The sequence below is a fragment of the Shewanella sp. SR43-8 genome (genome assembly GCF_014163775.1).
GTDB classification, from domain to species: Bacteria; Pseudomonadota; Gammaproteobacteria; order Enterobacterales; family Shewanellaceae; genus Shewanella; species Shewanella vesiculosa.
On the sequence record NZ_JACJDX010000009.1, the window covers coordinates 1 to 57671 of the forward strand.

Below are 57671 nucleotides of genomic sequence, written 5' to 3' on the forward strand. Positions count from 1 at the left end.
TATCGCCGATGGTAGTGTGGGGTCTCCCCATGCGAGAGTAGGTCATTTCCAGGCGCCTAATTTCTCTTTTACGAAAGAGAAGTCTCCTGATAGTGACATATCAGTGACTTAAAAAGATTTAGCATCGTGCGCAAGCAATTTGCTAAAGGAGCGGTAGTTCAGTTGGTTAGAATACCGGCCTGTCACGCCGGGGGTCGCGGGTTCGAGTCCCGTCCGCTCCGCCAACTTAAGATGAAAGCCCTAGCAGAAATGCTAGGGCTTTTTTCGTTGCGCGATAAAAAGATAGGGCGATAAAAAGTTAACAACATAAAATCCCGCGGCGGTTCGTTGAAGTGACAAGGTTGCGAGATTATAGTGCTTGACCCATCCATGGCTTGTTAGCCTCTTTATGAACAGAAAGCGGCCAGTCTTTGTCGCAAAGACTCACGGATTAAGCTCCCGTCCATTTGAGTAACGTAAGCCGAAGGCTTTTGCTGTAATGCAAAGGCCTTTTTTGTGTCTGTAATTGGGTCAAATAGGTAAAAATATTAGCGAAGTTATCACTGATACACAGATTTTTAGTTGATGTTAACTGTATCGGTGAGCCGGTATTGTGCTGTGTTAATTGAGGCTCTTTGATGCTTATATCAATATTCACCCGCGCATTTATCGATAATAGGCCTCATTTGCAATGTGAGGCCTTGGTCATTTATTTAAAAATTTATTGCATCACTTCATCTAATAAACGGTTTTAAGTCAGCTCTGTTCTATAAGGAATGCTGCTTTGTGCTCCGCTGTGTGTAACGGCTATTGATGAGGCTAAGTTAGCAAAGATTACTGCATCTGTTAATGATTTTCCTTCGTCTAATGCCACCATTAGTGCACCGTTAAATGTGTCTCCGGCTGCAACCGTATCAATTGCATTAACTATGGGCGCAGGAATGATTTGTCCTTGGCCTTTTTCACTGACATAAGCGCCTTTACTTCCAAGTGTGATAATAACGGTATTAACGCCCTTATGATGAAGATCTTGTGCTGCTTTCTCTGCGCTTTGTTGATCGATAACCTCAATGCCAGTTAATGCAAAGGCTTCAGTCTCATTTGGGGTGATGATATCGATTAAGCGCAACAAGTCATTACTCAGTTTAGCTGCTGGAGCTGGATTGAGTATGGTCGTGCAGTGATACTGCTTGGCGAGGATTAATGCCTGATGAACAGTGTCTAACGAGGTTTCTAGTTGGACTAGTACGTAATCTGCTTGAGCAAACAATGCTTGTTGCTGCTGAATGTGCTCCGCAGACAAATAGGCGTTAGCACCAGGTACAACTCCGATGCTATTCTCACCGTGTTGATTAACAAATATTACGGCAGTGCCGGTACTCTGATTAGCTATATCATAACAGCCACTTAAATTGATTCCATCAGCAGCCCAAGTTTTGCGCATTATTACAGCGTTACTATCATCACCCAGAGCACAGATGAAATATACTTTCTGTTGAGGGTTACTCAATCTCCCAGCAGCCACAACTTGGTTTGCCCCTTTGCCACCAAGTTCTAGCCGATATTGCTGACTAATTAACGTCTGCCCAGCTTGGGGTAACTCATTAAATGTTAGAACATGATCGGCATTAGCACTGCCGACAACTAATAAAGTACTCATGTTTATCCTTAGTTGCCACGCCGATCTAGTTAAATCGGCATGGCATGAGTTCGTTAGTAATCGTTTAAACGCTCAATAATAAAGTCTACAAAACCCGTTCGGTTTATATTAAACAAGACTTTGGCATTATGTGGATTGTTGGTTAATTGATACCGATCAACCACTGTCATACCTTGGGTATATTGCCCTTTAGTTTCAATGCCAACCCAGCAATCAACAGCGGTAAACAATGATGGATTGAGTAACCATGCTATGGTGCAAGGATCATGTAATGGTGCACCTGTGAAACCCCATTTAGGGTCACGATGGTAAATCATAAAGAAGTCGAGCAGTTCGGCGACGCATTTGGCTATTGGGTTGTTGATTGCTCTAATACGTTCAATATCTTCATCCATGATTTGTGCTTCGTGGGTTACATCGAGTCCGCACATCACAATCGGTAAGCCAGATTTGAATACCATGTCAGCAGCTTCTGGGTCGACAAAAATATTAAACTCTGCCGCAGGAGTCCAATTGCCCACACCTGCTGCACCGCCCATCAGTACGATACTATCTATGTTGGAATGTAATTCAGGGTGTGCAGCGAGAAACAGGGCAATATTAGTTAACGGTCCTGTAGGAACAAGGGTGACGGGGTGCTTGCTGCCACGCACCTTATCGGCCATCAGTTCAATAGCGGTTTGTTGTACTGGTGCAAATGCCGGATCGGGAAGTTTTGGCCCATCAAGACCACTTTCACCGTGAACGTTGTCAGCAATAATAAGATCGCGAGTTAATGGTTTCGGAGCGCCACTTGCAACCGGAATATCATGTCGGCCTAATAGGGTAAGTACGCGCAATGCATTGTTTAAGGTCTTTTCTGGTGTTTGGTTACCGGCACTCGTTGTAATGGCCAACACATCAAGTTTTGCTGAACTTAGTGCTAAAATAAGTGAGATGGCATCGTCATGACCGGGATCGCAGTCGAGAATAACAGGACGTTTCATGGATAATTTCCTTATTCAATAAGAAAGTATAATGTACCACTATCATTGTTGTTGGCTTAATGCTTAAAAAGTAAAATGTGATCTAAAATACCATGGCATAGTGGTTGAGATAATCGATCTGCAGTAACTTGCCTTAGCTCAAGAGTTGTTGCAAATCTCTCAATGTAATTTGTTATTAACCATGCCGTGATGGATGGGTTGTTTTACGCTACAGTGTGGTTTTATTAAGTAGGTAGGATTATGAATTGTCGTTTAGGTTGCGGTGCTTGCTGTATTGCGCCTTCTATTACTAGTGCAATACCGGGAATGCCAAATGGTAAACCTGCAGGGGTGCGTTGTATCCAATTAAATGATGCTAACTTATGTATGATATTTGGTCAGCCAGAGCGTCCAGAGGTATGCGCTGAGTTTAGTGCAAGTATCGATGTATGTGGTACTAGCAATGATCAAGCTTTATGGTTGATCACTGATTTAGAGTCATCAACATGTTAATCTGCACTTATTATTTATCTTGGATATTTTAGACCATGCAACTAACCCGATATACAGATTTTGGTATCCGCATTTTAATGTATCTTGCTGTGCAATCTGAACGTGAAACTTTGTTTCGAATTGCCGAAGTCACCAGTGTATTTGATCTTTCTTCAAATCATGTGGCAAAGATAATTCATCAATTAGGTAAGATGGGATATTTGCAAACGGTCAGAGGCAAGAGTGGTGGTTTTAGATTAGCAAAGCCAGCAGATGAGGTGGTAATAGGGCAATTGGTTCGTGATTTAGAGCACTCATTAGCGCCTATCGATTGTGAGTCACCATATTGCCGCTTTACACCAATATGCCGATTAAAAGGCGTGTTAGCGCAGGCTGTTTCAGCTTATTTAGTGGTGCTTGACCAATACACATTAGCAGATATTGTCGCGAATAAATCAGAAATTCTAGCAACGTTACCAGACTTATCTATCTCAGTGTTGCAGGTGGAGTAGGTTGAGTTGATAAAGCAACATTGAGATCATCAAATAATTGAGATGTTGGCAGTAATGTAATGCCGTTGTCATTTAAACGAGCCAAATTAGCGTTCAAAAATCGGATGGTTTCAGGATAAGGATGGGCAATAGCAATCAGCTTACCTTGTTGTTTTGATTGTGTAATTATTAGTTGGAACTGTTTTTCAAGCGCTCGCTCACTAGTATCGTTATCTAAAAATATCTGCCTTCTCATTGATGGCACACCAAGCTGCATCGCCTTGTTGCTAGCTTTAGTATATTTAGTCGTAAAGCTGTCGATAAAAAACAGTTGTCGCTCTTTTAAACTCTGCATTACCCATAACATCGGCTTATCCATTTGAGTCAGTAAGCTGCCCATATGATTATTAGCCCCTTTCGCAAACGGAATATTAGCGAACGCACTTTGTAACTGTTGTTTAATTTGCACTTCAGTCATGTCGTTGGTTAATCCTCCCGGCCCTAATGCCTTGCCATTTAAGGCTTGCATTGGCAGGTGCAACATAATTTCATGGCCTTTGTTGAAACCATCAGTGGCCAGCTTTTTTCCAAGCGGAGTATGCGGTAATACCGATAAAGTGATGGCATTGGGTAATAACAATGCGGCTTCGTCAGTTGAACGATAACCTATATCGTCAATGATAATGGCTAGTTTGGCTGCCGTGGCAGGCACGATGCTACAGAGGCAGAGTAAGATAAATAGTAGATTGCGCACGAATTTGACTTATCTAGTTGGGTGAGTTTAATTGTTCAATGACATGCATAACAAGACGATTATAAACACAGTTACATAGCTTGATATAGCATTTGTTAAGGCAGTGCTACTGAATAGCGTCGTGCAGTGTTATTTTATATCCGCTATTACTCATCCGTGAGCCGATTTTATATCGCGTTTTGTTAAGCTTAACGGCAATAATAAGCCGGATCGACGGCCTTACCTTTGTTGCGAATTTCGAAGTACAGTCCTGGCTCACTTTGTCCGCCTGAACGACCGACAAGTGCAATAGACTCACCCGTTTTGACCATGTCGCCAGGTTGCCTCAATAATGTTTGGGCGTGACCATAGAGGCTCATATAGCCCTTACCATGATCAATCACTAACACCATACCAAAACCTCGTAGCCAGTCGGCATAAATGACTTTACCTGATGCAACCGCATTGATATTTTGTCCTTCTGGCGCCGAAAGTACTATGCCTTTCCAAACAATCTGTCCTGAGCGACTGCTGCCAAAGCGTTTACTCACTCTACCTTTGGTTGGCCATGTTAATTTGGCTTTTTGATTCAATAACCCATCCATTGTTGGGTTAGATTTGGCGGCTACCATGGCTTGTTGCACGATGCGCTTTAAACTTGCCTCTTCTATTTGCAGTTGTTCTAATTCTGCGCCTTTACTCGATAAGGTGCGCTGTAATTGAGTCAGAGTTTGCTGGCGTTGACCTTGCTCTTTGGTTAATTGCAGTGCTTGTTGTTTTTGATCTATCACTAAAGCATTGAGTTTTTGCTGCGCCGTGACTTGTAGTTGTTTTACTTTATTAAGGTCGATACTGGTTTGCTTCAGCTGCTGGATAGCGTCTATACGGGCATTATTCAGAAATTGATAATACGCCAGCATACGTTCAACCGTGGCTGGATTTTGCTGGTTAAGCATCATCTTGGTGTAATCATGATTACCGGCTAAATAAGCACTCGATAATTGTTTTGATAAGGTGTCTTGCTGACTTAGTTTCAGTTTAGCTAAGTCAATTTGTTGTTTATCCAGCTCTTTAAGTTTGATGTTAACCTCAGACAATGCCTTTTGTGATTGATTAACTTGTTGAGCGGCTTTTGCAATCGCTTTTTCATCACTTTTAAGCAGTGAAATGAGCTTCTCGCGTTGCTTCGAGGTATCTTTAAGGGAGTTTTGTTGTTGGTTTATTTGCGCTTGGATAGACTTCAAAGCCGATTGGCGTGAAGACAAATCGGCACTAGTTGCCGTAAATGAGAAGATTAGAAAGCCAGCAATAATGCTGGCTTTAACAAATAAACGAGTTATCACGAGTTAATGTTTACTCTTTAAGGTCAATGATACAGCGTCCACTCATTTCTTTCGGGATGCTTTGGCCCATTAAGGTTAACATAGTTGGCGCAATATCGCTCAAACGTCCACCATCTTTTATTACCGCATCACGGCCGACATAAACGAAGGGCACTAAGTTACTGGTGTGAGCTGTAAATGCTTGTCCATTAGACAGATCTGTCATCTTCTCCGCATTACCATGATCGGCAGTAATCAAGCATTCGCCATCAACTTTAGCTAAGGCTTCAACAACACGACCGATACAAGCATCAACGGCTTCACAAGCTTTAACTGCAGCATCAAACTTACCGCTATGGCCTACCATGTCACCATTTGGATAGTTACAAATAACCACATCATATTTATTTGATTCAATTGCGGCGACCAATTTGTCGGTTAATTCAGTTGAACTCATTTCAGGTTGTAAATCGTAAGTTGCGACCTTAGGTGACTCAATTAAAATGCGATCCTCGCCTTCAAATGGCTCTTCTTTACCGCCATTAAAAAAGAAGGTCACATGGGCATATTTTTCAGTTTCTGAAATGCGTAACTGAGTTTTATGCAGATTTTGCAGGGTTTCACCTAAAGTATTCACTAAATCACTCGATGGATAGGCTACTGGAGCCTTAATATCAGCCGCGTAATCAGTTAGCATTACAAAGTTAATTTTTGGTGTTTTATTACGTACAAAACCGTCAAAATCTGGGTTGACAAAGGTGCGAGTAATTTGACGAGCACGATCTGCGCGGAAGTTCATAAAAATGAGCGCATCGTTATCGTTAAGTTCAGCAGCCTCGCCTTGAGCATCAACAATCACAGATGCAGCAACAAACTCATCATTTTCGTCACGAGCATAGGCCGCTTCAAGTGCTTCAGGCGCAGAAGCATAGGTAAACTTGCCTTTACCTTCAGTGATTAACTCGTAGGCTTGCGATACTCGATCCCAACGGTTGTCGCGATCCATCGCAAAGTAGCGACCAATAAGCGATGCGGTACGGCCATGACCTAATTCAGCAAATAGTTCATCAAAATGAACCAAGCTATTTTTAGCACTACGAGGTGGTGTATCTCGGCCATCTAAAAAGGCATGCAAGTACACTTTAGTCGCGCCGCGTTCAATAGCCATGCGACACATTGCTTCAATGTGTTCTTCATGACTGTGTACACCACCGGCAGACAACAGCCCCATAATGTGCACCGCACCATTTGCGGCAATGGCTTTGTCTACTGCATTGCTAAGCGCAGGATTTTGTTCAAACTCATGATCGGCAATCGCTTTGCTGATGCGAGTGAGTTCTTGATACACGATGCGGCCTGAGCCGATATTGATATGGCCAACTTCAGAGTTACCCATTTGACCATCAGGCAAGCCGACGTCGATACCAGAACCCGAAATAAGACTGTGAGCATATTGTGCATTGAGCTTATCTAAAACAGGAGTCTTAGCATGAAAAACCGCGTTATCTTGCGTGTTTTCACTATAACCCCAGCCATCAAGGATAAGTAATGCGAGTGGACGTTTCTTTGTCATTATGCAAATACCTTTAAGTTGGAAATAGAAGAGTTAGAAAATTTCAATTGTATGAATATTACTACTTATCGATAGTGTGCAAAAGGCATATAGGTTTGAAGATATAACCAAAGCTGCTGATAACGAGGGGCGAGTCACGAATAACTCAGCGTAAAGCGTTTATTTTCGGTGTTTCTTTAATGAAAACTGCCGAGCAAAACGATATACTCGGGCCATCTCATCTTAGTCATCGTCAGAGAAATCAGTAATTATGCAAGAATATATGGAATTTTTTAAAGCGAACCCAATGTTAAGTTTAGCGTGGGTCGGCTTGTTTGTAGCGCTTGTTGTTAGTGTCATTAAATCTGGTACATCAAAAGTGAAGCACGTTAGCCATCAAGAGCTAACACTCATGGTAAATAAGCAAGATGCTAAAGTTGTTGATGTGCGTGGAAAAGAAGAATTTAAAAAAGGTCATATTGTTGATGCGCTTAATGTGACCTTGTCTGAAATAAAAAATAATCAAGTCACTAGCCTTGAAAAGTTCAAAACCAGCCCCATTATATTAGTATGTAACTCAGGTATGACATCGTCACAAGCCGCTCAACTTCTTACTAAACAAGGATTTGAGAATGTGTTTAACCTTAAGGGTGGCATGGGTGAATGGCAGGGTGCTAATTTACCCGTAGTTAAAAGCAAGCGTTAATATGGTTGCTTAATTGTATTCAGTGTTAATGCATTTGGGTATGAATTAACACTGTTTATTATCAAGATCTTGCTCGTTATGATTTATCGAGCTGGATCAACTTTACGGGATAGCACTAATGTTAGATTAATTCTTTATACATTAAGTGTGACAGCCCAACACAATTAGCTTCACAGAAAAGCTAAATAACATTGATAGGTAGGAAATTATGGCTGAAGTAGCAAACAACGAAGCACAAGCACCACAGTTCAACATTCAGCGTATTTATACAAAGGATTTGTCTTTTGAAACGCCAAATAGCCCTGCTGTTTTCCAGAAAGAATGGAACCCAGAAGTAAAATTGGATTTAGATACTCGTAGCAACAAGCTGTCAGATGACACATTTGAAGTTATCTTATCGTTAACTGTTACTGCTAAAAATGGCGAAGATACTGCCTTTTTATGTGAAGTTCAGCAAGCGGGTATTTTCTCAATCGTTGGCTTAACTGAACAACAACTTGCCCATTCTTTAGGCGCATATTGCCCTAACGTATTATTCCCGTACGCACGTGAATTAGTCGGTAACTTAGTTGGTCGTGGTACTTTCCCACAACTGAATCTTGCTCCAGTTAACTTTGATGCACTATTTGCTCAATACGTTCAACAGCGTCAAGCTGCTGCAACTGAAGCAGCAACTGCATAATTTATGAATAATGCTGCCGAAATTACGGTATTAGGGGCGGGGTCTTATGGCACCGCCCTTGCTATTTCTTTAGCCAGTAACGGTCATAAGACATTGCTTTGGGGTCACGATCCTAAGAGCATGCAAGTGTTAGCTGACAGTCGCTGTAACGAGCGTTTTCTTCCTGGTATTCAGTTCCCCGATTCTTTAGCAATCGAACCGGATTTAGGCAAAGCACTCGCGGCAAGCAAAAATATCTTAGTGGTTGTGCCCAGCCATGTGTTTGGTGATGTACTCAAACAAGCAAAGCCATTACTGCGAAAAGATGCACGTATTGTTTGGGCGACCAAAGGCTTAGAGCCTGAAACCGGTCGTTTGCTACAAGATGTGGCCCGTGAGCAATTAGGTGAGCAATATCCATTAGCGGTATTGTCAGGGCCTACGTTTGCTAAAGAGTTAGCCGCAGGCTTACCGACAGCCATTTCTGTAGCGGGTACTTGTCCCGAGTTTACTCATGATTTGGTCGAACTACTTCATAGCCCTAAACGTCTGCGTGTATACGCAAATGACGATTTTACTGGCATACAATTAGGTGGTGCAGTTAAAAACGTCATTGCTATTGGTGCTGGCATGTCAGATGGTATTGGCTTTGGTGCTAATGCACGTACAGCATTAATTACCCGCGGTTTAGTCGAACTTAGCCGTTTAGGTGTTGCGCTCGGCGCAGATGCCTCAACCTTTATCGGCATGGCGGGTTTAGGTGATTTGGTATTAACTTGTACCGATAATCAATCGCGTAACCGTCGTTTTGGCTTAGCTTTAGGTCAGGGCAAAGACGTGATCACCGCGCAAGAAGAAATCGGACAAGTGGTTGAAGGCTATCGCAATACCAAAGAAGTGTTTACTTTGGCTAAACGCCTTGGGGTAGAAATGCCGATTACCGAGCAAATCTATCAGGTGCTTTATCAAGGTAAAGCGCCAATTGAAGCTGCTAAAGAGTTACTTAGCCGTGAAAAAACGTCTGAAACACTCAAAAAATAGTGTCACACAGAAGCTAAGTTAATCGTGAGTAGTAACAAAAAAGGATGCTAAAATAGCATCCTTTTTTGCATTTGATGTTTATCAGTTAACTATTAAACAACCAATTGAAACAGTGTGGAGTAAAACGTGAAACATCATGACGTAATCATTATCGGTGCCGGCGCGGCAGGACTAATGTGTGCTGCGACAGCGGGCTATAGAGGTCGTGATGTGTTGGTGTTAGATAACGCCAAACAAGCTGGTAAAAAAATTCTTATCAGTGGTGGCGGGCGTTGCAATTTCACTAACCAAAAAGTGGAGCCGCACCAGTTCATCTGTGGCAATCCGCACTTTGTTAAATCGGCATTAGCGCGCTATCGATCAAGTGACTTTATTGATTTGGTTGAACGTCATGGCATTGAATACCATGAACGTGATCATGGTCAATTATTTTGTAATGACTCCGCTAAAGACATAGTCACCATGTTAATGACAGAGTGCGAATGGGCCGGGGTCAAGGTTCAGCTGCGTACTGAGATTTTATCGGTCAACAAAAGCGATACCGGCTTTACCTTAAGCACCTCTAATGGCGACTTTAGCTGCGGATCACTGGTTATTGCCACTGGTGGCTTATCCATGCCCAAATTAGGTGCTACGCCTTATGGTTACAAGCTTGCTGAGCAATTTGGTTTAAAGGTTCTGCCAACCAGTGCTGGTTTGGTTCCTTTTACTTGGCATGCCGAACAAAAAGTCCGCTTTGAGCCGTTATCGGGTATTGCTGTACCAACCACAATTACCGCGCAAGATGGCACCCAGTTTAGCGAAGCCTTATTATTTACTCATCGCGGCTTATCAGGCCCCGCGGTACTGCAAATTTCAAACTACTGGCAACCAGGTGAAGCCATTTCTATCAATTTATTACCGGGTGAAAACGCGTTAGATAAAATTGAATTTGCACTGAAACATCATCCGAAACAAAGCCTGCGTAATACCCTGAGCCAATGGTTACCTAAACGCTTGGTCGATGCACTGTTTGAAGAGTCGCTATTAGATAAAGCGCTAAATCAACTGGGGCACGGCGAGCGTGAAAAGTTAGCAAATGAATTAAATAACTGGTCAATTATTATGAATGGCACAGAAGGTTACCGCACCGCCGAAGTGACTTTAGGTGGTGTTGATTCTAATGAGCTGTCATCTAAAACCATGCAAGCTAACAAAGTACCAGGATTGTATTTTATTGGTGAAGTAATGGATGTAAGTGGTTGGTTAGGCGGGTTTAATTTTCAATGGGCCTGGTCATCCGGTGTCGCGGCAGGGTTGGCGGTTTAGATGTTTTGGCACATGTGTAGAGACAATAAAGTTTGCCCGTAGTGGCTTTTGACACAATGTTTTTTCTGGGTGGAATATATCTGCATATGTTTTAAATGATTGTTAACGATAACAATAGCCGCATTTTTTGCTAAACCGATTCATTGAACTGGATCGGTTTTTTTGTAACTCAAGCTTGTATATGTAAATAATCATATATACACTCAGGTGTATATTTTGTATTGCGTGTTAGTGAGTCAACAATGAAAAAGAAAACGGTGTTGTTTCTCTGTACTGGCAATTCGGCGCGCTCGCAAATGGCTGAAGCCTTACTAAGAAGTAGAGCTGCGGATCTATTTGATGTATTTAGTGCTGGCACACAGCCTGAAGATATTGACCAAAGGGCCATTGACGCCATAGCTCGCTTTGGCGCTGACACTCGGGGTTTAGTGTCTAAAAAGCTACAAACCTTTGCGGGTAAAACATTTGATTACGTGATTACCCTTTGTGACAAAGCCAATAACGAATGTCGTAGTTATCCTGGCGCGGGTAAGCAGCTGGCGTGGGACTTTCCTGATCCTAAAAATCGCGCAGGTGAGCAAGCATTTTTGACCACCTTAAATGACATCAACAACCGCCTGACGATGTTTTTGTCAGTGGAGCAACCAACTACAGAGCCAATGTCGCTAGAGACTCAGTCTGCATTGAATGCCGCTGAATTCTCCAGTATTGATCCCCTCGCGTTTTATAAATGCCTTACCGATGACATTCGCTTAAAAAGCTTAATGTTGACCCATTACCACGGTGAATTGTGTGTGTGTGAGCTAATGGCAGCGCTGAATGAAGATAGCCAACCTAAGGTGTCGCGTAATTTAGCCTTGTTAAAAAAGGCTGCGATTATTAGCGACAGAAAAAACGGTCAATGGGTGTTTTATCGCATCAATCCTAACTTACCCCTATGGGCCAAATCAGTAATAGCACAAACCACCGAAAACAACCTTGGGTTGATTATGTCGTCATTACAACGATTAGACATTATGCAAAATAGGCCTAATAAGGTGAGCTTTTGTCGCTAGTCTGATGTTGTCATTTTAAGAATACGTTGTGGTATACCTCGTTGTTTGGAGTCATTTGTATGGGAACGTTCGAACGGTTTTTATCGGTATGGGTTGGCTTAAGCATGTTGGCCGGAGTGTTGTTAGGTTTATGGCAGCCCGAGGTCTTTCAGGCTATCGCTAATCTTGAAATCGCCCACGTTAACTTGGTTGTTGCGGTGTTTATTTGGGTGATGATTTATCCAATGATGGTGCAAATTGATTTTTCGGCAATGAAAGATGTAGGTAAAAACCCTAAGGGATTATTACTCACCATTGTCATTAATTGGTTAATTAAACCCTTTACCATGGCAGCATTGGGCTGGTTGTTTTTTAAGGTGCTGTTTGCCGATTTAGTCGACCCTGCATCTGCGCAAGAGTATATCGCAGGGATGATTTTATTAGGCGTTGCCCCTTGTACCGCAATGGTGTTCGTGTGGTCGCAATTAACTAAAGGTGATGCGAACTACACATTAGTGCAAGTGTCAGTTAATGACGTAATTATGATTTTTGCCTTTGCGCCAATTACTGCATTATTACTGGGTGTAAGCGATATTCAGGTGCCATGGGAAACCTTGCTTATATCGGTATTACTGTATGTGTTGTTGCCACTATTGGCTGGTGTAACAACGCGTTACTTGCTTAATCGCCGGCATGGCTTAGCCGCTGTTAACTCATTTTTGGCCAATTTAAAACCATGGTCGATTATCGGTTTACTGGCCACAGTGGTGTTGTTGTTCGGTTTTCAAGCTGAAGTGATTGTGTCAGATCCGCAAACCATTGGCTTAATTGCCATACCACTAGTTATTCAAACGTACGGTATTTTTATTATTGGGTACATAGCAGCTAAATGGCTGAAATTAGCCCATAACATTGCCGCCCCAGCTTGTTTAATTGGTACATCTAACTTTTTCGAGCTAGCTGTCGCTGTGGCGATATCGTTATTTGGGCTGCACTCAGGAGCCGCGTTGGCTACGGTTGTAGGGGTATTAGTTGAAGTGCCGGTGATGTTATCGCTGGTGGCCATTATCAATCGGACTCAACATTGGTTTAAACATTAATTAAGTCAGTTTGTGAATTCGGCTTTGTGAATCAATTTATGAACATATTTTGAAGTTACTTTTTGGAGTTAACCATGCAAGCTCATCCTTATGATGTTTTAGCGTTAGATAATGGCGCCAAGCTGATTTTTACCCCGTGTCCTGGTACCAAAGATGAAGCATTAGCTGCGTCAGTTGCCACATTAAAGGCGGCGGGTGCAAAAATGCTAATCACTTTGATGTTTGATGACGAAATAGTGCGTAATAAAGCGGAGGATTTAGCCGCAGAATGTGCCTCACAGGCTATTACTTGGGTGCAATTGCCCATAGCTGATGATGCTGCACCAGGGCAAGCGTTTGAAACTCAGTGGTTAGCCCATAAACTCCAGATTATTGAATTGCTGAATAACCGAAGCGCTATCGCAGTGCATTGTAAAGGCGGCTCGGGCCGCACGGGATTAGTGATTGGTCTGATATTAGTAAGCTTAGGCTGGCCTAAAGATAAAGTGATTAATGCAGTGCAAACTCTGCGACCCAAGGCGCTGACTCATCCGGTTCAGCGTGAATATTTTGATGCATTTAATGGTTAGCATGTAGTGACTAACCTTTAACATTACCACTTAAAAATGAGCGCAAGCTTAGGACACCATCATGACAATAAAAATAGGCATTAACGGTTTTGGCCGTATGGGACGTTTATCAATGCGTGCGGCGTATGATTGGGACGATGTTGAAATTGTGCACATTAATGATCCCGCTGGCGATGCTGCTACGCTGGCGCACTTAATGACCTTTGATTCAGTTCATGGTCGTTGGCATCATGAAGCGACACATGATGGTGATGCCATAGTGATTAAGGGTAAAGCTATTCCTTGCAGTCGTAATGTGGCCACCCAAGACACTGATTGGTCAAAATGCGATGTAGTGATTGAAGCCTCCGGCAAGATAAAAACCAAAGCCTTGCTACAAGCTTACTTAGATCAAGGGGTCAAAAGAGTTGTAGTAACCGCGCCAGTAAAAGAAGACGGTGTGCTCAATATTGTGATGGGCGTAAATGAGCATTTATACGATAAAGCGATTCATCCAATCGTAACGGCAGCTTCTTGTACCACCAATTGTTTAGCGCCTGTGGTAAAAGTTATCCACGAAAAAATAGGCATTAAACATGGCTCGATGACCACTATTCATGACATTACTAACACCCAAACGATTTTAGATGCACCGCATCAAGATTTACGCCGCGCCCGTGCGTGTGGCATCAGTTTAATTCCAACCACCACCGGCTCTGCTACTGCTATTACCCATATTTTTCCTGAATTGAAAGGCAAGTTAAATGGCCATGCGATTCGGGTGCCGCTAGCCAATGCATCGCTTACCGATTGTGTGTTTGAAGTGGCCCGTGGCACAACGGCAGAAGAAGTAAACCAGCTTCTGAAGCAAGCTGCTGATAGCGAACTTAAGGGGATTATGGGTTATGAAGAGCGCCCATTAGTGTCGGTCGATTATAAAACCGATCCACGCTCCAGTATTATCGATGCCTTATCGACTATGGTGGTTAATGATACCCAAGTTAAGCTGTATGTGTGGTACGACAATGAGTGGGGTTACGCTAACCGCACCGCTGAGCTCGCGCGCAAAGTAGGTTTGGCAGACAAGGAATAAGCTAACATGGGGCTGTTAACTTTCAGTACATTGCCATCTCACATTAAGCAATATCTAATAATCACTGGTAATTATTGGGCATTTACCTTAACCGATGGTGCACTGCGTATGCTGGTGGTGCTGTATTTTCATCAGCTAGGTTACAGCCCGTTCAATATCGCGATGTTGTTTTTGTTTTATGAGATTTTTGGTGTCGTCACTAATCTTGTAGGTGGTTGGCTAGGGGCAAGGCTTGGCTTAAATAACACCATGAACATTGGCTTAGGGTTACAAATAGTTGCGCTAGCTATGTTGGCCGTACCAGCGGACATGTTGACCATAATGTATGTCATGGTTGCGCAAGCCTTGTCGGGTATTGCTAAAGACCTCAATAAAATGAGCGCCAAGAGTGCGATTAAAATGTTGGTGCCTAGTGATGCGCAGAGCAAGTTGTATCAATGGGTGGCCATTCTTACTGGCTCTAAAAATGCGTTAAAAGGACTGGGGTTCTTTTTAGGTGGCATTTTGCTCACGCTATTTGAATTTCGCGGTGCAGTGCTGTTGATGGCAGCCTTATTAGCTTGTGTGTGGGTGATGAGTCTATTGAGCTTAAAAGCGGATTTAGGCAAAGCGAAAAATAAACCTAAATTTATCGATATTTTTTCCAAAAGTCCGGCGATTAATTTGTTGTCGGCAGCGCGAATGTTTTTGTTTGGTGCTCGAGATGTATGGTTTGTGGTGGCGTTACCAGTGTTTCTAGCGGTGACATTTGAATGGGATCATTGGTGGGTGGGCGGTTTTATGGCGAGTTGGGTGATTGGCTACGGCATCGTCCAGTCATTTGCGCCTTATGTTACTGGTAAAAAACACGGCAAAGTACCAACAGGACGCGCAGCCTTTGTATGGGCTGGCTACTTATTACTTATTCCTGCTGCTATTGCTCTTGCGTTGCACTTTAACTTTTATATCCACGTGACATTAATTGCCGGATTAATGCTATTTGGCGCTGTGTTTGCCATTAACTCGTCACTGCACAGTTATCTGATTGTTAGTTATGCAGGGCATGATGGCGTGTCACTTGATGTGGGATTTTATTACATGGCCAACGCCATGGGACGTCTTATCGGCACCGTTCTTTCGGGGTTGGTGTATCAAATATACGGTTTAGAAGCTTGTTTGTGGATATCGAGTGGCTTTATAGCGCTAGCAACATTAATATCATTTAAGCTGCCGTATACGTTGTAATGCTTGGTGTTATTCTGGCGGCGCTTATGTTGACTCCTTTTCATTGCTCCTTTCGATACTGGTTCGCTAGTATCTGAAACTCTTACCGGAAACATCGGTAAAAAGTGCCTACAAGTCTGTGGCTCTTCCATCGCTCATTTTTCGATATTAAATTAAATCCTTTATAATCATGGTTTTAATTTTTTATTTACTGTTGGCACGATGTTGGCATTAGTAAAAACATAGTCGTTGTGTAAATGGTTAATTCTCAGATGGTTAGGTATGAGGTCGATATCAAAAGGATTAGCACATCACGCACCATACTGTAAATCGTACACCAAGGAGGTTTTTATGTTGGGCTGGACATTAATGTTTTTAGTTATAGCCGTTATAGCAGGACTATTGGGTTTTACTGGTATTGCTGGAGCCGCAGCAGGGATCGCCAAAATTATTTTCTTTATCTTTATTGTATTACTGGTGATTTCATTATTATCCAGTGCGATTAGAGGTAAAGGTCCCCGAGCATAGTAGGTAACCTGAGCTCTGAAGCCGAGTTAAGGTTAGCGACAAAACGTTATTCGATTACAACCATCATCTAGGAGATGAATATGAAATTATTAAAATTACTGACAATGGCAAGTTTAATGGTGTTTTTAACGGCTGGTTTATCAGCATGTTCAGACAATAAAGCTGAGAATGCTGGTGAGAAAGTGGATGAAATGATCCAAGATGCTGGTAATGCTGTTGAAGATGCATGTGAAGATGTAAAAGAAGGCATGAAGTCAGAAGATCCAGACTGTTAAATACAGTGCAATCTGATTAACTATTTAATCCGTTCAGAGCCGTTAGGTTATTAACGTAAAGTACATTGATGTCAAAGGTCACGACTTGTTTAGACTCATATAAGTCAATGTAAAATCTTAAGAGCGTGGCGCGAAGTGATTAGATAGTTATAGTGATAAGTATTGTCTTAAGCAGCACTCATGTGCTGCTTTTTTTAAAAAAGGAGGACCACAATGCTCACCCGTATCCATATTAAATATTATTATACCCTTGGTACGTTATTGGCTGCGTGCTTATGTGTGGCGCTTCCTTATGTGTTACTTAAGCTTGTTTTTGCGTGGCTTGCATTATCTTTAGGCTTGGTGAGTTCGGCGTATTGGTTTAATAGTGCAGGTATTTTCCGTAAACGCCAAGATGGCAGTATTCCTTGGTATATAGGTTGGAGCTTTATTCCGTTTTTATTGGGTTGCCAGCTATATAACGCCTGGGCGAGAAAAAATGACAAAGTTCCTGCAATACAAAAAATTGATAAGCAGCTGTATTTAGCCTGCCGGTTGTTTTCTGGCGATATTGACCGACTAAAGCATGAGAAAATTGATGCTATTTTAGATGTTACTGCAGAATTTGACGCATTAGAGTGGACTCTGGTTGATGAAAATATTGCCTATTTAAATATTCCGGTATTGGATCACAGCGTACCTAGCGTCGCACAGTTAAATCAAGCGATTAATTGGTTACATAACCAAGTCAGTAATGGCAAAAATGTCGTAGTACATTGTGCATTAGGTCGAGGGCGTTCGGTGTTAGTGCTAGCCGCCTACTTAGTGTGCCGTGAGCAAAATCGTAATGTTAATGATGTGCTGAAATCTATCAGTAGTATTCGTCAAACCGCGCGGTTAAATAAATGGCAGTTAGCGGCCGTCGAAAAAATGCATCGCCTGAATCAAATTCATATCCATAAACGCGCTTGGTTGATAGTGAACCCAGTGTCAGGTGGCGGTAAGTGGCATGATGAAGCCGATCATATAACTCAAACCTTGAGCGATTATTTTCAGCTTGAAGTCTTATATACCACTAAAGACAAGTCTGCGGTGCAACTAACCGAACATGCCAAAAAACAGGGGGCTGATATTATTGTTGCTTGTGGTGGAGATGGCACAGTTAACGAGGTTGCATCGGTGATTGTCGACAGTGATATTTATCTAGGTATTATTCCTATGGGCACCACTAATGCACTTAGTCACACCTTGTTTGGTATCACCAGTAAGTTAGTACCGGTATCGCAAGCGCTTGATATTTTGATTCAAGGTTATTCTCAGCGCATAGATACTGCCATGTGTAATGAGCAATTGATGTTGTTGCTAGCGGGCTTGGGCTTTGAGCGGAAAATGATACAGAAAGCCGATCGCGACCGCAAAAATGAGCTCGGACAGTTGGCTTACCTTAATGGTTTGTGGGAGGCGATAGATGAAAATCAGCCTTTGTCGATGAAATTACAGCTTGATAGTGGTGACATTCAAATGATTAACACCACGAGTTTAGTGATTGCCAATGCGGCGCCATTCACCAGTGTATTAGCCCAAGGAAATGGTGAACCCAATATTACCGATGGTTTGTTAGACATTACTTGGATTGAGTCCAGTGAGACATCACCACAACAATTATTGAGTATGACCGAGCTATTATTTGCCGGATTAACAGGCGAGCGTGAAGATGATCAGCAGAGTGGAATTCATCATGAGCAAGCTAAGACGATTCAGTTGAGCACGGACTCGTTGTGCAAATATGTTATTGATGGTGAGTTATTTGAGTCTGAAGATTTATGCATCAAGGTTAAACCTAAGTCATTAAATGTGTTGCTGCCTCAAGCGAGCAAACACATTTAATCACTTAGCACGCTGTTAAGGTTCGTCAGGACTCGTTTGGTCTTGGTATTTACTTAACTTGTTATAAAGGGTTTTAACGCTGATACCTAATTGTTTTGCAGTTTCATTTTTATTGCCCATCGATTCATCAAGGGCCTGATAAATTGCAGCTTTTTCTAGTTCGTCGAGGCGCATGCCCACAGGTATTTGTACGCCGTCAGTTAACGGCTCTGTTGAAGGTTCTAGCGATGACACCATGATATGGCTCGGTAAAATTTCGTTTTCTGCCAGAATATATGCACGTTCAATAGCGTGTTTCAATTCGCGGACATTACCAGGCCATTTTTGTTGTTGGATCAGGTTAAGAGCATCATCTGAAAACATTTTTGTGAGTTTTTCAGCTGTGTTTCGATATGCCAAAAAGTGCTGTGCGAGTCCACTTATGTCGTTGTTACGGTTGCGTAATGGTGGCACTTGGATGGGAAAATGCGCTAAACGAAAATATAAGTCTTCGCGAAAATGACCCGCATCAATAGCGTCGGCTAGATCGCGGTTAGTGGCGGCAATAATACGAACATTGGCTTTTTTAAGATGTTGTGAGCCCACCGAGCGATATTCATTATTTTCGAGTACGCGTAGTAATTTTACTTGGTGTTCTAATGGCATTTCGGTGACTTCATCAAGAAATAAGGTGCCGCCTTCTGCCTGCTCAAATACACCACGGTGATCTCGATGAGCACCAGTAAAAGCGCCTTTTACATGCCCAAACAGTTCGCTGTCGACCAGTTCAGGGCTTAATGCACCACAGTTAATTGCGATAAAGGGTTCGTCGACTCTATGACTAGCCAAATGAATAGTATTGGCAACGAGCTCTTTACCTGCACCGCTTTCACCAATGATGAGCACGTTGCTCTCGGTGACGGCGACTTTACGAATAGTGCGATATAACTTGTGCATCGCACGCGATGAACCAACCAATAAACCATATTGGTCTAGTTCACTCGAAAAAGGCTGTTTTTGCTTAGTCGATTGCGATTTGAAGTCTCGGGCAAAGTCTTCTAGCGTGTCGTTAATCACATCAGCATCGTAAGGCTGGCGAAAATGATAACCAGCTGTTTTTGACATTAAATGATCTAAGTTGGGGTTTGGCTTACCTTCGGTTAAGAAGATGAGCTCAATATCAGACATTATCGAACTGTCAGTTAGCTCAGCGTATTCTTGTTGGCTTAATTGTGACAGTTCAATGATAGCAACGTCTATTAAGTTACTCTTCAGTTGGTCTAACCAGGACTGGTCAACTGAGCTGGCAATCTTATTAAAGTGCTGGCTACTTGGTAAAGCAAGTAGACGAGCTTCACCTTCTTGACGGTGTAAATGGTAAAAAAGTGTTGGACGTGGCATGCCGATTCACTCCCTGTGGTATGTAGTCCAATGTTTGTCTCGGGTGTCGTGTGACAACTAAAGACAATCATTCAGTGTTGTTAGGCCATTAACGTGTAACAAAATATTATAATAACACTAATAATCAGATGGTTAATTAAATTTTGTCCATGTGCAGACGTGCTTATGTTTAGGCTTTGCTTACATAATATGTGCTGGATCTCTATAGGTTATACAACCTATAGAGCAAAGTACTAGTTAAATTATCGAATACAGGAGGATTTGCGTTGAAATCATATACTCGAGACGAACAAGTTGAGTCCGATGTGTGGCTTTTGCATGAAGCGATTGATTTATGCCAAGAGGGCGAGCAATTTTATGCCCAAGCAATACTAGGGGCCGACGATTACAACATTAAGCGGGTTTTTATCCATATGGCTGACATTAGAAAATGCATGCTAACGCGTTTAACACCATTATTTACGTTGATGCGATCCAGTCAAGCAAGACCTATGGACAGTAAAACCTTTCACCAACAATCTTCATATAAACACTATGCTAAGGCTGAACACCTGATACAGGATAAACCATTACCGCAGGTGATTGCAGTATTGGTTGAAACTGAGCAACAAGTATTAACTCAATTAAAGTACGCCGCTAAAAAAACTAAAAATAAGCGTGTCGCAGGGCAACTTGCCGAAGGCATTGCTTGGCTACAGATGAGTTTTGATACCATGAAACACCTTTCCGTTGCAGGTAATTAGTCTGTGGGTAATAAAAACGCCTGATAATGTTGATTCTCAGGCGTTTTTTGTTGATGTTCGCTTCGTCACCTTTTAAGTCTAGTCGAGGTTAAGCCACTCTTGATTGCCATGAGGAAAAATTTACCTAGTATCGGTAAAAAAGTCCGATAACATTACTATTAAAAGTCATCATAGCAATGAGAAAATTTAATTAGTTGTTATTTTACATGTGGTTATAATTGTTGGCATGATTCGCGCATTATAATCCTTGATATTAACAACGGAGGAAATCTTTATGAAAAAGACCACATTATCTGTAGTAATGAGCATCATGTTAGGTTCAATGGCATTCGGTGCAAGTGCAGCACAAGATTGGCAAGATGATGCAAAAGATGCGTGGATCGATGGTAAAGCTGAAACCACACTTTTGTTAAATACTAATTTGAATTCATTCGATATTAATACTGACGTACATGATGGCAATGTGACCCTAACAGGTAAAGTTAACAGTAGTGTTGATAAGGCACTTGCCGGAGAATTAGTGAAAAGCTTAGATGGCGTTAAAGACGTCAATAATGAATTGTCGGTAATGAAGCCTGATAGCGATAAAGACACTAATGATCTCGCTAAAACCCTCACCGATTCAAAAGTCGCTACCGTAGTCAAAACGCGACTATTATTCTCAGCCGACGTATCTGGTACCGATATTGACGTTGAGGTAAAAAATAGCGTGGTAACATTAAAAGGTTCGGTATCGAGTGATGCTGAACGTGATTTAGCTTTAATGATTGCCAAAAATACTGATGACGTAAAAGATGTTGTTAATAAGTTACGTGTCACTCAGTAATCTATTGATAATCTTTAAACCAGCCTTTGGGCTGGTTTTTTTATGCCTAAAATAGGCAATAAGTCACTATATTTTGATTATTAGCAACTAAAGTTAGCCGACTGGTCTATTCTTGTTTATCCTGTCATTGAAATGGAGGCTCAATGAACAAAAGTGCAGCAAGTAGACAATCAATATGCGCCGTAGGCGAAAAGCTTTTTGCGTTACACGGTTATAGTGGCGTGGGCATTAAATTAATTCTCGACGAGGTCGGTATTCCTAAAGGGTCTTTTTACCATTACTTTGCCAGTAAAGAGGCGTTTGCGGCAGCCGTTGCCGAACATTATTTTCAATTACGTATTCAACCTATTGCTATCGATTCAAGCGTAAATTTTAAAACTAATTTATCAACAATGCTTAATGGGTATCATCAACTCATTGATGAGCTGTTTAGTGGCAGTGAGCCTCGTGGCTGTTTAATGGGTAACTTAATGGTTGAAGTCAGTAGCAAAGCGCCTTTATTGCATCAAACCTTAAACCACCTTTATGATCAATGGTTGGGCTTATTGAGTGCGCTTATCGAGCAGGGGCAGCTGCAAGGCCATATCCGTACAGACTTGCCAGCATTAACACTAGCGAGTGTTTTTTGGGCGAACTGGCAAGGAACTATGCTACGCTGCCAAATTAAAGTCGATAAAATGGCTGCTAAGCGAGCTTTAGTGCAGTGTATGCAGATGATGACTCGATAGATTCAAGTGCTGCAGCAGTGATTTTGAGCGTGTATTGTGAAAACAATATTGCTATATAGAGCGGTTTTTTCGGTGTTTGGAGTAGGGTTAATTGGCTAAAAGATTATTACTTAGTTGTTTGGTTTTACTGCTGTCTGCATGTGCGTCTAGTCCGCAAGTGGTTATCGCACCTAAGCCTGTGGTAGTTCCACCCATGCTTAAGCAAGCAGCGCCCAAGTGGAGCGAGTCAAGCCTGTTAAGTTTTCATAATCAATGGAAAGGTACGCCATATCGTTTAGGTGGCCTGAGCCGAAATGGCGTAGATTGTTCAGGGTTTGTGTATTTGGCCTACCTGAACATTGTCGGCAACAAACTACCTCGTACAGTGAATTCACAGGGGACTTTGGGTAAAGACGTGCCGCGCAGCCAGTTACAAACCGGCGATTTAGTTTTTTTTAAAACCACTCGGACGGTTCATCATGTCGGTATTTACATGGGCAATGATCGTTTTTTACATGCCTCGACTAAAAAAGGGGTAAAAATTTCGAGTTTGAATAATATCTATTGGAAGCCTCGTTTCTGGTTTGCAAAACGCATAGACAATCCAACGTTTGAACAAAACATGTCGATAGCCAGTTTGGCCGAACATGCTCAACAGCAAGACCATTTATAATTTGGCAGCAGTTTAACGGCTGGTGCCGTTTATTTGCTTCAACCCTAGGCCTGCATCTGAAGTATTGCTTGGGTTGTTTTCACCGCTTAGCATCGATATATTCATGTTATAAATAGCTGTTTAGGCTAAAACCACGACGTAAATGGACCCGTTATGCCAGACTCCAAGCATTGGACCTTAAAAAGTATTGCCAAAGAATTAGGTGTGTCGAATGCGACGGTATCTAATGCGTTTAATCGTCCAGATCAGTTGTCGGAAAAACGCCGCACAGACATTCTCGCTGCCTGCAACGAGCTAGGATATTTTGGACCTAATAAAGCCGCGCAATCTTTAAGGCGTGGTAAATTTGATACGGTCGCATTGGTGTTGTCGGACAGTATTGAATACATGGTATCAGATCCTGTGGCCAGTAAATTTATGAAAGGTGTTGCGGCCGTTTTCGAGCAACATAAAATTAATTTACTGTTGTTTTCTGGTAGCTCTGACAATGTGAATGGCGTCAATGATTTTGTCGATGGCTTTATTTGTTATGGTCGCCCCCGTAACCGTTTATTGGCAGAGCAATTGAAAAAAATCCGTAAAAAAGTGGTAACGGTCGACTTTAATATTCACCGTAGTGCTTCGGTGAGTATCGATAATAAAGCCGGTGCCTATGAAGTGGCTAAGTTGGCGATTCAATCTGAGCTAGATCAGGTCGCAATTCTTGGATTACGCTTGCTTGATACCCATTTAACCTGCCGCGTGTATGATATTCATTCTATGGAAATTGACACGTCTGTAGCGCATCAGCGTTTGCAAGGTTATTTGGATGCCATTGGTGATACAGGGGTTAAGCTTGGTGATGACCGCATTTGGAATATCCCTGAAAGTAATGCCGACTTTGCAACCATAGCTGCCAAAGAAGCGCTTAATTGTGTACCGCGTCCGAATGTATTTTTGTGCATGAGTGATTTAATTGCTTTGAGTTTAATGCGCGAGGCAATCCAACAAGGTTTACGTATCCCACAAGATGTTCGAGTGGTGGGTTTTGATGGTATTGACGAAGGTACTCGGGCGATCCCGCCGCTGACGACTGTGTTCCAGTATTCAGAACAAAAAGGCCGTAAAGCCGCTGAAATGTTTATTGCTGATGCCCATCATGCTGAAGTGTTAGGTTATGAATTGTCACGTGGTGGCAGTTGTTGATGTAATATTGATGACCGGACGATTTCGATACAAATATGTTGATACAAATAAGGCGCCTAATAGGCGCCTTATTTACGTTTGAGCTTAAATTACCCGTCAGATCATTTGCTATGTTTGGCCAATAAATCGGCCAGCACAATGTGGGTCGATTGTTGCGCTGCAACTATGTTGATATGGGTTTCTTTAGTGGCAAAGTTCACGCTTAACTTGGCTGAACTGTCGCCATGCACCCAAGAAAGAGTTAACTGATTAGCCTGGTTTGTCATGGTGAACTCACCATTAAAGGCATCGACATTATTGCGAAGAGTGATCAGCTCACATAGCGTTTTAACAACCGGTTTTTGCATCGCGGTTTGAATGTCGCTTACCTGTAGATAAGGGCGGTTAATGTCACGACCTACCTGAGTTTGATTCAGCAATTCCATGGCATTAGGCACAGCCAATAAACCGGTGTAATACACCTGCGGAATACCTGGAGCAAAAAATTGTACGCTTCGAGCGATTAAATAATCAATGTCATTTTGGCCAAGCGCATCGTAGTAGGTGCAATTAACTTGATATAGATCGACATTGCTGGCTGCCGCGCCCGTTGCTTGTAAGCTTTCACCTTTGCTATTGCTATGGATGCGATTAACTAGGTTATCAATTTCTGCAGCGGTTAATAAACCTGCTTTATTGCCGACAGGGCCAGCGTCGATAATACCAATACCGTCATGAGTGTCTAATACTGTGACACAGTTGCGTGGTGCAATGGATAGCCAGTGGCTTAATGCACTGACATCTTGGCTAAATAGGCTGTGAAGGATCAATGGCGGTAGCGCAAAGTCGTACACCATGTCTACCCGCTTAGCGATATCGAGTTGGGTCATGTAGTGCGAGTGAATTTCGGCAAGGGTCGTCATGCCTAGGCTGTTGGCTTTTTTGGCTAACTCATCGACAAATTCAAATGACTCTTCAATCATAAAGCAGCTAGTGCCCGGCTTTTTAATCGCATAGCCAGCAGCGTCAAGACGAATAAGATCGACTTTGCTTTCATGAAAACGCGTTAGCACCTTGTTTAAATGCGCCTGACCTGCAGCGGTATGTACATTAATATCAATTTGGTTTGAGGTAAAAGTCGTCCAAAACTCGGCTTCTGTCCCGTCGGCAAGTTTATAGGTAGTGAAGCAACTCCCTGGACGTGGACGATAAATTTTAGCTTGGTTTTCTGCGCTCAACCCGTCAGGAAATACGCTCTCTTTAGTTAAAAATAAATCCCAGTAAACAGAACTTTTACCGTTGGCAAGTACGTCTTGAAACTCGGTAGACTCCGCTGACATGTGGTTAACGATTAAGTCGGCCATGATGTCGTATTGCTGGCCAATCTGCTTTACGTCATTCCAATCACCAAGACGTTCATCTACTTTTGCATGGTCTATAGGGTCAAAGCCAGCATCGCTGCCGTCAATTGGATAGTAAAAAGGTAACAGATGTACGCCACCAAAGAGATTATGAAGTTCTGTGTCGAGAACCTGTTTGAGTCCTTTTAAGTCTGAGTGCGCTATACGATCTACGTAAGTGATCAGCTGAACATTATTTTTCATTTTGGTGACTCTTAAAGTAAGTATTTAAAAAAACTTAATCGATTAAGTTGTATATTTAACCAATATGAAACATTATTCAAGGGCTTTGTTTAAATATTGAATTCGTTTTCTGTGGGAGAAGACGAATGTGTCGCCATAAATAGACAGTGTGACCACAAAGAAAACATATAACAATAAGGTGGGAAGTATGGTTAACCATATGAAAGAGCTAGATAATTGCGGTAACTCTAGGATAAGAATACTAACGTATTTAATGTTTTTTATGTTTGCCATGACCTCTGATGCAGTGGGGGTGATTATTCCTGAGTTGATTAACACATTTGACTTATCGATGTCACAAGCGAGCGCATTTCATTACATGCCAATGCTTTTTATTGCATTAAGTGGGCTGTTTTTAGGCTTTCTGGCAGATAAGCTAGGCCGGAAAGTAACGATTTTAATTGGCTTACTGTTGTTTGCGCTGGCCAGTTTTATGTTCGCTTTAGGTGAGTCATTTTATTATTTTCTATGTCTGTTGGCTCTAGTGGGTATTGCTATTGGGGTATTCAAAACTGGCGCACTAGGGTTAATTGGTGATATTTCAACTAACTCAAAACAACATTCAAGTACCATGAATACCGTTGAAGGCTTTTTTGGTGTGGGTGCTATGGTTGGTCCGGCGATTGTCAGTTATTTATTGATAACAGGCGTGTCGTGGAAGTATCTGTATTTTGGTGCTGGGGCGTTTTGTTTAATATTATGTTGGTTAGCTTATAAGGCTGAATACCCGCAACTTAAGCGCTCATCTACTCAAAATATTAATCTCGCCAGTACGTTTAGCATGATGAAAAACCCTTATGCATTAGGCTACTCTTTAGCGATTGGGCTTTATGTTGCTACTGAAGTGGCTATTTATGTTTGGATGCCGACGTTATTACTCAACTATGAAGGCGAGTTGGCATTAATCGCAACGTATGCGTTAACTATCTTTTTCACATTGCGGGCATTGGGACGTTTTCTGGGGGGGTGGATCCTCAATCAATTCAGTTGGCAACAGGTGATGTTTTGGTTCAGTCTGGCAATTAGCTTATGTTATTTAGGCGCTATGGTGTATGGCATTTCGGCTGCGGTTATTTTATTGCCTTTATCAGGTTTGTTTATGTCTATGATGTATCCGACATTAAATTCTAAAGGGATCAGCTGTTTCCCGGTTGATCAACATGGTTCGGTTGCTGGGGTCATTTTATTCTTTACTGCACTTTCTGCTGCATTAGGTCCCTTGTTAATGGGACTAGTAGGCGACATATTTGGTCATGTTAAATACGGGTTTTATTTAGCCACCGGCTTTGCATTTATGTTGTGCGTTTTGGCAGCATACAATCTGTTTCGTGACCCCTCAGGGCATTTGTTAACCGCTGACGCTAAATAATCAACAACTACTATTATAAATATTTAATTTATTAAACATCTACTTAGGCGATTTTTTAATCCAGTTAACGATAATTGAACATAAATTGTACTTGCAATTTACTATTTAGTTGCTAACTTGTAACTTAATCGATTAAGTAAAAGGTTTAAGTTTAGCGCCTTGATTAGCTATTGAGATAGTTTGGGGCTTAGTTCGATTGATGAATATATTACTGATGTTGTTATGGGGAGATAAGACAACATCAATACACTCTATGTGGGGACATAAAAATGATAAAAAGCACATCTAAAAAATTTGTATTGAGTACGCTAGCTGTGATGGTCAGTTCAAGCTTGTGGGCTGCTGACACTGACACGGTGGAAACTAAAAAAGACGCCATTGGTCTTGAGCGCATTGTGGTAACGGGTGTTGCACGTGGTACACGTGTAATGGACTCGAGCGTGTCAGTGAGCAGTGTGTCACCAGAAGATTTAGCAATTAGCTCACCTCGTTCATCAGCCGAAGCGTTCCGTATTATTCCGGGCATGAAGGTTGAATCGACTGGTGGTGAAGGTAACGCCAACATTGCGGTACGTGGTTTACCGGTTGCCTCTGGTGGAGCTAAATTCTTGCAAATTCAAGAAGATGGTTTACCTATTTTACAGTTTGGTGATATTGCATTTGGTAATGCGGATATTTTCTTACGTATTGATTCTACAACACAAACTATTGAATCAATCCGTGGTGGTTCAGCCTCAACAGCTGCCAGTAACGCACCAGGCGGTATTATTAACGTCATTAGTAAAACGGGCACCAGTGATGCTGGCAGTATTTCGTCTACTGTGGGTCTTGATTACGATACTTTGCGTACTGATTTTGAATATGGCGCAAGCATTAATGACTCAATGCGTTTTCATATTGGTGGCTTTGTGCGTACCGGTGATGGTCCGCGTGATCCTGGTTACACCGCGAACAAGGGTGGCCAAATTAAAGCTAACTTAACCAAAGAATTTGATTCTGGTTATGTGCGTTTGTACGTAAAGCACTTAAATGATAAGAGCATTGGTTATTTGCCGATGCCAATGTATTCAGATGGCAGTTCAATACCTGGATTTGATGCCCAATCTGATACGGTTCATTCGGCTAACATGTTATCAACCCTGCGCTTAGATGCTGACGGCAATATCAGCCGTGGTGATATGCGTGATGGTATGAATCCGATTGTGAATTCAGTTGGACTAGAAGCTTCATTTGATTTAGGCGATGACTGGTTAGTTGAAAACCGTTTCCGCATCTCGGATGTTAGCGGTAATTTTATGTCGTTAATGCCTGCCGAAGTGGCTAACAGCTCGAGTATTGCTGACAGTATTGGTGGCAGCGGATCATCACTGATTTATGCTAATGGTGCCAAAGCGGGTCAAGCATTTGATAGTGATTTAGCTATGCGCATACACAGTTTTGATGTGACCATGAATGACTTTGGTTCTATCGTCAATGACATGAAATTAACCAAGACGTTTGATGATTCTAATGTCACTTTTGGTTTTTATACTGCCACGCAAAATATCAATATGACTTGGATGTGGAACTCTTATTTGATGGAAGTGCAAGGCGATAATGCCGCACTTTTAGATGTGGTCGGTGCCGATGGCACTGAGTACTCAGATAATGGTTTATACGCTTATGGCGTGCCTTACTGGGGCAATTGTTGTCAACGTAACTATGATTCAGACTACACTATTAAAGCACCGTATATTGCTGCGTCATCTAAGTTCGGCGATTTATCATTAGACGGTAGCGTGCGCTATGACTCTGGCGATGCCAGTGGTTACTATGCGGGTAATGTGCAATCACAAGTGGATATGAACCGTGATGGGGTGATTTCTCAGCCTGAGCTAAGTGTGTCGTCAATTGATAATGCTAACCCACAGTTAGTGAATTATGACTGGGGTTACCTGTCATATTCATTAGGTGCTAACTATCAAGTATCTGAAGATTTAGCCGCATTTGGTCGTATCAGTCATGGTGGTCGTGCCAATGCTGACCGTTTGTTGTTTGGTAAAGTGAATGCTGATGGTTCAGTTTCTGACGAAGACTCTGTGGATGAAGTAGACCAGTACGAAGTGGGTGTGAAGTATCGTTACGATAGCATGTCGCTATTTGCCACGGCGTTTTACTCTGAAACAGAAGAGCAAAACTTTGAAGCCACTAGCCAAATATTCTTTGACCGTAAATATGAAGCCAAAGGGATTGAGTTAGAAGGTGCTTATTATGTTGGTGATTTCGATTTTCGCGGTAACGTAACTTGGACCGATGCTGAAATTGTTAAAGATGCCCTTAATCCAAGTGTAATTGGCAACACACCTCGTCGCCAAGCTGATTTTATTTACTCGCTAATGGGCCGTTATAACTTTGATAAAGGCTCTGTTGGGGTCAATTTGATTGGTACCACTGAGTCTTATGCTCAAGATAATAATGACCTAAGTTTTGATGGTTATACTCAAGTCAATGCGTTTGCATCTTACCAGTTAACCAATGCGTTATCCGTCGCGCTTAACGTCAATAACTTGTTTGATACTGTGGGTATTACCGAAGCTGAAGAAGGTTCGGTACCCGATAACAATATCATTCGTGCCAGAACCATTAACGGTCGTACAACCAGCGCCACGGTTAAGTACGAGTTTTAATCGTTTATTGTCATAACCTTAGTTGTAATAGTATTAGTTGTATTAGTTTTTAGAAATCCCTGTTAACAAGCCCATGCAAATGGGCTTTTTTTTGGACGTTTTATATGAGTACATTATTGAGTTTTGGTGAAGTATTAATTGATTTACTTCCGGTGGGCCATTCTGGTTTGGTTCACGAGCCTATCCCTGGCGGCGCGCCTGCCAATGTCGCTGTGGGTTACGCTAAATTAGGTGGTAAGAGTCTTTTTGCTGGTGGCATTAGTGCTGACGATCATGGCCAGTTGTTAACAAATACACTGGTAGAACAAGGTGTTGATGTTAGTTGTTTAGCATTAATACCAGATGCTGCTACTGCCACAGTGTTAGTTAGTTTGGATGCGCAGGGGGAGCGGTCGTTTAGCTTTAATCGGCAGAACACTGCTGACATGCTATACCGTGAAGCTGATTTTGATGCTATCGACTGGTCAAAAATTGATATTTTTCATCTTTGTTCTAATACCTTTACTGAAAAGGCTATTTTCAACGCCAGTCTTTATGGTGCTAAAAAAGCGCATAAGGAACAAGCATTAGTCAGTTTTGATGTTAATTTACGCTTGTCATTATGGCAAGACACCCGGTTGTTATCAGCCCGTGTGGAGCAATGCTTTCGTTATACTCACGTGCTTAAAATGAGTAAAGAGGAAGCACTGTATTTGGCTCAGGAGCGTGGGGCATCATTTGACGAATATTTAGCATTCTGTATTGGACAAGGGGTGAGGTTAATTTTGGTCACCAATGGCCCAGAGTCCATTTTATGTCACAGCGCTGAATTTTCCTTTGAGTTGCCGGTGCCTAAAATTGTCGCCACAGATACTACAGCCGCCGGAGATAGTTTTGTTGCGGGGTTCTTATATGAACTTGGCAGTGATGAAGGATATTTAGCGCCAGAGCTTTTAGTGCAAAAATTGCTTAATCGAGTGAAGGTTCAAACGGCTGCTGAGTTTGCGATTAAGTGTGGTGCGATAACGTGTGCGAAAAAAGGCGCATTTCCTGCGTTGCCCGTTTGGTCACAAGTGCAATAATGGATCAAGTGGGTGTAGAGTAGCGTTATTAGTCATAAAAAGAGGTCACCCTAAGGTGACCTCTTTTTGGTTATCATTGAATCAATAACGTGGTTAATCTTGGGTTATGCTTGATTCAGCTAATTCGGTTTTATTTTTGCCACGTTTTGCGAGGGCATAATAAAACAGTGGCGTTAAGATAAGGCCAAAAATTGTTACCCCAATCATGCCAGAGAATACCGCAACACCCATTGCTTGACGCATTTCTGAACCTGGTCCGCTAGAAAACACCATAGGTACCACACCCATAATGAAGGCTATCGAGGTCATTAAAATAGGTCGTAAACGTAAGCGGCCGGCTTCAAGTATGGCCTCTAATGGTTCCATGCCATCATCTTGTAACTCTTTGGCAAACTCAACAATGAGAATCGCATTTTTGGTTGCTAGCCCCACCAGGACAATTAACCCAATCTGGGTAAAGATATTGTTATCTCCACCGTAGATAAGAACCCCTGTTAATGCCGACAATAGCGTCATTGGAATAATCAGAATAATGGCTATAGGTAAGCTTAGGCTTTCATATTGCGCCGCTAAAACCATAAACACTAACAAGATAATTAATGGATAAATATACGCGCCCGCATTACCTGCCAGGATCTGTTGGTAGGTGAGTTCAGTCCACTCGTACGTCATGCCATTAGGTAAGGTTTCAGCTAAAATCTTTTCAATGGCAGCTTGTGCTTCACCGCTACTAAAGCCAGGAGCTGCACCACCATTGAGCTCAGCAGTGGTAAAACCGTTGTAATGCATGACTCGGTCTGGACCAGATGAATTGGTGACATTAATAAATGAACCAATCGGCACCATTTCACCTTGGTTGTTACGTACTTTTAGTTGGGCGATTTGTTCAGGCGTTTGTCTAAACTGCTCATCTGCTTGTACGTTAACTTGATAAGTGCGACCAAATTGGTTGAAGTCGTTGGCGTAAACCGAACCCATGTATCCCTGCAGGGTGGAGAACAATTCGTCTAACGATACCGATTGCTGTTTGGCTTTAGTGCGGTCGATGTTCACTTCAAGTTGTGGCACATTGACTTGATAACTCGAGAACACTCCTGCTAGCTCAGGCGTTGCCCATGCTTTTTGCATCACTTGCATGGTCACTTTATACAACTCTTCATAACCGTAATTAGCACGATCTTGAATTTGTAATCTAAAGCCACCAATGGTGCCTAAGCCTTGCACTGGCGGTGGCGGGAAAATCGCAATAAATGCGCCGTTAATCGCGGCGAATTTTTGATTTAACGCGGCAGCAATAGCACCTGCCGATAATGATGGATCTGTGCGATCGGCAAAGTCATCCAGCGGGGTAAACAAAATGGCGCTGTTAGTGCTATTGGTAAAGCCATTAATGCTTAAACCTGGAAAGGCGACAGCATGGGCAACACCTGGTTGATCTAGTGCAATACGCGACATTTCTTTCACGATAGCTTCGGTGCGATCTAATGATGCAGCATCAGGTAACTGAGCAAAGGCGATAAGATATTGTTTATCTTGCCCAGGTACATAACCTGTTGGAGTGCTCGAGAATTGTAAGCCAGTTAAGCCGACTAAACCGATATACAAAATACCAATGACTGCCCCAAAACGAATGATTTTTTTAACTAACCAGCCGTAACCGTCAGACATACGCGCAAACATGCGGTTAAACGGTTTAAATAACCAGCCGCCTAGCAGTTTATCCATACCACGGGTCAGCAGATCTTTTTTCTCGTGATGACCTTTAAGCAATAATGCCGATAAAGCAGGGCTAAGGGTTAACGAGTTAATTGCCGAAATAAAAGTGGAGATGGTAATGGTTAGCGCAAACTGTTTATAAAACTGTCCGGTTAAGCCTGACATAAACGCAGTAGGAATGAATACAGCTGCCAATACCAATGTGGTGGCAATAATTGGACCGGTAACTTCTTTCATTGCCTTTTGCGTGGCAGCAACGGGCGATAATCCATCAGAGATATTTCGCTCAACGTTTTCAACTACCACAATTGCATCATCGACCACGATACCAATCGCCAGCACTAAGCCAAACAGTGATAAGGCATTCAATGAGAAGCCCATTAGGTGCATAAAGGCGAAGGTACCCACAAGTGATACCGGAACCGCCACTAATGGAATAATGGATGCGCGCCAGGTTTGTAAAAACAGTACTACTACTAATACAACCAGCAATAATGCTTCGACCAGTGTCTGTACCACAGCTTTAATTGAGCCACGCACGAACACGGTTGGATCGTAGACGATGTCGTAGGCTAAGCCTTCTGGGAATGACTTAGACAGTTCTGCCATTTTAGAACGAACATCATCAGATATTTGAATTGCGTTAGAGCCTGATGCTTGGAACACTGGTAATGCAGCCGCGTCTTTATTGTCTAGCATTGAGCGCAGGGCATAAGTCGATGCACCTAATTCCACCCGGGCAACATCTTTTAAACGAGTGATCTGACCTTGATCGCCCACTTTAACAATAATGTCCTCGAACTCTTCAACATTGGATAAACGACCTTTGACGTTAATCAGTAATTGGAAATCACTGTCGCCACTTGGTTGTGCGCCTAAACTGCCAGCTGCTGCTTGTTGGTTTTGCTCACGAATAGCAGTAACAATATTACTCGGTGACAAGCTTAAGGCGGCCACTTTATTAGGGTCTAGCCACACGCGCATGCTGTAATCGCCGGCGCCAAACACGCGCACAGCTCCTACACCGGTAATACGGGCTAATTCATCTTTGACTTTCAATACCGCATAGTTAGACAGGTATAACATGTCATAACGGTCATCTGGTGAGGTTAAATGCACCACCATGGTTAAGCTTGGTGATGATTTTTCAGTGACTATGCCTAAGCGTTGTACTTCTTCTGGTAGCCGTGGTTTTGCTCGCTCAACACGACTTTGCACTTGAGTTTGAGCTAAATCAACATCAGTACCAATTGCAAAGGTGATGGTTAGCGTCATGCGGCCATCAGACGTGGCTTGAGAAGACATGTACAACATGTTTTCGACGCCGTTAATCTCTTGTTCTAGCGGGGATGCAACCGTTTCAGCAATGATTTTAGGGTTAGCACCTGGGTAGTTTGCCGTAACAACCACGGTAGGTGGTACCACTTCTGGGTATTCGGTAATGGGTAATTGCCATACTGCTAGTGCGCCTGAAATAAAGAACAGCAGCGACAAAACAGCGGCAAAAATTGGTCTTTTAATAAAGAATTGAGACAACATTATGTAGTTTCCTTAACCCTGACTTGCGTCATCAGCAACACGTGCTGTTAATGGCTGGTTATCGAGGAGGCGTTGTGCTTGATGTAATGCTTCTAATTTTTCGCTATCAGCCATGTCGGTTAGGTTTGGCTCAATAGTGACATTAGGGCGCACTTTCTGCAGACTGTTTACCACTATGGTGTCGTTAGGTGATAAGCCAGCAGTAATAATACGTAAGCCATGAAGTTTTTCACCTAGGCTGACACTTCGATATTCAAGGGTGTTTTTGTCATTTACCACCAGAACAAACTTGTTATTTAAGTCGGTAAAAATGGCTTTGTCGTCAATTAAAATACTGTCGTATGACTCACTACCAGCAATGCTGATACGGGCAAATAAGCCGGGTAATAATTGATTTTCTTGGTTGGCAAAGTTAGCTCGAACCCGAATAGTACCAGTTTGCTGATCAACGGTATTATCGACAAAGTCGATCACACCTTGATGATTAAAGCTGGTTTCATTTGCCAGAGCCATAACCACAGCGTTGTTACCTAAACGTGGATTTTGACGTTTGTTCTCAAACGATAACGCGGCATATTTTAAATACGTTTGCTCATCGATATCGAAATAAGCATACATATGCGATGTAGAGACTAAACTGGTGAGGTGCGTTTGACCCGCAGTGACATAGTTGCCTGCCGTTTCATTAGCATATGACACTCGACCAGTAATAGGTGCGGTAACCTGGGTATATTCAACGTTAAGTTGGGCGCTAGTTAATGCAGCTTTAACTGACGCAACCGCTGCTGCAGTTTGATGCATGTTAGATCGACGAGTATCAATCAGCTCTTCTGAAACCGCTTTTTGATGAAACAGTTTATTGGCTCGCTCATAATCATTTTCAGCAAGTTGATTAGCTGATATTGCACTGGTTAATTCTGCTTTAAGACGCTCATATTCAGCAGTAAAAACCCTCGAGTCGATGGTAAATAACACATCACCTTTTTGAACCAGTGCGCCTTCTTTAAAGTTAATCGATTCAATATAGCCTGATACTCTAGGGACTAAGGTCACTTTTTCAGGAGCTTGTAAGCGTCCGGTAAATTGATCCCACTCGGTAATGCGCTCATAAAGCACGTTAGCTACGTCTACTTTAGGCGCTGCAGGTGTATTCGCCTGTTGTGCAGGTTGTTCTCCACACGCCACTAATAGCAATGCCGTTAGGCTAACTAGTAAAGTGATTTTAATTGATTTTAACGTCTTCATGGTGCGGTCCTTTAATCAATAGCATTTACGTTTTTTCAGCAGGCTGTAGGGTGCGTTATATTGGTATACGAGTTCGTTTTATACCGATAGGTATAAAACGTTCTGTACCGAACGGTAATATATAGATTAAAATAACCCTGTCAATGACTTTTGTACCGATAGGTATTAAATTATTTTGACAAGAGGTTCAATAAGCGGGAAAATAAAGTAACATCACTATTTGTAAGGTGATTTGTTGCGATGAAATAGCGTTAATCAATACTTGTTAAATTGTTATAGTTGCGACTAATCTGCATAATATTAACCCTGATGTGGCTTAATATTATGCTAAAGTATGCGGGTTGTTTGTCATAAAAGTTAGTTAAGCTTTTGATAAATAAAGCTCCGTTAATATAAGAGGTACTATTTATGACAATAACCAAAGCAGCTTGTGTTGGTCGCCCTCGTGGGTTCGATATCGACTTGGCATTAGAGCAAGCGCTTAATATTTTCTGGCGTCATGGATATGAAGGAACTTCTTTAAACGAGCTCACCGAGGCGATGGGGATTAAGAAGCCTAGCTTGTATGCCGCATTTGGTAATAAAGAGCAGCTATTTTTAAAAGCTATCGATTTATATGAAAACCGTCCAGATTCATTATTTAATACAGCTTTTAAACATCAACATATTGCTGATGTGGTTCGCGGCCTATTGCTTGGTGCTGCAGCCAAATTTACTGACTGTAGCCATCCTCAAGGTTGCGCATTAATTAACAGCACCCTGTCCTGTAGTGAAGCGAGCGAATCAATTAAGCAAGCCGTTTTAGAGCGCAAAGCACGGCATAAGCTCCAATTAGTCGCTCGATTTGAGCAAGCTAAGCAGCAAGGTGAGTTAAATGCAGATTGTCAGCCTGCAGTGTTAGCTCAATTGATTACGACCTTGTTTCAGGGGATGTCGATTCAGGCATCTGAAGGGGCAAGCATTGAAGAGTTACTGCAAATTGCCAACATGGCCGTAGATGGCATTTTGATTTTGTACATTAATCCTAAGTAACCTAGTTACTCATTCTCAAAATTAACTAGTAAATCAATTGATACTGTACTTTGTGGCAGTATCAATCTTGTTTAAACATCCACTATTCTCTAGACATCTTCTCTATCTGTTGCTTGTTACTAAGCTCTAACAGTCGCTATGGTAATACTATAAAATGTTGCTTTAACCACAACAGATAAGTTTACCGAATAAGCTGATCTATAGCTCCCAGTGTTATCGTATCCTTTTGTAATATAGATGGTTATCCAATCCGAGCAATCAAAAGGTCTGGTTAGCATTTAGCATCGACTGTGGGCTCATCGCAACTGACTCAATAGGAAGAACCCCTGCTATTAATTATATGCATAACTCTTGTGGGGGTCGGCAGTTAAACCCAGTAGACAGATAATCACCCTATCAATAGCCCCTAAGGTTATGCCATTGTGTTAAGAGGGCTCTGTTTATCAACTTGAGATTTTGTGAACCCACATTTATTTGGTAGATTACTCTCCTATAAATGCATTACTGATTTAACCTCATAAGGGAAAAATAACCATGAGCAAAGCTAAAATCGGCATCGTGACTGTGAGTGATCGTGCCAGCGCTGGCGTGTACGAAGATTTGTCTGGTAAAGCCATTATTGAAGTATTGAATGCGTATTTAACGTCTGAATGGGAACCTGTTTACAAGGTGATACCTGATGAGCGTGACGTTATTGAAGCCACATTGATTGATTTAGCCGATAATCAAGATTGCTGTTTAATTGTCACCACTGGTGGCACGGGCCCAGCAAAACGCGACGTAACGCCAGAGGCCACCGAAGCTGTGTGCGACAGAATGATGCCTGGTTTTGGTGAGCTAATGCGCACCGAATCATTAAAGTTTGTGCCTACAGCTATTTTGTCTCGTCAAACAGCGGGTCTTCGTGCCAACTCGTTAATTGTTAATTTACCTGGTAAACCTAAGTCAATCCGCGAATGTTTGGATGCTGTATTTCCCGCAATACCTTATTGTATCGACTTAATGGACGGACCGTTTTTAGTCTGTGACGAAGCCGTGATGAAGCCGTTTAGACCGAAAGCTAAGTAGTATTAATAAGCGGGCTCTGTATTAGTTTGCTGTTGTTGCAAGCCGATACAGAGCTAATGACCATTGCGATTGTTCATTAACGTTTGCTTGATAACCGGTTTAATTTGCTGTGATAGATGAGTTTTATGTTTGTACCTGTTTGTGTTTCTTATTATTGATTATGTTGTAAAAAGTACTTTGAGTCATATTTAGTACTACACTAGCAATATATCTTCAGTAGGGCTGGTTCATTATGACATTAAAACGTTTTTCGCTTTTATTATTGTCTTCACTATTACTGACAATAACCATGTTATTGGTGAGTATTTACTATTTTTTCTACCTTCCTGGAATAAAAACTGAAATTTTAGATCAGCAACAACAAGAATATAATTTGTTGTATTCTGCATTATCGTTATCAAAAAACAGCTTAACGACCTTATGTTACGATTACGCCGTGTGGGATGAGTTAGTTGAATATATTGGTAACCCGACTGATGATTTTGTTCAACGCAGTATGCCTGACAATGCATTTAAAGCTGCAAATATTGATGCTGTTTTTGTCAGTGACATTAATAATGAGTTGGTTTGGGATTATCAGGATGACTCATTAACATCATCCAGATTGTCACTCGTTGATTTAATTCATCAGCAAAATATACCATCTTTTGCTATTTTGCCGACAACAGCAGAAATTGCATCACAAACAGTGTCTAGCCGCAGTGGTTATATCGTTTTTGGCGGGGCGCTCATTTACTTTAGTAATACCACTATTTTACCATCGACTGGTCACGGTGAAATCGTTGGTAGTTTAACTATGGTTCGTTTAGTGGATAAAGCGTTAATTAAAGATATCAGTCAGTTTTCTTTAGTGAACTTTTCAATTGCTGATGTACAAACATCAACCAAAAGCATGCAAGAGTTTTTTAGTTTAAAACCAATTGAAAACATTGCGCCATCACACAGTTGGCTAATTCGTAATACATTTGATAACCAAGCAATACAGGTGACTTTACACCATAAAAAAGTGTCGTTACCCCAATTGAATTGGGTCTCGGCCATAACGATATTGTTGTCAATAGTGTTGATTGTTTCTCTCTCGTTAATAGCATTATCAAGATTACTTATTGAGCCGCTTATTCGTTTTAACAAAAGCATTAATGACTCATCAGATAATAATTTTATGAGCAAAATGGCTTCCAATCATTTCATCGATGAAATCGAAAATGTGTCTTACTCATTTAATCAATTACTGCTTAAGTTTAACGCTCAACAAAATTACTTAGAGACCTTAGCGGTTCAAGATTCGCTCACAGGCATTACTAACCGGAGAGGACTAGAATCATTTTCAAAGCGAATTATTTCACGTTGGCATCTGGAAAATATTGGTTTCAGTGTGATGATGATTGATGTCGATAATTTTAAGTATTTTAATGATCAACAAGGTCATCTTAATGGCGATGATGCATTAATTGCCGTCGCGACCTGTCTGGTAAAGGTCATGGCTCCATATGATGCGCTTGCTTCTCGATATGGTGGTGAGGAGTTTTGTATAATTTTGGCCGATAATCATTATCAAAATATATTGAAAGTCGCAGAAGAAATTCGTGAGTCTATCGAGCAATTGCAGATCCCCAATAAAATAGATGGCCGAAATTGGGTCACCGTTAGTATTGGTGTTGTTGTGGTTGATGATAAATTAGCCGGCGTACAAAAATACAACTTTAGCGATGTACTACAACATGCAGATGAGCAACTTTATTTGGCCAAACAAACGGGGCGTAATACCGTCATCGTGGCGAGGTTTAGCAACTAAATATGCCAAATACCGATGAGTTAACTCGATATTTGGCACTTTAGCGCAAGCACTACAACTTTTTAAATTGCTGCTTAAGCTCAAAATCGCTGTCAGTTACCAGTTTTTCTAACACTTGTATCCGTTCGATTAATGCTTGGTTTTGGGCTTTTATATCGGCGACACCATCGGCGTCAGCTTTTTGTTTATGCTTTAAATAATGTTTAAACATTTCGGATGCCGTGGTGCCGACAATAACAATAAATACTAACGCTATGATCGCAATATCGTTGTCCATAATATGCTCCTTGTTAATGCTCTTTGCTATATCAATTCTTGTGAATCAGTTGTGAATCAGTTTTGAATCAATTGGTTGTAAATCTACCTGCCTTACTCTAAACCGTTAAGGCTGGCGTCACACCGTTATCAATTAACGCTGATAACAGTAGTTATAAGCCAAAGACCACTTTTTCACTCTTAAGTGACTTCTCTAAGCCAGCGGCTAATCCAATGGCTATTACTAATGTGGCCACAGACGACACGATTAATTGCATCATTGGAATTTCACGGCCCTTAATAAAGTCCATTAAGGCTTGTTGCTGGCCCGACACAGGTAGCCACTGCAATACGTCTGGAGCTATGTTGTAACTGGCGGCCATAGAAAGTGCCAAGGGGACAAATAACACCATGGTTAAGTATGATTGTGCCTCTTTGAAGGTTTTAGCCATAAACGACACATACAGTTGCAAGGTTGCAGCCATTAACGCGACGGGAATACCAACTAAGAACATTAAGCCCATGAAATCTTCAGTGATATTGACGGTAAAGCCAATTTCTTGCCACGGAACAAAAGGGTAAGCCACTTTAGATACCAGTAAAATCAAGATTAACCCCAGTAAAGCAAAACAGGTTACGGCAATGATTTTACCTATCACTAACTGGCGGGTACTCATGGGATGGCTAAGCAATAACGCTAACGAATTACGTTCGCGCTCACCAGCACTGGTGTCGATAGCGAGGTTCATTCCAGAGATAAACACTGAATACATCATGGTGAAAATGGCGATACCCAAAATCATTCCACCTTTAGAGTCCGGTGTGGCTTGATCTTCAATATTTATTTTGAGTGGTTGGGTAATGCGTGGATTAATTCCACGGGCAATTAAACGTATGCTGCCCATTTCTGCGCTATATGTTTGCAGCTGACGTTCAAGTCGACGAATCGACTTTTGTAGCTTCTCATCTGAATTATCAGCAATCAATAATACTTCTGCCGGTTTGGCTTTAGCCATGTTAGCGGCATATTCATCGCTAATGGTTAAGATGATTTTTTTAGCTTGTTCATCTTCACCATGGTTTATGCCGTTATTACTTAAGTAGCGCACTAAATCTGGCGCCTTGTCGGCATTGTGGATGTTGATGTTTAAATCTTCAGGGCTAGATAACTGGCCAATTAACACCATAAACATGGCGCACATGATCAACGGTGTACCGATGGCATAGTAAAGACCAGCCATTACCGATCGTTTGTCGCGTGCGGCGTCGACGAGTTCTTTACGCACCATTGCGAGTATCATTTTCATTATGCTGCAATCCCTTCGTCTGTTCCGATAAGTTCGATAAATGCATCTTCAAGCGAGTCTTTACCTGTTTGCTGACACAGTTCATCTGGGCTACCGATGGCAACAACTTTGCCGTTAGCCATTACGATGACGCGATCACACAAAGCGGCGACTTCTTGCATTACATGGCTTGAAAACAGCACGCAATGACCTTCAGCTTTGAGTTGCAATAAAATATCGCGCAGTAAGCGAGTGCTCATGACATCGAGTCCGCGAGTGGGCTCATCTAAAATGATGTTACTTGGCTTGTGCACTATGGCTTGTGCTAAGGCCGTTTTCATTCGTTGGCCTTGGGAAAAACCCTTGCAACGACGGTCGCTAATGTCTTCAAGCTTCAATTGTGCAATCACATCGGCGGTGGCTTGCTTGGCTTGTTTACGCGACATGCCACTGAGCTCGGCAAAGAAGCTAATGTATTCACGCGGCGTAAGGCGCTCATACAAACCAAAAGGGTCGGGGAATAAGCCTAGCTGCTTTTTAGCACCAATAGGATCGATAGCGACATCAATATCATTGACGGTCGCGGTTCCTGAGTCAGGCTTAAGTAAGCCAAATAAGGTGCGTAAACAGGTGGTTTTACCGGCACCATTTGGGCCAAGTAATCCAGTGATTTGACCATTTTCAGCGCTAAAACTTAAATCATCTAACGCCTGCACATCGCCAATCTTTTTGGTTAAGTTTGCAACAGTAATCATGATTATTCCTTATCTGCAGCAGTATTCGCTGGCGCTGTTGTTTCTATGTCTGTGGGCGTTTTGACAACTGGCAATGCTTCTACAGTATTCGCGTTGAGGTAAAAACTGCGACGAACATCTTTTTGCAAACATTCGCCATTAATGTCTTTTACCGAGCCTTGTTCAACTAATTGGGCGACTAGGTCATTACCACAGCTCTGTCCTGCTACACCATGGGTAGCATAAGGCGCAATAAAATGTTTTGAATGGGTGAGTTTCTCTTGCGCTAGCGCGCCCCAGTTAGGTGGCGTAGCCGGGTCTAGCTCGCCAGATAATAGTAGGGTCGGTATGTCACTGTGGATTGGTTCGCTGAAATTCTCACTCTCAGATGGCATTGGCCAAGCTTGGCAAGTTTTTTCTAGCCCCTCTAGCATGTTGCCACTGATATAGGAGTCTTTAGCATCTTTGCGCATTTGTGAAGTAATGCGATGAATGTCTTCGCCGCACACCACAGAGGCATGCATACCGATAGCAATACCTGTACTGTCTGCAGTTAAGGTGTAAATACCTAATATGGGTTGATAATTACCTTGTGCAGCTTGGTGAATCGCATGGGGGATCAGTGCACGTATGTTTGGCATGTACATCGCCATGCGGATTGCGCCGCTAAACTTACCGCGTGTGAGTAAAAAGTCACTGAGTTCGTCGGTAAGCGGATCACGTACTTGCTGACTAATGGGGGCTTTCGCGAGTAGCATATCGACTTTATTGAACTCGTCAGCTAATTCAGGAAATTGCTGTTGGCAAGCTGGAGTACTTTTACAGTCGCGCCATAATACATTTAAGCCACGTTCTATTGAGCTACCAATGGCGACAACACTTTGTTGCATGGGCACCACGCCATCTAATGTTACTGTCAATAGTGCTTCTGGATAGTGGCGCATATAAAGCTGTGCCATGCGTGTACCATAAGAAATGCCGTATAAATGCAGTTTTTGATAGCCTAAAAATTTGCGTACCGCTTCAAAGTCTTTTAATGCTGAGTTGCTACCGTATTGTGTGATGTCGGCATCAATGTCGGCGAGGCATTTTTCGGTCATGGCAATCACATCGATATCGTCATCATTCATGCTGAGTAATTCAGTGGTGTCATCGTCACAAGATAGAATATTCGATTGGCCCGTGCCGCGTTGATCGATGAGTAAAATGTCGCGTTGCTGACGAACCTTTGACAACATACGATTAAAACCAGCTGCATTTTCAATCGCTGATTGGCCAGGACCACCTGCGATGGCCAGTAAGGCTTCACCAGGATGAGTGTTTTTAATCGCTGGTAAAATAGCAAAATGAATGTCGATTCTCTTGCCATCAGTGAGCTTAGGATTTTCTAACACGCTGATTTTACCGCATTGAAGCTGCTCGTCTAAACCGTCTAAGTAACAAGCACTGGTTTTAGCAGCCGCTGCGAGATTAACCTCTGGTGTGTCGGCATAGCTATAATTGGCGAGTAAAATACTTATAGCAGCAATAAACCAGCGGCTCGTAAGCGTTAGCGAATGGCATAAACCAGGGCGGTTAATTCGCTCTGCTAAGGCTGTGTTGACAAACTTCCTGTTGATCATCGGAACGTTTCCTTTTTGCATTTCATGACGATTATGATACCTTAGCATCTAGTGTATGAGTGTATCAATGTATTAATACAGTTCCTAAAGGCTAATGTTAGAATTATTAAATGTCAACCCCAGCAGTGGTGAACCCATTTATCGACAGTTACACGATCAAATCGTGCGCTTAATTGTTGGCGGACAATTGCACCCAGAAGATGTGCTGCCTTCGGTACGTCAACTTGCTGAGCATTTAGCTGTAAACCCAATGACAGTGTCGCGGGCTATGCAGCAACTTGTCGACCAAGGTTGGGTTGAACGTCGTCGTGGCCAGCCATCACGTGTGGCAGCAAGAACGTCAGCCAATAGTGCTTCTGGTAGTAGTTTACTGGCACCGCAATTATCTGAGTTAGTTGAGCAAGCGCGCCAGTTAGGAGTCGATTATGACCAATTACAGCGTTTGCTGGCGCAATATTGGGATAAAGAATAGCAGCAACACAGTTCATTCATTTTATCGTTAAGGATATTATCTAGGAAGTCGACAATGGAATCCGAACAACAACCCATTTTACGTTTTAATCATGTGAGCAAAACTTTTGCCGCCAAAGATAAATCGGCAGCAGGACATACAGTATTATCCGATCTATCGATAACACTTTATCCTGGGATGGTGGTCGGATTATTAGGCCAAAATGGTGCCGGTAAGTCGACACTAATGCGCTGTGCGTTAGGTATTATTGATATTGATCAAGGGGATATTTTAACCTTAGGCGAAACGCCTGCCGCGTTATCTATTCAGGCAAAAGAACGTATTGGTTATGTACCACAGCAGCCTTTTGGTTATGAAGGTTTTACCATTGATAAAGCATTAGAATTGCATCGAAGCTTCTACCCAAGCTGGGATATGACACTTGAGCAAGATTGGTTAGAGCGGTTCGATTTAGATGTCACCCAAGCGGTGCAAAAACTCTCGGTTGGGCAGCGTCAATCATTGGCCTTGATCATGGCCATGGCGTACCGCCCAAGTTTGTTATTACTCGATGAGCCCGTCGCCAGCCTTGACCCTATCGCCAGACGCAAGTTTATGAGCGACTTATTTGATCTCGCGCTTGATTCGGGTTCTGCTGTATTATTTTCATCGCATATCACCTCTGACTTAGAACGCGTTGCCAGTCATGTTGCCCTGATTAAAAAAGGTCAACTAGTGCTGTTTAAAGAGATTGATGCCCTGCGAGAAGAGGTTAAATTACTCAGCATAAATGACGGTACCACCTTACCATCAAGCTACAAAATTTTGAGTCAAAGCGGGCTAAATATGCTGGTGGACACGCAAGGCGACTCGGCCGTCATCACGGGAGTGCAGAGTGCCAAGGCCGTTAATTTAGAACAGTTATTTATGGAGCTGCATCGATGAGTTTGCAGCAGTTTAACCGTGGCAATAGCTTATGGCGTAAACCTTATCGTGGCATGCTGCGTTTATGGTTATATGACTTAGGCAGTGTCAGTTTTATTGCCACTGCAGGATTAGGCTTAGTGTTAGGACTGTTGTGCTTTATCAGCGGTAAAACTGAAGTTGTTAGCCTGGTTTTTTCAATGGCTACTGTATCTACTGCAGCAGCAATCGCGTGGCAGCTAAATCGGTTATCAGCAACCGAGTTGACCGGTCTAATACCTGGTTATCAACAGCATGTACTCATACAAGCAGCGAGCATCGCGGCGGGCATGTTATTGATACAGCTATTAATCTGTATTAGTTTTTCTGCTTATGATGTCATCCCCAAATTACTCCTCGCCATTGTGGTCGGTTTACTGTTTGTGTGGGCTTGTTTATGGCGCAGTAACAGTTTTCATTTATCATTTTTGTTATTCATAGCGGTACCCTTATTAGATCGATTAGTACTCACCATACCGACGTGGATAATGCTGATTATTGTTGCGATACTGTCTTATCATGTTATTGACTTGTGTCGGCGCTTACGCTGGAACAGAGAATCGCGTGTGGTGTACCTCAACGCCGTGCAAATGGGCTGGATGTGGTTGCCAAGCATAAAAGGTTTTACTTGGATTACCCGCTTTGAACGTTTTTTCCACCCGATGAATTTTTTCATTGGTCCTGTGCTGGCGGTAATGATGTTGTGCTTGCCAATTATCGCTCTTGGATTGATGTTGTTATCGTGGTTGTTTGAGATTAATTTGCCAACATTATTTTTATTGGCACAATTTTCGGTGCTCAGTTGCTCCATCGTTCATTGGAGCCGAATTCAACGTTGGCGCGCGGCAGAAACCTTGTTTTTACTACCTTGTTATAGTGGCCTGAACGGATTGCGTGATGCATTTTATCGAAGCCAATATCGTTTTATTGTGGTGTTGGTGATGATGGTCAGTGCGCTAGGGCTAGTAAAATGGCTTATTGATCCACAAATAACTCTGCCGTTTGTGGCTCATTTAGGATTAAGTACCTTTTGGGGCTGTGCCATTATGCTCGGTGCTGGCTCGGCTTGTCGTAACAGCTATCAAGCGACTGCGGCAATGCTGATTGTATTGATACACTCCATTCTGGTGTCACTGAGCTTTGCCGCCTTAAGGGACGGCGACAGCTTGACGATGTGGCTGCTTATTGATATTCCGCTAGTGGTCATCGGTATACTTGCACTAGTGTGGGGTAAGAGTCAGTTATGGAAAAATGGCATTAGTGCAGCTTAACAGCAGGTCTAATTTTAGTCCGAACGTGACGTTAAGCTCAAAAATAGAGCAAAAGCTCTTATGGTTTGTGGCCGCTTAATGTAGAATGCGAAAAGCGGAACACCTGTAAGCTAAAAAGGCCACAGCCATATGTCATTAGATCAATACCACGTAGTCCAACTTCTGCAGCAACAAGGTCAGTCTCTAGGTCAGAATATCGCCCTTGAAGGCTTTGATATGCCGGCCCCTTGGCACACTGTCTCTTGGAGTGCATTTAATACAATCACCGACTCAGTCGCACAGTTGTTAATTGAATTTGGCTTACAAGTACAAGACAAGGTGGTTATTTTAGCCCAAAACTGCCCACAGTGGACTTGTGCTGATATTGGCGCCCTAAAAGCGCGCAATGTGGTCGTGCCTGTGTATCCCACCAGTACTATCGATCAAGCGGTGTTTATTGTTAATGATGCTCAAGCTAAATTAATTTTTGCCGGTAACCAACAGCAATACGACATGGCATGTACCATTGCTGCTCAAGCAGACTGCGTAGAGCATATTGTGGTGTTTGATGCGAATGTGACCCTGAATGCCGATAATCATGTGTATTTTGATCAGGTATTAGCGGCGCAATTTAATCCGCTGATTAACGCAGAACTCAATACCAGGCTTTCCAATAGCAACCTAGATGACTTATTAACGCTGATTTATACCTCTGGCACCACAGGTAACCCTAAAGGTGTGATGTTGGACTACCGTAATTTTGCCTCAATGATCAATCAACATGACAGTAAGTTACCTTTTACAGCGGGTGATGTGTCGTTGGCATTTTTACCGCTGAGCCATGTATTTGAACGCGGTTGGAGCATGTATGTATTGTGTCGCGGCGGCCATAATGTCTATCTAAACGACACGAATCGAATTAAAGAAGCCCTCGTTGCGGTAAAACCTCATACCTTATGTGTTGTGCCGCGATTTTTAGAGAAAATATACAGCGCAGTACACGATAAAGTTGGCCGAGCCTCTAAACCAAGGCAAGCTCTGTTTGCCTGGGCGATGAGAGTAGGCAAACGTCAATTTGACGTTAGCCAAGGCCGTGCTGCAGGAAGTTTGTGGTTAAGTGCACAGTGGCAGCTGGCTAACAAGCTGGTTTACAGTAAGCTACAGCAAGTGTTGGGTGGCAGGTTAAAGTTTATGCCTGTTGGCGGTGCAGCTCTGGATGTTAATGTGGGCAGCTTTTTTCACAGCATTGATGTGCCGGTATTGTGTGGTTATGGCATGACAGAGACCAGCGCCACAGTAACTTGTAACACCTTAGATAATCGCGTATCGGGATCGAACGGCAAGCCACTCGATGCCATGCAAATTAAGCTAGGCAAAGACGACGAAATTTTGGTACGTGGCGACACCGTGATGCGTGGTTATTACAATCGACCACAAGATACTGCTGAAGCCTTTGACGATGGTTGGTTAAAAACCGGTGATGCAGGGCGTATTGATGAGCAAGGTAACTTATATATTACCGATCGCATTAAAGAATTAATGAAAACCTCGAACGGTAAATACATAGCACCGCAGCGAGTTGAAGGTAAGGTGGCTTGTTGTCCGTTTATCGAACAAGTCGCCATTGTTGCCGATGCGCGTAATTATGTATCTGCCCTCATTGTGCCAGCATTTGAAGCATTAAATACTTGGGCTAAAGCCCAAGGTATTCATGTTGAAAACCCAATTGAGTTATTACGTCACTCACAAGTGGTGGCTCATTTTGAGCAGCGATTAATTGAGTTGCAGCATGAGCTAGCTGGGTTTGAAAAAATCAAAAAATTCACTTTACTACATGAAGCATTTTCAATGGAGTCTGGACTCATTACGCCAACATTAAAGCTGCGTCGTAAAATGATTTACAGCAAATATCATAGTGAAATTAATGCCATGTACGGGCAGTAATTAATTATCAATAATAATCCTAAAGGACGCACTAGCGTCCTTTTTTGTAATACTTAGTGATAATTGCCAGTATTTCCAGTAGAGGTACAATACTCTATTTTAAAATTAGGCAACATAGAGGGAACTATGGAAATTATCACGGTAAATGGAAAGCCTGTTTTTAGATCTAGCACTCAGTCTTTTTATGGCAATCAATTTAGCCAGAAAGTGTTGGCTAGTGGTATTTTTGCAGAGATGAGTGGTACATGATCAACAATTCGCAGAGTGAAGATGTTTCTGTTGGGATATTTCCGCCCTTGTTGTCATTTATAACCTTTTTAATTGCTTCTGTGTTGATGACTATATCATTTGGAGTAGCGGCATCTGTTACATTGAATTTTTATTTTGACCCTTCAGCAGAAGTGATTTTAGGTGTGCTAGCCGTTTTATCGATCAGTTTTTGCTTGGTGAATTACCAAGTAATTCTAGGTTCATTTTTTGCCGTTAAAGTGCTGAGAGTTGCTCAATATTCTCTTTTGGTTTTGCTGGTTCCTGTTGTGATAATAGAAGATTTTTCCGTTGGAGTATTCCTTGTTAAATTGGTTTCAGCTGTTATAACAATTAGCTCAATTTTTATTTTAGACAGCACACAATATCAAATTTTTGTTCAACATCGATTAAATAGTGTTGAAGACTATAAATCTGTTCTTGCGGAGATAGCTGCAGAAGAAGGCTCTAAAAATTAAAGCAGCTCTTCGTTGATTAAACTCACTTGTGGCTCTGTCGTTTGGGTCAGTATACGAACGGCAATAATAGTGAGTCCATTCATGTGATGGAGTCAGTATTTACGCGATAGGAAAATATGTCGAATAGTTGTTTGGCTTCGGAGTGACAAGATTTTCGCCGAGATTTGATGGCATTTTGTCTGTTTAGTTGATTTTGACCATCATAGATGAGTACGATATTCATCTAAAAGTCAATTTTTTCAAAGTGTTAAATTTGGTTCCTCGCATTATCTATAAATACTTTCGTATTCAGGAGTTTTTTGATGACCTCGAGTGAGATGTGTCGTTAGAATGGGCTAATGACATTTGTTCACCGAGCAAAGCGTCAATGGACTCAAAATAATAATAAAGGATTCTTTGTGACAGACACTCAATTTAGCATGACCCTCAAACCGCGCTTTTGTGAAACCGACGCATTAGGACACATTAACAACACGGTTATTCCTGTGTGGTTTGAAGCGGCTCGTGAGCCCATTTTTGAAATCGTAAATCCAGGACAAGATTTAACTAAGTGGAACATGATCATTGCTGGTTTTACAGTCGCCTTTACCGCGCCAACGTATTATGGCGCAGAAGTTGTGGTTAAAACGCATATTAGCCGTTTAGGCAATAGCAGCTTCGATATATTACAAAGCTGTTGGCAGCAAGGTAAAAAAACCGCTGAAGCGACCACCACCATGGTTCACTACAATTACCAAACTGAAAAAAGCGAGCCACTTGCTGAGCTTGTACGTCAGCAATTGGCAGCGTTAACGGGTCCGGTTTAAGGTGTTAATGAGCCATAATAGCTTTAGGTAACATAAGGGCTTAACGTATAAATTTGACCACATAGCTGCAGCTGGTATTGATGTTAAAATTTTCCGTTTTAGCCCACGCCAGCCCAGTACGAACTAATTTTTCAGCAATACCTTGGCCGCGTAAAGCCGGTGGGACAAAGGTGCGCTGGAAATCGATACTTTGACCATCTAAGTGGTATTCGAGCACGGCTTCAGCCCCTTGAGTGACGACCACAAAACGATGTCGATCGACTTGATGTTGCACTGTTACAGCTTCTTGGTTGCTCATGGCTTGTTCTCTATTGTTATTGATTGCTGCATTGTTTAAGCAAGATTAATGTCGTTATGCATGCGGTTACAAAAGATCGTTATTCATGCAGCTTCAATGCGGCAAGTAATTCTGGGGTTAATTTGGCTTTTTGGTTTGTTTTGAAGTTAAACATCACCACTTTTGCCCAGCCGATAGTCGTAACAGCTTGCTGTGCTTTACTGAACACTGTGTAATGCATCACAAAGCGATCTTGAGTGATGTCACTTATTTTTACGCCAACAATGATAGCGTCAGGAAAGGTCAGTGGGCGCTTAAAGCGGGCATTGGTTTCGCTTAATACTGGACCTACTCCAGTGGTTTTTATATCGCCTAGTAGGTTAATTTGATTAAAGAAATCGAGACGCGCGGTTTCAAAATACTTAAAATATACTGAGTTATTAACGTGTTGTAGAGCATCCATTTCCCCCCATGCTACTTGAATGTCTGTGCTGATAGAATGTTGAGCTAAAAAGTCATTCATGGCGGTTCTCTGTTGTGGATTAATAAATTAAACGCTTGTTTAAATTTCAACTGTTAATCTAACAGTCCGGACGATGAACAACAAGGGACAGTGGCTATTACAGTAAGTATATCCAGTGAACTTATAAGGATTTCACCTTGCGAAAAGAGACTTATCTAACAACATCGAGTTTATGGATATCGTCATGTTGGGCAGTGTTTACTGCACGATTTGCTAAGCTGCAAACTCAACTGAGTGCGCCGCAAAAGCTCTACCTCGTCGCGATAGTGTTGTTGTTTTGTACTGACTCCGTTGTGTGGGTGGCGATTATCAGCGTCATGGCGATGTCGATTGAGTTCTGGCATTTATTTGAACGCATGTGGCACAGTTTGGCTGGTAAAGCGGTGTTGTTATTGTTCTACGCCATCGTAGCTAATTTTGCCTTGGCAAGCTCAAGTTCAGTGGTTAACGATGTGGTTGGTGTGGCTGCTAGTAGTTTTAATTATACTCATAACTTTGCCATATTATTGTATATCCCAGCATGGAGTGTGGTGATGAGCTGTATAGTATTGTTAGTGCTGCAGCTTATTTTCCCGCTGATGTTTGCCGTGTCTTTTTTACTCCGTCCTTTTGGTGTAACCAATTTTCGCTTGATTAGTCATCAACATTTTCATCGTACTACTTTTTGGGTGCGGGTGATTTTAGCTGCTGTTGTGCTGTATCACCTTGCCATGCTGATGGATCTGGGTGGGCAGATTGAGAAAGCCTTAGATGATCCACAAGTTGTGCAATTAGTTGAAGCCAAAACAGAAGATGAAATAATCGCAGATGATGGCACCCCTTTAGTTGTAAAACAACAAGGTGAGCAGCAAGAGGTTGCAGAGCCTCCGTTGATTAAAAGTGCTGATGAATTGGTGCATGATCAAGAACGTGACGTGATCGATGAGATTGCGAAGCGGCCATATAACCATTTACGCAGCCAGTATTTTACCAGTGTGCGCAAAGCCATTGCCTTGTTTGCTTTTCAGTTAGAGGCTAATGCTAAATCGCGCTGCCAAAAGCTGCCACTGTCGCATGTAGTTGAACTTAATGATTATGAAATACTTGAGATAACGCCAGATATCAATGCTGTGTATGGTTATCATTTTGAAGTTAAAAAATGCATCTCACCGGCATTTCCTAGCAGCTAATAAGTTGCACATATAAAAAAACGACCCAAGAGGCCGTTTTTTATATGTGCTGCTAAAGTCTTAATCGAAGGTTAGCTCACTAAAGCTAGTTACTTTTTTACACTTAGCTTGACGTTGATCGGCAAAACGGATCATTTGGCAAGTCGTCATCCCCGCTGCTTCTGCAGCAACAAGCTCTTCTGCTACGTCTGACACAAATAAGATCTGCTTTGGCTTCAAGCTGATGGTATTGCAAATATTGCAGTAGGCTTGTTTGTCTAACTTATTGCCTGTTCGGGTATCAAAGTGACCATTGAACGAACCGGTTAAATCGCCTGCTTCGGTGTGGCTGAATAACAGTTTTTGTGCTTCGACAGAGCCAGAAGAGAAGCTGTAAATACGAATGCCTTTCTCTTTAATGCGCTCAATGCTCTCGATAAAGTCTGGATAAATATGGCCAGTAAACTCAACGCGGTTATAACCCTGTTTCCAGATTAATCCCTGCAGGGTTTTCAGTGGCGTAAGTTTGCGATCTTCGTCGATCCATTGCTGTAAAATCTCGATGACTCGTTCAAGTGACGCATCGGGTTCTAAGGCGATATCTTTAACATCGCTAATACAATAATCAACGACTACGTTATGTTGGTTTTGCTCAAGAAAATCAGCCATAGCCTTTCTTGAGTAAGGAAATAACACATCCTGAATAAAGTTAAGATCGGTAGTGGTACCGGCGGTATCAACGATAATAGCTCTAATGCTCATAAGACTTGTTACTCCAAAACAATAATTAACTTAATGATGATCCTATGCTTTATTGGGGATTAAGGCTAGTGCTATTCATCACTTTGCCCCTGTATTCGCTGATTTTGAGTGCAAGGTGTGAGCTAAGTTTAGATAACGCTAAATTGCCTTGAGTGATGCGGTCTGGTAGCTTCAGGGATAACTTTATGCTCGAGTTTTACAAGGAAGGCACCATGCTTACAACAGGGACAAAACGTTATTTCAAATGGCCGCTCATTTGGATTAACCGTATAACGAGATACACGCTATTACTGAGTTTTTTCTCCATAGGCGCGGTGTCTGCCACTGAGGTATTGCCGCAACTTAACACTGAAACCCTGAGTGTCAGTTCCACTCTATTTAGTGACCCAGCTGACTTTGTGGTGACCTTGCCAAACGGTTATACCAAGCAAACCGATAAGCGTTATGTGGTGTTATTTGACTTACATCCACGTAGCCATTTGTATTTGTCGGGAATGCACGATTGGATGAGCCATAATGGCGGATGGCCGTGGTTAGAGACTATCATTGTCACCGCGCCAGATGGTCATCAAGGGCTAGGCAAGTTGAAAAAGCAGGCCATTGAACAACGAGGCGACCAAGCTTTACTGGATTTTTTTGAGCAAGACTTATTGCCAGCGATAGATAAACGTTATCGTACCAATGGCTTTCGTATTTTTAATGGTTTTACTGGCAATGCGGGTTTAGTGCTATATAGCCTCATCAATCGTCCTAGTCTGTTTAATGCGTATATTGCTGCCAGTCCGGTACTTTCTAAAGAGTTTGCCTACGTGTTAAGCGATGCGCCCAAAAAGCTGCAAAGCATGAAAAACCAGGCGCGATTTTTATTCGTGAGCACCAGCGACAGCGACTTTGAGCAAAGGCAGCTCGACTCGTTTGCGACGCTTGAAAATATTATTCAGACCCATGCCAATAGCAAATTGAATTATCAAATAAAGCGCTTTAATGGCAGCTATTATATGACTCAACCTATTTTGGCGACGGCATTGGGTATTGAGATGATATTTAATGATGTGCATAGCGTATTAGCGGCAGACTCTGAGGTGTCACAACAAGGTACTAAGGCCATTCTAGCCTATTACAAGCATCTTTCAGATGACGTTTATGGCTTTGATGTACCTGCGATTGATTCGCTGCTAGCGTTGGCTGATAGTTTACCTCCGGAGCAAGCCATTAGTGTATATCAAGACACGATTAACGCTTACCCAAAAGCTGACTCCGCTTATCATTCGTTAGCCAGTGTTTATGCAGCAGCAGGTGACATTGACCAAGCAATCGCTTTTGAAAAACAAGCGCTCGCCAATACTGATCATCCGTTTTATCAAAGTAAATACACTCAGCAATTAGCTGAATATCAAGCGCAGTAAAATTAACTCTGGTGAGTTTATTACAGTAAAATACGGGGCGATATTTCGCCCCGTATTTTTGATTGCGTTATTGTTTACGCAGCAGTTTCAAGCCACTGATTGATTTTCTGTTCCATTAAGTCCAACGGTAATGCACCATTTTCTAAAAGACGATCATGAAACACTTTAATATCGAACTTATCACCTAAAACTTGTTTGGCTTTCTCGCGAAGTTCGATAATTTTTAGCTCACCTAGTTTATAACCCAGTGCTTGCCCCGGCCATACTGTGTAACGTTCAATCTCAGCTGTCGCTTCAGATTGATGAATACCTTCAGTCGCTACCGCGTAATCAATGGCTTTTTCACGGCTCCAACCTTTGGCGTGCATGCCCGTATCAACCACTAAACGTACTGCACGATGTAGTTCAGATTGTAAGCGACCAATATTATCAATTGGGTCATTAGCATAAATACCCATTTCGGCAGCTAGGCGTTCAGCGTACAAGGCCCAGCCTTCACCAGCCGCATTGGAGTAAAATACGGTACTCAACAGGGGCAATTCATCAGATAAGCCAATAATGGTTTGTAAATGATGACCTGGATTGGTTTCGTGGTAGGTCAAGGTTTGTAATGAATATGATGGCAGTGATGCTGTATCATACAAGCTGATCCAGAACGTGCCTTTGCGTGAACCATCTTGCGATGGGGCATCATAAAATGCACCGCTAGTTGAAGCCGCACGACTATCTGGTACCGCTTCAATGGCCACATCTTGGTCAGGTAAACGGCCAAACCAGTCTGGTAATTTGGCATCAACTAAGGCTAAGTCGGCATCAATATCGGCCATTAGTTGTTGCTTACCTTCTGGCGTATTTGGGTAAAGATATTGTGGGTCGTTGAGCAATACTTGCATGCGCTCACCTACAGTACCGTCAACATAACCCACCTCTTTAAGTAGTCCGTCCATTTCGAGAGTAATCCGTGCCACTTCGGCCAAACCGAGTTGATGAATGTCATCGGCGGTTTTAGTTGAGTTACCTAAATGTTGGATAAGTGTCTGATATAGCTTAGCCCCTTGAGGCAAACGACCAATGCCAGCTTCATGGGTTGCTTTTGGACGCACGGCTTCTAACGCATTGATTAGTTGGCGAGTTGCGGCATAGTATTTAGTTTCAACCAGTTCAGCGGCAGAGCTGATTAACGCATCACTACCCGCAACCTTTGCAGTATTAAGTTTAGCGCCAAAACTGGTGACTAAAGGATGCATGTTAGCCGGGCTGCTGATTTGTGCCTGTAACCCTCGTAAGGTGTTATCAATAACAAAATCGGGTGGAATGACGCCTATATCGGCATCATGGTTAAGCTTATCGACAAGCGTGCCCATTGCTGCAGGGTACATGCTTAAACGGTTTAAATAGGCGTTCGCTTCATCGGTATTGGTTACGGCAAATTTGTCTTCCATATAACCCGGAAATTCAATTTGTAAACCCGATAGGTGGTTGACGGAGTAGGGTAAAAACCACACACCATATTCGCCTAATACCGTGCCATAATTCACTGTTTGAGCCGGCAGCAATGCGCCTTTTACTTCCGATTTTATCGCGTTCAAGCTTATTTTCTCTGAATCGCTAAGGCTTGAGGCATCAATACTGTTCAGTTGACTCAGTATTGCCTTAAGGCCTTTTCGACGGTGAGTTTCACCAGATGGGCTGTAGTCGGTGAGTTTAGACATCACTTTGGCGTTGATACTGGCATCGCTCACGCCATAGTAAGTGGCAATTTCTGGTCTAAGTAGAAAGTAATCTCTCGTGATCGACTCTACTTGTTGTTTAAGGCTTAGCTTGGTCGCTGAGTTACCTGTTTGGTCGCTGGCTGTTTTTGAGTTGTTATTAGCTGTGCTGGGATCAGAACAAGCGGTGGCAAGCAGACTTATAATAATGGCAGGGATAATTTTTTTCATTGATTACTCATTACGTTAATAGTGGCATTCAAGTACGAATATGAGCATATCCTAACAGTTATGAGACTTAAGCTGTTGCAGTTTTATGTGCGACCTATTGAAAAATAACGCTGTCAGTTTGACGATGAGGTATAAATATGGTCTAACATTATTGAACATTGACATGAAATGGAGAAGGATATGTTAGGTGAAAGCCATGCGTTATTAGTTGATTTTCCTGAGTATCAAGACAAGATTTTGATGTTAACCGCCACTGATACTGAGTTTGCAGAAGATGCAAAGCAGTACCATAATTTAGATACTGAAATTCGTAAGCTGGAGTTACGCAACTCTCCAACAAGTGATGACTTTATGCATCAAGCCAAGCTTGACCGAACCGTGCTCAAAGACAAGCTTTACCTGCAGTTTACGCAAGCTTAATTCGTTTATTCGGCATTTTTGGCTATGTCACCATTTAGGTTGTGATGACATGGTCTATTTTTGCTGCTATCTCAGCTATATTCTTATTTTTATGGCCTGCGGCCACTAATGCTTAAGATCGCAAGGTTCCACCCTGCACGGGCCAATTCTACTGTCATTCCGGCATTGCTTTTGAGCCGGAATCCCACTCTCTTCTTTTATCGTTTAGGTTTTTATGGCCTGTGGCCACTAACGTCGTGGCGCTTCGCCCACACCAGACCAAGAGGAAACCAACGGCTGTTCCCTCTTGGAACTCCCAGCCGCCCCGCAACATTTTCAAACAGCGAAAAGGTCGCCATGGGGATTCATCCAGCTTTTAACTTTATTTTTAGTCCGCCTCGGCCTTATTCGAAAATGCTAACGCTTCCGATGGGGCGTCCCTTCCCCTCGAAAGCTAGCTGGCCGTCCATGGCCAGCTCACGCTATTTTCTTCAACGTCCTCAATGTAATTGAATCCTGAAAGTTTAAGATCCGTGGAATGACGTAAAATTAGTAGTAAGGACAACAGAAATCACAAAACACTACTTTAAAAGATGTAATTATAACAATCGATTAGCTAAAGTGTTGTATAAAAAACAACTACCGTAAAAAAGCAAATTCCTATAACATAAAACATACCAATTAAAGTTGGATATGGCATCGCCCAAGTTCAACAAGCGATTTATGCGTCGCAAACAACGCAACGCATAAATACTAAAATGTTAGCTTTCAGTGGAGAAGCTCGATGGATCGAGGCATAGTAGTAACACCATATTTCACTTTTGATGGTCATTCATTACATTTTCCTGGGTTAGTTGGAATTGAATCGACTAACTTGAAGCACTATTTGTTGTATTGGGATAAAGTTGAATTTCCTAATAACAACATTATTCATATTGGAGATTCTCCAGAATTTGAATTTCTATATAATGAGAATGTTCTTCAGCGTACGAATATTAATATAAATGGTTTTAGTGGCAACATCGGGAATGTATATTTAATCGCGCAAGCCGAAGCCATTAGGAAATTAAATGAGCAAGATCCTGGTAAGTGGACGTTAGGTCAAAATAGCTCACGTTTATTTGTACCTGACAGCCTATCTAAAAACACTTCGAGTGTTGAGTTTGAGCTTTACAATATTCTCCCCTCACCAGGTGACGATGTATCTTATGAAGAGATACTTAATTTTAAGGTAAAAAGAAAGGATGAACTTGCAGAGTTTCGGATGTGTATGGATGATATATATATCGATATTACAAAGAGTAATGATATCCCGCGTTCTAAAAACGTTGCTTTAACGAAGCTTGAGAAAAGTATTTCAAATTTAAACGTTGTAGCTAGTGAGTCTTGGAGTTCGAAATTCTTATCTGGATTTAAAGTGGATATAAGTATACCAAATGTTATAGACAACTCCGTTAAAGGTGCTGGTTTAGCAGCGATGTCAAGTTTACCTATAACCCTTGGCGCAGCTGCTGGAGCAGTGGCTTCTGTGATGAAATTTGACTTTTCGACGGCGCCTAGAGTTACAGGAACCAAAGGGTTACGCAATGATTTTGCTTATATATCAAGCGTTAATCGTGATCTAAAAAGCTAATAAATTAGGATTCAAAAATCAATCAGGGTGTCACTTTGGCACACGGGCTAATAAGGTGTTCAAGACTCATTGCACTTATCTTGCTTACCAATAAGCCATGCTCAACATTGTTTACTCTTTTGCAAACACTTTGCGGCCATCAACCCAGGTGGCGATGACGTTGTTTTGCCAAATCTGTTGTGGGTCAATTTTAAAATAATCATCTTCGACTAAGATAAAATCTGCTTTTTTACCGGGTTCTAATGAACCTAATAATTGCTCTTGGTGGCCCGCGTAGGCGGCGTCGATGGTGAAGCTTTTGAGTGCTTCGATGCGTGATAGTTTTTCGCTAGAGAGCCAGCCGTCGAGTGGCTGGTTAACATG

General features: G+C 42.2%; 53 protein-coding genes and 1 tRNA gene (1 of these 54 running past the window's edge). 36 read left to right on the top strand and 18 right to left on the bottom strand.

Annotated features, from left to right (window positions below):
* Window positions 1-147 precede the first annotated feature (147 nt).
* Window positions 148-224 (top strand) — tRNA-Asp (locus H5114_RS12700).
* Between the two features lie 506 nt (window positions 225-730).
* Here the strand turns inward: H5114_RS12700 and rbsK are convergent.
* Window positions 731-1639, bottom strand: coding sequence for a ribokinase (gene rbsK, locus H5114_RS12705; RefSeq protein ID WP_182723129.1), 909 nt, complete (start codon window positions 1637-1639; stop codon window positions 731-733).
* A 53-nt stretch (window positions 1640-1692) separates the two neighbouring features.
* Window positions 1693-2625 (bottom strand): pyrimidine-specific ribonucleoside hydrolase RihA, encoded by a 933-nt coding sequence (rihA, locus tag H5114_RS12710; protein ID WP_182723130.1) that lies wholly within the window; start codon window positions 2623-2625, stop codon window positions 1693-1695.
* Between the two features lie 240 nt (window positions 2626-2865).
* Between rihA and H5114_RS12715 the strand changes: the two genes are divergently transcribed.
* Both H5114_RS12715 and H5114_RS12720 read left to right on the top strand, forming a co-directional pair.
* The gene (locus H5114_RS12715) at window positions 2866-3117 is read left to right on the top strand and encodes a YkgJ family cysteine cluster protein (protein ID WP_124016622.1); all 252 of its coding nucleotides are present in this window, start codon (window positions 2866-2868) and stop codon (window positions 3115-3117) included.
* Window positions 3118-3152: 35 nt separating this feature from the next.
* The gene (locus tag H5114_RS12720) at window positions 3153-3608 is read left to right on the top strand and encodes an Rrf2 family transcriptional regulator (RefSeq protein WP_182723131.1); all 456 of its coding nucleotides are present in this window, start codon (window positions 3153-3155) and stop codon (window positions 3606-3608) included.
* Here H5114_RS12720 and H5114_RS12725 read toward each other — a convergent pair.
* The 3 genes from H5114_RS12725 to gpmM form a co-directional block, all read right to left on the bottom strand.
* Complete coding sequence (locus H5114_RS12725; RefSeq protein ID WP_310736393.1) at window positions 3583-4341, bottom strand: divergent polysaccharide deacetylase family protein; 759 nt, start codon at window positions 4339-4341, stop codon at window positions 3583-3585. The two genes, H5114_RS12720 and H5114_RS12725, sit on opposite strands and share 26 nt — an antisense overlap.
* Before the next feature lie 188 nt (window positions 4342-4529).
* Entirely contained in the window at window positions 4530-5663 is a 1134-nt protein-coding gene (locus tag H5114_RS12730; protein WP_182723132.1) for a peptidoglycan DD-metalloendopeptidase family protein, read from the bottom strand.
* A 10-nt stretch (window positions 5664-5673) separates the two neighbouring features.
* Entirely contained in the window at window positions 5674-7218 is a 1545-nt protein-coding gene (gene gpmM / locus H5114_RS12735) for a 2,3-bisphosphoglycerate-independent phosphoglycerate mutase (RefSeq protein WP_182723225.1), read from the bottom strand.
* A 247-nt stretch (window positions 7219-7465) separates the two neighbouring features.
* On the opposite strand from gpmM, the gene H5114_RS12740 reads away from it, so the two are divergent.
* The 12 genes from H5114_RS12740 to H5114_RS12795 all read left to right on the top strand — a co-directional run bounded on the left by H5114_RS12740 (window position 7466) and on the right by H5114_RS12795 (window position 18557).
* Window positions 7466-7900: a rhodanese-like domain-containing protein gene (locus H5114_RS12740; protein WP_124016626.1), complete on the top strand. Its 435-nt coding sequence runs from the start codon at window positions 7466-7468 to the stop codon at window positions 7898-7900.
* Between the two features lie 208 nt (window positions 7901-8108).
* Window positions 8109-8582, top strand: coding sequence for a protein-export chaperone SecB (gene secB, locus H5114_RS12745; protein ID WP_124016627.1), 474 nt, complete (start codon window positions 8109-8111; stop codon window positions 8580-8582).
* 3 nt (window positions 8583-8585) lie between these two features.
* Entirely contained in the window at window positions 8586-9602 is a 1017-nt protein-coding gene (gpsA, locus tag H5114_RS12750; protein ID WP_124016628.1) for an NAD(P)H-dependent glycerol-3-phosphate dehydrogenase, read from the top strand.
* 126 nt (window positions 9603-9728) lie between these two features.
* Window positions 9729-10910, top strand: coding sequence for an NAD(P)/FAD-dependent oxidoreductase (locus H5114_RS12755; RefSeq protein WP_182723133.1), 1182 nt, complete (start codon window positions 9729-9731; stop codon window positions 10908-10910).
* Window positions 10911-11152: 242 nt separating this feature from the next.
* On the top strand, window positions 11153-11965 hold the full coding sequence (locus H5114_RS12760; protein ID WP_124016630.1) for a metalloregulator ArsR/SmtB family transcription factor: 813 nt from the start codon (window positions 11153-11155) through the stop codon (window positions 11963-11965).
* Window positions 11966-12024: 59 nt separating this feature from the next.
* Complete coding sequence (arsB, locus tag H5114_RS12765; RefSeq protein WP_182723134.1) at window positions 12025-13044, top strand: ACR3 family arsenite efflux transporter; 1020 nt, start codon at window positions 12025-12027, stop codon at window positions 13042-13044.
* Between the two features lie 74 nt (window positions 13045-13118).
* Window positions 13119-13613, top strand: a complete 495-nt coding sequence (locus H5114_RS12770) for a tyrosine-protein phosphatase (RefSeq protein ID WP_182723135.1) — start codon at window positions 13119-13121, stop codon at window positions 13611-13613.
* 61 nt (window positions 13614-13674) lie between these two features.
* Window positions 13675-14685, top strand: coding sequence for an ArsJ-associated glyceraldehyde-3-phosphate dehydrogenase (locus H5114_RS12775; protein WP_124016633.1), 1011 nt, complete (start codon window positions 13675-13677; stop codon window positions 14683-14685).
* A gap of 6 nt (window positions 14686-14691) precedes the next feature.
* A complete protein-coding gene (gene arsJ, locus H5114_RS12780) occupies window positions 14692-15909 on the top strand; it encodes an organoarsenical effux MFS transporter ArsJ (protein ID WP_182723136.1) in 1218 nt (405 codons plus the stop codon).
* 330 nt (window positions 15910-16239) lie between these two features.
* Window positions 16240-16416: a DUF1328 family protein gene (locus H5114_RS12785; RefSeq protein WP_124016635.1), complete on the top strand. Its 177-nt coding sequence runs from the start codon at window positions 16240-16242 to the stop codon at window positions 16414-16416.
* 80 nt (window positions 16417-16496) lie between these two features.
* Window positions 16497-16691 (top strand): hypothetical protein, encoded by a 195-nt coding sequence (locus tag H5114_RS12790; protein ID WP_124016636.1) that lies wholly within the window; start codon window positions 16497-16499, stop codon window positions 16689-16691.
* Between the two features lie 213 nt (window positions 16692-16904).
* Window positions 16905-18557 carry a diacylglycerol kinase family protein gene (locus H5114_RS12795; protein ID WP_124016637.1) on the top strand — a complete coding sequence of 551 codons (1653 nt, stop codon included), beginning with the start codon at window positions 16905-16907 and terminating at the stop codon, window positions 18555-18557.
* A 15-nt stretch (window positions 18558-18572) separates the two neighbouring features.
* Here the strand turns inward: H5114_RS12795 and H5114_RS12800 are convergent, their stop codons facing one another.
* Complete coding sequence (locus H5114_RS12800) at window positions 18573-19937, bottom strand: sigma-54-dependent Fis family transcriptional regulator (protein ID WP_182723137.1); 1365 nt, start codon at window positions 19935-19937, stop codon at window positions 18573-18575.
* A 266-nt stretch (window positions 19938-20203) separates the two neighbouring features.
* Between H5114_RS12800 and H5114_RS12805 the strand changes: the two genes are divergently transcribed.
* The 5 genes from H5114_RS12805 to H5114_RS12825 all read left to right on the top strand — a co-directional run bounded on the left by H5114_RS12805 (window position 20204) and on the right by H5114_RS12825 (window position 24071).
* Window positions 20204-20680, top strand: coding sequence for a hypothetical protein (locus H5114_RS12805; protein WP_124016639.1), 477 nt, complete (start codon window positions 20204-20206; stop codon window positions 20678-20680).
* Between the two features lie 274 nt (window positions 20681-20954).
* Window positions 20955-21506 (top strand): BON domain-containing protein, encoded by a 552-nt coding sequence (locus tag H5114_RS12810; protein WP_182698188.1) that lies wholly within the window; start codon window positions 20955-20957, stop codon window positions 21504-21506.
* 143 nt (window positions 21507-21649) lie between these two features.
* Window positions 21650-22234, top strand: coding sequence for a TetR/AcrR family transcriptional regulator (locus H5114_RS12815; protein ID WP_182698189.1), 585 nt, complete (start codon window positions 21650-21652; stop codon window positions 22232-22234).
* A gap of 91 nt (window positions 22235-22325) precedes the next feature.
* A complete protein-coding gene (locus tag H5114_RS12820; protein ID WP_182723138.1) occupies window positions 22326-22886 on the top strand; it encodes a C40 family peptidase in 561 nt (186 codons plus the stop codon).
* A gap of 153 nt (window positions 22887-23039) precedes the next feature.
* Window positions 23040-24071 (top strand): LacI family DNA-binding transcriptional regulator, encoded by a 1032-nt coding sequence (locus tag H5114_RS12825; RefSeq protein ID WP_182698190.1) that lies wholly within the window; start codon window positions 23040-23042, stop codon window positions 24069-24071.
* 101 nt (window positions 24072-24172) lie between these two features.
* Here the strand turns inward: H5114_RS12825 and gtfA are convergent, their stop codons facing one another.
* Complete coding sequence (gene gtfA / locus H5114_RS12830) at window positions 24173-25654, bottom strand: sucrose phosphorylase (protein WP_182698191.1); 1482 nt, start codon at window positions 25652-25654, stop codon at window positions 24173-24175.
* A 187-nt stretch (window positions 25655-25841) separates the two neighbouring features.
* Here gtfA and H5114_RS12835 point away from each other — a divergent pair, with 187 nt between their 5' ends.
* The 3 genes from H5114_RS12835 to H5114_RS12845 all read left to right on the top strand — a co-directional run bounded on the left by H5114_RS12835 (window position 25842) and on the right by H5114_RS12845 (window position 30789).
* Complete coding sequence (locus H5114_RS12835) at window positions 25842-27062, top strand: sugar MFS transporter (RefSeq protein WP_182723139.1); 1221 nt, start codon at window positions 25842-25844, stop codon at window positions 27060-27062.
* Between the two features lie 269 nt (window positions 27063-27331).
* The gene (locus H5114_RS12840; protein WP_182723140.1) at window positions 27332-29728 is read left to right on the top strand and encodes a TonB-dependent receptor domain-containing protein; all 2397 of its coding nucleotides are present in this window, start codon (window positions 27332-27334) and stop codon (window positions 29726-29728) included.
* A gap of 104 nt (window positions 29729-29832) precedes the next feature.
* On the top strand, window positions 29833-30789 hold the full coding sequence (locus H5114_RS12845; RefSeq protein WP_124016647.1) for a carbohydrate kinase: 957 nt from the start codon (window positions 29833-29835) through the stop codon (window positions 30787-30789).
* 93 nt (window positions 30790-30882) lie between these two features.
* Here H5114_RS12845 and H5114_RS12850 read toward each other — a convergent pair whose 3' ends face one another.
* Together H5114_RS12850 and H5114_RS12855 are read right to left on the bottom strand one after the other, a co-directional pair.
* Window positions 30883-34047, bottom strand: a complete 3165-nt coding sequence (locus H5114_RS12850; RefSeq protein WP_404948350.1) for an efflux RND transporter permease subunit — start codon at window positions 34045-34047, stop codon at window positions 30883-30885.
* A 9-nt stretch (window positions 34048-34056) separates the two neighbouring features.
* The gene (locus H5114_RS12855; RefSeq protein WP_182723142.1) at window positions 34057-35289 is read right to left on the bottom strand and encodes an efflux RND transporter periplasmic adaptor subunit; all 1233 of its coding nucleotides are present in this window, start codon (window positions 35287-35289) and stop codon (window positions 34057-34059) included.
* A 408-nt stretch (window positions 35290-35697) separates the two neighbouring features.
* On the opposite strand from H5114_RS12855, the gene H5114_RS12860 reads away from it, so the two are divergent.
* The 3 genes from H5114_RS12860 to H5114_RS12870 all read left to right on the top strand — a co-directional run bounded on the left by H5114_RS12860 (window position 35698) and on the right by H5114_RS12870 (window position 39184).
* Window positions 35698-36321, top strand: coding sequence for a TetR/AcrR family transcriptional regulator (locus H5114_RS12860; RefSeq protein WP_124016650.1), 624 nt, complete (start codon window positions 35698-35700; stop codon window positions 36319-36321).
* A gap of 534 nt (window positions 36322-36855) precedes the next feature.
* Window positions 36856-37389, top strand: coding sequence for a molybdopterin adenylyltransferase (mog, locus tag H5114_RS12865; protein WP_124016651.1), 534 nt, complete (start codon window positions 36856-36858; stop codon window positions 37387-37389).
* Window positions 37390-37621: 232 nt separating this feature from the next.
* Complete coding sequence (locus tag H5114_RS12870) at window positions 37622-39184, top strand: diguanylate cyclase (RefSeq protein WP_182723143.1); 1563 nt, start codon at window positions 37622-37624, stop codon at window positions 39182-39184.
* Between the two features lie 52 nt (window positions 39185-39236).
* On the opposite strand, the gene H5114_RS12875 is transcribed toward H5114_RS12870, so the two are convergent.
* The 4 genes from H5114_RS12875 to H5114_RS12890 all read right to left on the bottom strand — a co-directional run bounded on the left by H5114_RS12875 (window position 39237) and on the right by H5114_RS12890 (window position 43081).
* Window positions 39237-39461, bottom strand: coding sequence for a hypothetical protein (locus H5114_RS12875; protein ID WP_124016654.1), 225 nt, complete (start codon window positions 39459-39461; stop codon window positions 39237-39239).
* 151 nt (window positions 39462-39612) lie between these two features.
* Window positions 39613-40746 (bottom strand): ABC transporter permease, encoded by a 1134-nt coding sequence (locus tag H5114_RS12880; RefSeq protein WP_182723144.1) that lies wholly within the window; start codon window positions 40744-40746, stop codon window positions 39613-39615.
* Window positions 40746-41480 (bottom strand): ATP-binding cassette domain-containing protein, encoded by a 735-nt coding sequence (locus H5114_RS12885; protein WP_124016656.1) that lies wholly within the window; start codon window positions 41478-41480, stop codon window positions 40746-40748. Before H5114_RS12885 ends, H5114_RS12880 begins: the two co-directional genes overlap by 1 nt.
* 2 nt (window positions 41481-41482) lie before the next feature.
* On the bottom strand, window positions 41483-43081 hold the full coding sequence (locus H5114_RS12890; RefSeq protein WP_182698197.1) for an alpha/beta hydrolase: 1599 nt from the start codon (window positions 43079-43081) through the stop codon (window positions 41483-41485).
* A gap of 94 nt (window positions 43082-43175) precedes the next feature.
* Between H5114_RS12890 and H5114_RS12895 the strand changes: the two genes are divergently transcribed.
* From H5114_RS12895 to H5114_RS12920, 6 genes are all read left to right on the top strand, one after another.
* The gene (locus tag H5114_RS12895) at window positions 43176-43553 is read left to right on the top strand and encodes a GntR family transcriptional regulator (protein ID WP_124016658.1); all 378 of its coding nucleotides are present in this window, start codon (window positions 43176-43178) and stop codon (window positions 43551-43553) included.
* Between the two features lie 54 nt (window positions 43554-43607).
* Complete coding sequence (locus H5114_RS12900) at window positions 43608-44477, top strand: ABC transporter ATP-binding protein (RefSeq protein WP_182723145.1); 870 nt, start codon at window positions 43608-43610, stop codon at window positions 44475-44477.
* Window positions 44474-45766, top strand: a complete 1293-nt coding sequence (locus H5114_RS12905) for an ABC transporter permease (protein ID WP_182723146.1) — start codon at window positions 44474-44476, stop codon at window positions 45764-45766. Before H5114_RS12900 ends, H5114_RS12905 begins: the two co-directional genes overlap by 4 nt.
* A gap of 129 nt (window positions 45767-45895) precedes the next feature.
* Window positions 45896-47689 carry a long-chain fatty acid--CoA ligase gene (locus tag H5114_RS12910; protein ID WP_182723147.1) on the top strand — a complete coding sequence of 598 codons (1794 nt, stop codon included), beginning with the start codon at window positions 45896-45898 and terminating at the stop codon, window positions 47687-47689.
* Between the two features lie 245 nt (window positions 47690-47934).
* Window positions 47935-48414: a hypothetical protein gene (locus H5114_RS12915; RefSeq protein WP_182723148.1), complete on the top strand. Its 480-nt coding sequence runs from the start codon at window positions 47935-47937 to the stop codon at window positions 48412-48414.
* 419 nt (window positions 48415-48833) lie between these two features.
* Window positions 48834-49220, top strand: a complete 387-nt coding sequence (locus H5114_RS12920) for an acyl-CoA thioesterase (protein WP_404948351.1) — start codon at window positions 48834-48836, stop codon at window positions 49218-49220.
* A gap of 40 nt (window positions 49221-49260) precedes the next feature.
* Here the strand turns inward: H5114_RS12920 and H5114_RS12925 are convergent, their stop codons facing one another.
* Entirely contained in the window at window positions 49261-49518 is a 258-nt protein-coding gene (locus H5114_RS12925; protein WP_124016665.1) for a GNAT family N-acetyltransferase, read from the bottom strand.
* Window positions 49519-49597: 79 nt separating this feature from the next.
* Window positions 49598-50020 (bottom strand): thioesterase family protein, encoded by a 423-nt coding sequence (locus H5114_RS12930; protein ID WP_124016666.1) that lies wholly within the window; start codon window positions 50018-50020, stop codon window positions 49598-49600.
* 137 nt (window positions 50021-50157) lie between these two features.
* Here H5114_RS12930 and H5114_RS12935 point away from each other — a divergent pair, with 137 nt between their 5' ends.
* Window positions 50158-51189: a hypothetical protein gene (locus tag H5114_RS12935; protein ID WP_182723150.1), complete on the top strand. Its 1032-nt coding sequence runs from the start codon at window positions 50158-50160 to the stop codon at window positions 51187-51189.
* 60 nt (window positions 51190-51249) lie between these two features.
* On the opposite strand, the gene mtnC is transcribed toward H5114_RS12935, so the two are convergent.
* Complete coding sequence (mtnC, locus tag H5114_RS12940) at window positions 51250-51930, bottom strand: acireductone synthase (protein WP_182723151.1); 681 nt, start codon at window positions 51928-51930, stop codon at window positions 51250-51252.
* A 212-nt stretch (window positions 51931-52142) separates the two neighbouring features.
* On the opposite strand from mtnC, the gene H5114_RS12945 reads away from it, so the two are divergent.
* On the top strand, window positions 52143-53336 hold the full coding sequence (locus H5114_RS12945) for an alpha/beta hydrolase-fold protein (RefSeq protein WP_182723152.1): 1194 nt from the start codon (window positions 52143-52145) through the stop codon (window positions 53334-53336).
* Between the two features lie 74 nt (window positions 53337-53410).
* Here the strand turns inward: H5114_RS12945 and H5114_RS12950 are convergent, their stop codons facing one another.
* Window positions 53411-55276: a DUF885 family protein gene (locus tag H5114_RS12950; RefSeq protein ID WP_182723153.1), complete on the bottom strand. Its 1866-nt coding sequence runs from the start codon at window positions 55274-55276 to the stop codon at window positions 53411-53413.
* 180 nt (window positions 55277-55456) lie between these two features.
* Here H5114_RS12950 and H5114_RS12955 point away from each other — a divergent pair, with 180 nt between their 5' ends.
* Window positions 55457-55696: a YdcH family protein gene (locus tag H5114_RS12955; protein ID WP_182698208.1), complete on the top strand. Its 240-nt coding sequence runs from the start codon at window positions 55457-55459 to the stop codon at window positions 55694-55696.
* A gap of 763 nt (window positions 55697-56459) precedes the next feature.
* Entirely contained in the window at window positions 56460-57308 is an 849-nt protein-coding gene (locus H5114_RS12960) for a DUF6236 family protein (RefSeq protein WP_182723154.1), read from the top strand.
* A gap of 111 nt (window positions 57309-57419) precedes the next feature.
* Here H5114_RS12960 and H5114_RS12965 read toward each other — a convergent pair whose 3' ends face one another.
* Window positions 57420-57671 carry the 3' end of an amidohydrolase gene (locus H5114_RS12965; protein WP_182723155.1) on the bottom strand. Its footprint extends 1410 nt past the window's final position, so only the last 252 of its 1662 coding nucleotides appear in the window; its start codon lies off the right edge, out of view — the gene reads right to left on this strand; it ends in the stop codon at window positions 57420-57422.

What these genes read in the sequence shown, in the direction of transcription:
- rbsK (WP_182723129.1), bottom strand. Translation starts at nt 1,639, where the DNA reads ATGAGTACTTTATTAGTTGTCGGCAGTGCTAATGCCGATCATGTTCTA.
- rihA (WP_182723130.1), bottom strand. Translation starts at nt 2,625, where the DNA reads ATGAAACGTCCTGTTATTCTCGACTGCGATCCCGGTCATGACGATGCC.
- H5114_RS12715 (WP_124016622.1), top strand. Translation starts at nt 2,866, where the DNA reads ATGAATTGTCGTTTAGGTTGCGGTGCTTGCTGTATTGCGCCTTCTATT.
- H5114_RS12720 (WP_182723131.1), top strand. Translation starts at nt 3,153, where the DNA reads ATGCAACTAACCCGATATACAGATTTTGGTATCCGCATTTTAATGTAT.
- H5114_RS12740 (WP_124016626.1), top strand. Translation starts at nt 7,466, where the DNA reads ATGCAAGAATATATGGAATTTTTTAAAGCGAACCCAATGTTAAGTTTA.
- secB (WP_124016627.1), top strand. Translation starts at nt 8,109, where the DNA reads ATGGCTGAAGTAGCAAACAACGAAGCACAAGCACCACAGTTCAACATT.
- gpsA (WP_124016628.1), top strand. Translation starts at nt 8,586, where the DNA reads ATGAATAATGCTGCCGAAATTACGGTATTAGGGGCGGGGTCTTATGGC.
- H5114_RS12760 (WP_124016630.1), top strand. Translation starts at nt 11,153, where the DNA reads ATGAAAAAGAAAACGGTGTTGTTTCTCTGTACTGGCAATTCGGCGCGC.
- arsB (WP_182723134.1), top strand. Translation starts at nt 12,025, where the DNA reads ATGGGAACGTTCGAACGGTTTTTATCGGTATGGGTTGGCTTAAGCATG.
- H5114_RS12770 (WP_182723135.1), top strand. Translation starts at nt 13,119, where the DNA reads ATGCAAGCTCATCCTTATGATGTTTTAGCGTTAGATAATGGCGCCAAG.
- H5114_RS12775 (WP_124016633.1), top strand. Translation starts at nt 13,675, where the DNA reads ATGACAATAAAAATAGGCATTAACGGTTTTGGCCGTATGGGACGTTTA.
- arsJ (WP_182723136.1), top strand. Translation starts at nt 14,692, where the DNA reads ATGGGGCTGTTAACTTTCAGTACATTGCCATCTCACATTAAGCAATAT.
- H5114_RS12785 (WP_124016635.1), top strand. Translation starts at nt 16,240, where the DNA reads ATGTTGGGCTGGACATTAATGTTTTTAGTTATAGCCGTTATAGCAGGA.
- H5114_RS12790 (WP_124016636.1), top strand. Translation starts at nt 16,497, where the DNA reads ATGAAATTATTAAAATTACTGACAATGGCAAGTTTAATGGTGTTTTTA.
- H5114_RS12795 (WP_124016637.1), top strand. Translation starts at nt 16,905, where the DNA reads ATGCTCACCCGTATCCATATTAAATATTATTATACCCTTGGTACGTTA.
- H5114_RS12800 (WP_182723137.1), bottom strand. Translation starts at nt 19,937, where the DNA reads ATGCCACGTCCAACACTTTTTTACCATTTACACCGTCAAGAAGGTGAA.
- H5114_RS12810 (WP_182698188.1), top strand. Translation starts at nt 20,955, where the DNA reads ATGAAAAAGACCACATTATCTGTAGTAATGAGCATCATGTTAGGTTCA.
- H5114_RS12815 (WP_182698189.1), top strand. Translation starts at nt 21,650, where the DNA reads ATGAACAAAAGTGCAGCAAGTAGACAATCAATATGCGCCGTAGGCGAA.
- H5114_RS12825 (WP_182698190.1), top strand. Translation starts at nt 23,040, where the DNA reads ATGCCAGACTCCAAGCATTGGACCTTAAAAAGTATTGCCAAAGAATTA.
- gtfA (WP_182698191.1), bottom strand. Translation starts at nt 25,654, where the DNA reads ATGAAAAATAATGTTCAGCTGATCACTTACGTAGATCGTATAGCGCAC.
- H5114_RS12835 (WP_182723139.1), top strand. Translation starts at nt 25,842, where the DNA reads ATGGTTAACCATATGAAAGAGCTAGATAATTGCGGTAACTCTAGGATA.
- H5114_RS12840 (WP_182723140.1), top strand. Translation starts at nt 27,332, where the DNA reads ATGATAAAAAGCACATCTAAAAAATTTGTATTGAGTACGCTAGCTGTG.
- H5114_RS12845 (WP_124016647.1), top strand. Translation starts at nt 29,833, where the DNA reads ATGAGTACATTATTGAGTTTTGGTGAAGTATTAATTGATTTACTTCCG.
- H5114_RS12855 (WP_182723142.1), bottom strand. Translation starts at nt 35,289, where the DNA reads ATGAAGACGTTAAAATCAATTAAAATCACTTTACTAGTTAGCCTAACG.
- H5114_RS12860 (WP_124016650.1), top strand. Translation starts at nt 35,698, where the DNA reads ATGACAATAACCAAAGCAGCTTGTGTTGGTCGCCCTCGTGGGTTCGAT.
- mog (WP_124016651.1), top strand. Translation starts at nt 36,856, where the DNA reads ATGAGCAAAGCTAAAATCGGCATCGTGACTGTGAGTGATCGTGCCAGC.
- H5114_RS12870 (WP_182723143.1), top strand. Translation starts at nt 37,622, where the DNA reads ATGACATTAAAACGTTTTTCGCTTTTATTATTGTCTTCACTATTACTG.
- H5114_RS12875 (WP_124016654.1), bottom strand. Translation starts at nt 39,461, where the DNA reads ATGGACAACGATATTGCGATCATAGCGTTAGTATTTATTGTTATTGTC.
- H5114_RS12880 (WP_182723144.1), bottom strand. Translation starts at nt 40,746, where the DNA reads ATGAAAATGATACTCGCAATGGTGCGTAAAGAACTCGTCGACGCCGCA.
- H5114_RS12885 (WP_124016656.1), bottom strand. Translation starts at nt 41,480, where the DNA reads ATGATTACTGTTGCAAACTTAACCAAAAAGATTGGCGATGTGCAGGCG.
- H5114_RS12890 (WP_182698197.1), bottom strand. Translation starts at nt 43,081, where the DNA reads ATGATCAACAGGAAGTTTGTCAACACAGCCTTAGCAGAGCGAATTAAC.
- H5114_RS12895 (WP_124016658.1), top strand. Translation starts at nt 43,176, where the DNA reads ATGTTAGAATTATTAAATGTCAACCCCAGCAGTGGTGAACCCATTTAT.
- H5114_RS12900 (WP_182723145.1), top strand. Translation starts at nt 43,608, where the DNA reads ATGGAATCCGAACAACAACCCATTTTACGTTTTAATCATGTGAGCAAA.
- H5114_RS12905 (WP_182723146.1), top strand. Translation starts at nt 44,474, where the DNA reads ATGAGTTTGCAGCAGTTTAACCGTGGCAATAGCTTATGGCGTAAACCT.
- H5114_RS12910 (WP_182723147.1), top strand. Translation starts at nt 45,896, where the DNA reads ATGTCATTAGATCAATACCACGTAGTCCAACTTCTGCAGCAACAAGGT.
- H5114_RS12915 (WP_182723148.1), top strand. Translation starts at nt 47,935, where the DNA reads ATGATCAACAATTCGCAGAGTGAAGATGTTTCTGTTGGGATATTTCCG.
- H5114_RS12920 (WP_404948351.1), top strand. Translation starts at nt 48,834, where the DNA reads ATGACCCTCAAACCGCGCTTTTGTGAAACCGACGCATTAGGACACATT.
- H5114_RS12925 (WP_124016665.1), bottom strand. Translation starts at nt 49,518, where the DNA reads ATGAGCAACCAAGAAGCTGTAACAGTGCAACATCAAGTCGATCGACAT.
- H5114_RS12930 (WP_124016666.1), bottom strand. Translation starts at nt 50,020, where the DNA reads ATGAATGACTTTTTAGCTCAACATTCTATCAGCACAGACATTCAAGTA.
- mtnC (WP_182723151.1), bottom strand. Translation starts at nt 51,930, where the DNA reads ATGAGCATTAGAGCTATTATCGTTGATACCGCCGGTACCACTACCGAT.
- H5114_RS12945 (WP_182723152.1), top strand. Translation starts at nt 52,143, where the DNA reads ATGCTTACAACAGGGACAAAACGTTATTTCAAATGGCCGCTCATTTGG.
- H5114_RS12950 (WP_182723153.1), bottom strand. Translation starts at nt 55,276, where the DNA reads ATGAAAAAAATTATCCCTGCCATTATTATAAGTCTGCTTGCCACCGCT.
- H5114_RS12955 (WP_182698208.1), top strand. Translation starts at nt 55,457, where the DNA reads ATGTTAGGTGAAAGCCATGCGTTATTAGTTGATTTTCCTGAGTATCAA.
- H5114_RS12960 (WP_182723154.1), top strand. Translation starts at nt 56,460, where the DNA reads ATGGATCGAGGCATAGTAGTAACACCATATTTCACTTTTGATGGTCAT.